Annotated in this window: 41 protein-coding genes and 3 pseudogenes; 18 read left to right on the forward strand and 26 right to left on the reverse strand. The window is 60.6% G+C overall.

What is annotated here, in order from left to right; genetic code table 11:
• Positions 1–641, forward strand: a pseudogene (locus GNZ12_RS10315) (hypothetical protein); the annotation flags it as partial.
• Between the two features lie 178 nt (positions 642–819).
• Here GNZ12_RS10315 and GNZ12_RS10320 read toward each other — a convergent pair.
• From GNZ12_RS10320 to GNZ12_RS10335, 4 genes are all read right to left on the reverse strand, one after another.
• Positions 820–1,863 (reverse strand): alpha/beta fold hydrolase, encoded by a 1,044-nt coding sequence (locus tag GNZ12_RS10320; RefSeq protein WP_172310250.1) that lies wholly within the window; start codon positions 1,861–1,863, stop codon positions 820–822.
• 222 nt (positions 1,864–2,085) lie between these two features.
• The gene (locus GNZ12_RS10325) at positions 2,086–3,420 is read right to left on the reverse strand and encodes an ATP-binding protein (protein ID WP_172310251.1); all 1,335 of its coding nucleotides are present in this window, start codon (positions 3,418–3,420) and stop codon (positions 2,086–2,088) included.
• Complete coding sequence (locus GNZ12_RS10330) at positions 3,417–4,157, reverse strand: response regulator (protein WP_172310252.1); 741 nt, start codon at positions 4,155–4,157, stop codon at positions 3,417–3,419. The genes GNZ12_RS10325 and GNZ12_RS10330 overlap by 4 nt, the downstream gene beginning before the upstream one ends.
• Positions 4,158–4,283: 126 nt before the next feature.
• Positions 4,284–4,655 (reverse strand): GFA family protein, encoded by a 372-nt coding sequence (locus tag GNZ12_RS10335; RefSeq protein ID WP_172310253.1) that lies wholly within the window; start codon positions 4,653–4,655, stop codon positions 4,284–4,286.
• A gap of 236 nt (positions 4,656–4,891) precedes the next feature.
• Between GNZ12_RS10335 and GNZ12_RS10340 the strand changes: the two genes are divergently transcribed.
• The 6 genes and pseudogenes from GNZ12_RS10340 to GNZ12_RS10360 all read left to right on the forward strand — a co-directional run.
• Positions 4,892–5,473 (forward strand): thioredoxin family protein, encoded by a 582-nt coding sequence (locus GNZ12_RS10340; RefSeq protein ID WP_172310254.1) that lies wholly within the window; start codon positions 4,892–4,894, stop codon positions 5,471–5,473.
• A gap of 211 nt (positions 5,474–5,684) precedes the next feature.
• Positions 5,685–5,921, forward strand: a complete 237-nt coding sequence (locus GNZ12_RS10345; protein ID WP_172310255.1) for a DUF4148 domain-containing protein — start codon at positions 5,685–5,687, stop codon at positions 5,919–5,921.
• A 182-nt stretch (positions 5,922–6,103) separates the two neighbouring features.
• Positions 6,104–6,232, forward strand: a pseudogene (locus tag GNZ12_RS44270) (AraC family transcriptional regulator); the annotation flags it as partial.
• Between the two features lie 157 nt (positions 6,233–6,389).
• The gene (locus GNZ12_RS10350) at positions 6,390–6,689 is read left to right on the forward strand and encodes a helix-turn-helix domain-containing protein (RefSeq protein WP_235993672.1); all 300 of its coding nucleotides are present in this window, start codon (positions 6,390–6,392) and stop codon (positions 6,687–6,689) included.
• A gap of 2 nt (positions 6,690–6,691) precedes the next feature.
• On the forward strand, positions 6,692–7,915 hold the full coding sequence (locus GNZ12_RS10355; RefSeq protein ID WP_172310256.1) for a type II toxin-antitoxin system HipA family toxin: 1,224 nt from the start codon (positions 6,692–6,694) through the stop codon (positions 7,913–7,915).
• A 62-nt stretch (positions 7,916–7,977) separates the two neighbouring features.
• A pseudogene (locus GNZ12_RS10360) lies at positions 7,978–8,127 on the forward strand (helix-turn-helix domain-containing protein); the annotation flags it as partial.
• Positions 8,128–8,272: 145 nt separating this feature from the next.
• Here the strand turns inward: GNZ12_RS10360 and betA are convergent.
• From betA to GNZ12_RS10375, 3 genes are all read right to left on the reverse strand, one after another.
• On the reverse strand, positions 8,273–9,964 hold the full coding sequence (betA, locus tag GNZ12_RS10365; protein ID WP_172310257.1) for a choline dehydrogenase: 1,692 nt from the start codon (positions 9,962–9,964) through the stop codon (positions 8,273–8,275).
• A gap of 43 nt (positions 9,965–10,007) precedes the next feature.
• Positions 10,008–11,534, reverse strand: a complete 1,527-nt coding sequence (locus GNZ12_RS10370) for a purine-cytosine permease family protein (RefSeq protein WP_172310258.1) — start codon at positions 11,532–11,534, stop codon at positions 10,008–10,010.
• A 103-nt stretch (positions 11,535–11,637) separates the two neighbouring features.
• Positions 11,638–13,146: an aldehyde dehydrogenase family protein gene (locus tag GNZ12_RS10375; protein ID WP_172310259.1), complete on the reverse strand. Its 1,509-nt coding sequence runs from the start codon at positions 13,144–13,146 to the stop codon at positions 11,638–11,640.
• 282 nt (positions 13,147–13,428) lie between these two features.
• Here GNZ12_RS10375 and GNZ12_RS10380 point away from each other — a divergent pair, with 282 nt between their 5' ends.
• The gene (locus GNZ12_RS10380) at positions 13,429–14,355 is read left to right on the forward strand and encodes a LysR family transcriptional regulator (protein ID WP_172310260.1); all 927 of its coding nucleotides are present in this window, start codon (positions 13,429–13,431) and stop codon (positions 14,353–14,355) included.
• Positions 14,356–14,409: 54 nt separating this feature from the next.
• Here the strand turns inward: GNZ12_RS10380 and GNZ12_RS10385 are convergent, their stop codons facing one another.
• Positions 14,410–15,552 carry a branched-chain amino acid ABC transporter substrate-binding protein gene (locus GNZ12_RS10385; protein ID WP_172310261.1) on the reverse strand — a complete coding sequence of 381 codons (1,143 nt, stop codon included), beginning with the start codon at positions 15,550–15,552 and terminating at the stop codon, positions 14,410–14,412.
• Between the two features lie 228 nt (positions 15,553–15,780).
• On the opposite strand from GNZ12_RS10385, the gene GNZ12_RS10390 reads away from it, so the two are divergent.
• Positions 15,781–16,704, forward strand: coding sequence for a LysR family transcriptional regulator (locus tag GNZ12_RS10390; RefSeq protein ID WP_172310262.1), 924 nt, complete (start codon positions 15,781–15,783; stop codon positions 16,702–16,704).
• Between the two features lie 78 nt (positions 16,705–16,782).
• On the opposite strand, the gene speB is transcribed toward GNZ12_RS10390, so the two are convergent.
• The 16 genes from speB to nac form a co-directional block, all read right to left on the reverse strand.
• A complete protein-coding gene (speB, locus tag GNZ12_RS10395; RefSeq protein WP_172310263.1) occupies positions 16,783–17,760 on the reverse strand; it encodes an agmatinase in 978 nt (325 codons plus the stop codon).
• A 242-nt stretch (positions 17,761–18,002) separates the two neighbouring features.
• On the reverse strand, positions 18,003–18,758 hold the full coding sequence (locus GNZ12_RS10400) for a glucose 1-dehydrogenase (protein WP_172310286.1): 756 nt from the start codon (positions 18,756–18,758) through the stop codon (positions 18,003–18,005).
• A gap of 19 nt (positions 18,759–18,777) precedes the next feature.
• Positions 18,778–19,317 carry a gluconokinase gene (locus tag GNZ12_RS10405; RefSeq protein WP_328805978.1) on the reverse strand — a complete coding sequence of 180 codons (540 nt, stop codon included), beginning with the start codon at positions 19,315–19,317 and terminating at the stop codon, positions 18,778–18,780.
• 113 nt (positions 19,318–19,430) lie between these two features.
• The gene (locus tag GNZ12_RS10410; protein ID WP_172310264.1) at positions 19,431–20,279 is read right to left on the reverse strand and encodes a transporter substrate-binding domain-containing protein; all 849 of its coding nucleotides are present in this window, start codon (positions 20,277–20,279) and stop codon (positions 19,431–19,433) included.
• Between the two features lie 96 nt (positions 20,280–20,375).
• Complete coding sequence (locus GNZ12_RS10415) at positions 20,376–21,104, reverse strand: amino acid ABC transporter ATP-binding protein (RefSeq protein ID WP_172310265.1); 729 nt, start codon at positions 21,102–21,104, stop codon at positions 20,376–20,378.
• A 27-nt stretch (positions 21,105–21,131) separates the two neighbouring features.
• Positions 21,132–21,881, reverse strand: coding sequence for an amino acid ABC transporter permease (locus GNZ12_RS10420; RefSeq protein WP_172310266.1), 750 nt, complete (start codon positions 21,879–21,881; stop codon positions 21,132–21,134).
• 1 nt (position 21,882) lies between these two features.
• Complete coding sequence (locus GNZ12_RS10425) at positions 21,883–22,584, reverse strand: amino acid ABC transporter permease (protein WP_172310267.1); 702 nt, start codon at positions 22,582–22,584, stop codon at positions 21,883–21,885.
• A 334-nt stretch (positions 22,585–22,918) separates the two neighbouring features.
• A complete protein-coding gene (locus GNZ12_RS10430) occupies positions 22,919–23,929 on the reverse strand; it encodes a 2-hydroxyacid dehydrogenase (RefSeq protein WP_172310268.1) in 1,011 nt (336 codons plus the stop codon).
• A gap of 73 nt (positions 23,930–24,002) precedes the next feature.
• Entirely contained in the window at positions 24,003–24,761 is a 759-nt protein-coding gene (locus GNZ12_RS10435; protein WP_172310269.1) for an SDR family oxidoreductase, read from the reverse strand.
• A gap of 178 nt (positions 24,762–24,939) precedes the next feature.
• Positions 24,940–25,707, reverse strand: a complete 768-nt coding sequence (locus GNZ12_RS10440) for a LamB/YcsF family protein (protein ID WP_172310270.1) — start codon at positions 25,705–25,707, stop codon at positions 24,940–24,942.
• A gap of 85 nt (positions 25,708–25,792) precedes the next feature.
• Entirely contained in the window at positions 25,793–26,260 is a 468-nt protein-coding gene (locus GNZ12_RS10445) for an acetyl-CoA carboxylase biotin carboxyl carrier protein (RefSeq protein WP_172310271.1), read from the reverse strand.
• Between the two features lie 3 nt (positions 26,261–26,263).
• Positions 26,264–27,292, reverse strand: a complete 1,029-nt coding sequence (locus GNZ12_RS10450) for a 5-oxoprolinase subunit C family protein (protein WP_172310272.1) — start codon at positions 27,290–27,292, stop codon at positions 26,264–26,266.
• On the reverse strand, positions 27,289–27,960 hold the full coding sequence (pxpB, locus tag GNZ12_RS10455; RefSeq protein WP_235993674.1) for a 5-oxoprolinase subunit PxpB: 672 nt from the start codon (positions 27,958–27,960) through the stop codon (positions 27,289–27,291). Before pxpB ends, GNZ12_RS10450 begins: the two co-directional genes overlap by 4 nt.
• A gap of 83 nt (positions 27,961–28,043) precedes the next feature.
• Positions 28,044–29,396 carry an acetyl-CoA carboxylase biotin carboxylase subunit gene (gene accC, locus GNZ12_RS10460; protein ID WP_172310274.1) on the reverse strand — a complete coding sequence of 451 codons (1,353 nt, stop codon included), beginning with the start codon at positions 29,394–29,396 and terminating at the stop codon, positions 28,044–28,046.
• 5 nt (positions 29,397–29,401) lie between these two features.
• Entirely contained in the window at positions 29,402–29,908 is a 507-nt protein-coding gene (gene accB, locus GNZ12_RS10465) for an acetyl-CoA carboxylase biotin carboxyl carrier protein (protein WP_172310275.1), read from the reverse strand.
• 224 nt (positions 29,909–30,132) lie between these two features.
• On the reverse strand, positions 30,133–31,077 hold the full coding sequence (gene nac / locus GNZ12_RS10470; protein ID WP_172310276.1) for a nitrogen assimilation transcriptional regulator NAC: 945 nt from the start codon (positions 31,075–31,077) through the stop codon (positions 30,133–30,135).
• A 274-nt stretch (positions 31,078–31,351) separates the two neighbouring features.
• Here nac and GNZ12_RS10475 point away from each other — a divergent pair, with 274 nt between their 5' ends.
• The 6 genes from GNZ12_RS10475 to GNZ12_RS10500 all read left to right on the forward strand — a co-directional run bounded on the left by GNZ12_RS10475 (position 31,352) and on the right by GNZ12_RS10500 (position 38,049).
• The gene (locus GNZ12_RS10475; RefSeq protein WP_172310277.1) at positions 31,352–32,560 is read left to right on the forward strand and encodes an aspartate transaminase; all 1,209 of its coding nucleotides are present in this window, start codon (positions 31,352–31,354) and stop codon (positions 32,558–32,560) included.
• A gap of 123 nt (positions 32,561–32,683) precedes the next feature.
• Entirely contained in the window at positions 32,684–33,793 is a 1,110-nt protein-coding gene (locus GNZ12_RS10480) for a porin (RefSeq protein ID WP_328805979.1), read from the forward strand.
• Between the two features lie 187 nt (positions 33,794–33,980).
• The gene (locus GNZ12_RS10485) at positions 33,981–35,123 is read left to right on the forward strand and encodes a Re/Si-specific NAD(P)(+) transhydrogenase subunit alpha (protein ID WP_172310278.1); all 1,143 of its coding nucleotides are present in this window, start codon (positions 33,981–33,983) and stop codon (positions 35,121–35,123) included.
• A 10-nt stretch (positions 35,124–35,133) separates the two neighbouring features.
• A complete protein-coding gene (locus GNZ12_RS10490; RefSeq protein WP_120306806.1) occupies positions 35,134–35,466 on the forward strand; it encodes an NAD(P) transhydrogenase subunit alpha in 333 nt (110 codons plus the stop codon).
• Entirely contained in the window at positions 35,463–36,902 is a 1,440-nt protein-coding gene (locus tag GNZ12_RS10495) for an NAD(P)(+) transhydrogenase (Re/Si-specific) subunit beta (RefSeq protein WP_172310279.1), read from the forward strand. Before GNZ12_RS10490 ends, GNZ12_RS10495 begins: the two co-directional genes overlap by 4 nt.
• 112 nt (positions 36,903–37,014) lie before the next feature.
• Complete coding sequence (locus GNZ12_RS10500; protein ID WP_172310280.1) at positions 37,015–38,049, forward strand: L-idonate 5-dehydrogenase; 1,035 nt, start codon at positions 37,015–37,017, stop codon at positions 38,047–38,049.
• A 160-nt stretch (positions 38,050–38,209) separates the two neighbouring features.
• Here GNZ12_RS10500 and GNZ12_RS10505 read toward each other — a convergent pair whose 3' ends face one another.
• Positions 38,210–38,878 carry an RraA family protein gene (locus tag GNZ12_RS10505; protein WP_172310281.1) on the reverse strand — a complete coding sequence of 223 codons (669 nt, stop codon included), beginning with the start codon at positions 38,876–38,878 and terminating at the stop codon, positions 38,210–38,212.
• A 502-nt stretch (positions 38,879–39,380) separates the two neighbouring features.
• On the opposite strand from GNZ12_RS10505, the gene GNZ12_RS10510 reads away from it, so the two are divergent.
• The 3 genes from GNZ12_RS10510 to GNZ12_RS10520 are packed head-to-tail and all read left to right on the forward strand — an operon-like array spanning position 39,381 to position 40,582.
• Positions 39,381–39,956 carry an RNA polymerase sigma factor gene (locus GNZ12_RS10510; RefSeq protein ID WP_172310282.1) on the forward strand — a complete coding sequence of 192 codons (576 nt, stop codon included), beginning with the start codon at positions 39,381–39,383 and terminating at the stop codon, positions 39,954–39,956.
• A 12-nt stretch (positions 39,957–39,968) separates the two neighbouring features.
• Positions 39,969–40,283: a hypothetical protein gene (locus GNZ12_RS10515; RefSeq protein WP_172310283.1), complete on the forward strand. Its 315-nt coding sequence runs from the start codon at positions 39,969–39,971 to the stop codon at positions 40,281–40,283.
• Positions 40,280–40,582, forward strand: coding sequence for a 4Fe-4S binding protein (locus GNZ12_RS10520; RefSeq protein WP_172310284.1), 303 nt, complete (start codon positions 40,280–40,282; stop codon positions 40,580–40,582). Before GNZ12_RS10515 ends, GNZ12_RS10520 begins: the two co-directional genes overlap by 4 nt.
• 85 nt (positions 40,583–40,667) lie before the next feature.
• Here GNZ12_RS10520 and bfr read toward each other — a convergent pair whose 3' ends face one another.
• Positions 40,668–41,144, reverse strand: coding sequence for a bacterioferritin (gene bfr, locus GNZ12_RS10525; RefSeq protein WP_121107765.1), 477 nt, complete (start codon positions 41,142–41,144; stop codon positions 40,668–40,670).
• Between the last annotated feature and the right edge of the window lie 523 nt (positions 41,145–41,667).

The following is a 41,667-nucleotide window of genomic DNA, read 5'->3' on the forward strand; positions in this document are numbered from 1 at the left end:
GCGGTGGGTACGGCGGTGGCTCTGGAAATGGTGGCGGTTCTGGAACCGGCGGCGGCCCTGGAAACGGTGGTCAAAGCGGCTCCGGCGGCTCCACTGGAGTCGGTGCCGGTAGCGGCAACCAGACCACCAGCGGCCTCCTCGACCCGATCGTCAACCTGGTCGTCAGCGTCGGCGCGATCAGCGTGCCTATCGTGCCGATCACCCTGGGCAACAACAGCGGTAGCGGGAACGGCAACGGCGTGGGCAACGGCACAATCGGTGGTTCAAAAGGCGGTACAGGCGTTACGGGCGGATCGAGCGGACATGCCACCGGTGGCCTGCTGGCACCTGTGACCGCCTTGCTCGGCGGCCTGTCACTAGGCTCGGTGAGCGGCGGCTCGCAAGGCAGCAGCAGCCCCGTCGCACCGCTTACCACCTTGCTCGGCGGACTGACCGGCGGCCTCGGAGGCGGCACCTCGCACGGATCGTCGACAGGCTCCGCGACCAATCCGGCTGCACCACTAACCAACCTGGTCGGCACACTCACCAGCGCACTCACCGGCACAAGCGGCGGCTCGTCTCCGCTCGCGCCGTTGACGAACCTGCTAGGTGGCCTCACAGGTGGACTCGGCGGTGGCAGCAGCACACCACCCAAGCACTAGCCCGCAATGCGTGGTGCCCGCAAGGGCTCCACGCGCGCAACCTCCTGGATGCAACAGAAAGCAACCGGCCGGACCTGACGGGCATCACAGCTTCACGACGTCAGGCCCGGCACATGCACCCCCGTGGCCCGCCCGGGGACCGTCGCCGACTCCGGTTCGCGGGGCTGCTTCCGTCCGGCTAAAGGCGGGCGACATCGACGATGGCATCGGCAAATGCCTTCGGCGCTTCCTGTGGCAGGTTATGTCCGATGCCGCCGTCGATATTCCGATGGTGATACTTGCCGGTGAACTTCTTCGCGTAGGCTGCCGGCTCGGGATGCGGTGCGCCGTTAGCGTCGCCCTCCATCGTGATGGTCGGAACAGAAATGGTCGGCGCCTTCGCCAGCCGCGCTTCGAGTTCGTCGTATTGCGGCTCTCCTTTGACCAGACCCAGACGCCAGCGGTAGTTGTGAATCACCACCGCAACATGATCAGGATTGTTGAAGGACTCAGCCGAGCGGTCGAACGTTGCATCGTCGAAATTCCATTTCGGTGACGCGAGACGCCAGATCAGCTTGTTGAAGTCGTGGCGGTTCGCTTCGTAACCTGCATGGCCACGCTCCGTGGCGAAATAGAACTGATACCACCAGGCCAGCTCAGCCTTCGGCGGCAGCGGCGCCCGGTTGGCTTCCTGGCTGCCGATCAGATAACCGCTGACCGACACCATCGCCTGGCATCGCTGCGGCCACAGCGCGGCGATAATATTCGCCGTACGTGCGCCCCAATCGAAGCCGCCAAAGATGGCTTTGTCGATCTTCAATGCATCCATCAATGCAATGATGTCGACAGCAACCACCGCCTGCTGACCGTTGCGAGGTGTATCCGCGGACAGGAACCGTGTCGAACCATAGCCGCGCAGATACGGCACGATGACCCGGTAGCCAGCGGCTGCCAGCAACGGCGTGACTTCAGCAAAGCTGTAGATATCGTAGGGCCAGCCGTGCAGCAGGATGACCACCGGTCCATTCTGCTGCCCCGCTTCCGCATAACCCATGCTGAGCGTTCCGGCATTGACCTGGCGGATGTTGTCGAACGAAGCAACACGCGTTGCCATTTTCGTATTAGGTGGCGTGCCGTTCGACTGCGCCTTGGCGAACCCGCTCAAACCCAACTCCATCAAACTGATACCCGCAACTGTCGTCCCAAGCAGACGACGACGTCGAGTATTGATCTGGTCCGGCATCGCGGATTCTCCTCAAAGATTAGCTACGCAAGCGCAGAGCATGTCTGGCTTGCGAAGCCAGAAAATCTGGCCTGAAAGTATTAAAACCCGTGTACGTATCTGGCTTGTGTCCGTGAGGATCGCCAGTGCAACGTTATGTAATTAACGACGGCGCAGATACATTGAGATACAGAGAGGTGGGCGTTGACGCTCATCGACGAAAAGCGGCGACATACAGCGCGATCAATGAGCGATCGGAATCTGGCTGACGCCTTTCAACACAAGCCTGGCTTCCAGGCCGCCGTCGGGCCGGTTATGCAAGGACAGCACCGCGTCCATCGCCAAAGTGAGTTGCCGCGCAATCGCGAGGCCCAGCCCGGTACCGCCCGTTCCGCGATTGCGCGATCCTTCCAGCCGATAGAATGGTTCAAACACGGCTTCTAGCGACTCAGCCGGAATACCCGGCCCGCGATCGAGCACTGAGACCGTCACGTGCCCGTCCTGCGAGGCGACTCTGATCTCGGCCGTACCGCCGAACTTCAGCGCGTTATCGACGAGGTTACCCACGATCCGGCGCAACGCCTGAGGGCGCGTCACCAGTGCCGTGTCGATTCGACCGTGCAGCGAAACGTCCTTGCCGGCATCGACATAGTCGAACACGAGGCTGTCGAACAGCGCATCCGGATCGATACGCAAGGGCGCCTCACTGGCGCCGTGCATGGTGCGTGCGTACGTCACGCCTTCCTTGACCATCGTTTCCATTTCCTGCAGGTCCTGCTGCAGCTTGGCCCCTTGCGCGTCGTCGTCCATCACGTCGACGCGCAAACGCATGCGGGTGATCGGCGTTTGCAGGTCGTGCGAGATCGCCGCGAGGATCTGCAAGCGCTCAGTCATATAGAGCTTGATGCGGTCCTGCATGGCGTTGAACGCTCGCGCCGCGCGCGCCACTTCGTCCGGCCCGTCTTCGGGCAAACGCTCCACCTTCAGGTCGGGGCCCAGGGTATCGGCCGCTCGCGCCAACTGGCTCAGCGGGCGCGTCGCCAGCCGTACCGCCAGCCAGCAGCATGCGGCCAGCACCACCAGTTGCAGCACCAGCACCCATGACAGCCACGGCGACAGCGGCGCGCCTGGCATGGGGTGGTAGTCGATCGTCAGCGGCGCGCCGTCACTCAACTGCAGATGGACCTGCAGGCGATCCGGATCACCGGGAACGGCGTTGGCCGTGAGTGGATAGCGCTTGCCGATGCCATCCGCGATAGATTGAGCCACCCTCGCCGAGAGCATCGCATCCGGAGGCGCGCCGGCGACCCCGGGTCCCAGATTGAAGGTATAGGTGCGCCGCGCCAGCCTTGGCAGCCATTCGGCGCGTTCATTAGCGGGCAAATGATCGAGCAGCGCGACGGAGCTGGTGACCTCGCGTTCGATGTAACCCATCATCACGTTGGTCATGGCCTGGTCTCGCTCCGTCATGGTGAGCCAGACCGACAGCGTTTGCACCAGCGCAAGGCTGACGAAGAGAATCAGGGCAAGCCGTGCGAACAGCGTGCGCGGCCAGCGCAGCAATGTATTCAGCTTCATGGACCGCCTTCGATCATGGTCACGGCCGCCGAAAATACGTAACCCTCGCTGCGCAGCGTCTTGATGTAACGGGGCTCGCGCGCAGTGTCCTGCAGGCGCTGCCGCAAACGGCTGACCAGCAGATCGATCGAGCGGTCGAACGGATCGGCCTGGCGGCCCTGGGTCAGATTGAGCAGTTGATCCCGTGTGAGCACGCGCTGCGGATGATCGAGGAACACGCGCAGCAAGCGATACTCCGCGCCGCTCAGGGCCACCATGGTGCCCTCGGCGTCGAGCAGATGACGCGCGGTGGTGTCGAGCCGCCAGTCGCCGAAGCCGATCATCGGCGCGGTTTCGGTCACCTGCATGCCGGGCGGCAGCATCCGCGCGCGGCGCAACACGGAGCGGATGCGCGCCAGCAGTTCGCGCACCGCAAACGGTTTGGACAGGTAATCGTCGGCGCCCATTTCCAACCCGACAATGCGATCCGCCTCCTCGCTGCGGGCGGTCAGCATCAAGACCGGCACGGCGCGAAACTTGCCGGCCCGCAATTCCCGGCACAGCACGAGACCGTCCTCGCCGGGCATCATCAGATCGAGCACGATCAGATCAGGCGTGCCTTGCTCGAGGACGGTGCGCATCTGCCGGCCGTTCGCGGCTAGCGAAACGCGCATGCCGTTCTTCTCGAGATAGGTGGCAAGCAATTCGCGAATGCCGCGATCGTCGTCGACGATCAGGACGTGGTCGGTGTTTTCCATCAATGGATCAATCCTTTCGACGATTCACTCGTACCCGGTTCACGTTGATCAGCGAACAGTGCACGGGGTGTGCCAGTTCCGCCGCCAATCCGCCCGCCAGGAAGGCGAGAATTGTCATGAGCCGTCTCATGCATCCTCCACGACAGACAGGCTGGCGCCATTGCCCACGCTGGCCTCCAGCGTATACGGGTCGACGCCCTCCAGGCAACCGATGTTGACCCGCCACAAATGCGGATCCTTACGCGTCTGATGGAACGGATAAATTCCGCAATGTTTGCAGAAATAGTGCTTCGCCGTGCGCGTATTGAACTGGTAGAGCGTCAGCGCTTCCTCACCCTGCAGGATCTTCAGTTCGCCCGCGGCGAACGGCGGCGTCATCAGCGCGCCCTTGCGCCGGCACAGGCTGCAATTGCAACGCGCAGCAGGCACAACATCGGTACGGACTTCAAATTTCACGGTCCCGCAATGACAGGATCCTTGCAGCAATTCGGTATTCATGTGGCGCTCCGCAGTAGGCATGGCTGCTTTATAGCCCAGTACGCGCAACGCTTTGTATCGCAATGTATCTGGCCGCTCCGCTGACACAAAACATTGCACCCGCGCCGCCTCGGCGACACAAGCCAGATACGAACGGGCGTTCCAATGCAGCCATGCCAACCACCGAAATGCCCGATGCGACGTCCGGGTCGATGCCCGGATCGCCGCTCTGTTCCCCTCTCTGAAAGGACGCTGACATGCTCTCCCGACTCAAAACCACGGCTACCGTCGCCCTGTTCGCCGCAACCGTGGCAGCCGGCGCCGCCGCAATCGCAACGCTCGTTGCAAGTCCTGCGGCCAGCGCTGCTGGAAGTCCCGCTGCAAACCAGCTCGACAACGGCACGACCGCGCCGGAATTCACCGGCATCGATAAATGGCTCAATAGCAATCCCCTGACCATGCAGCAGTTGCGGGGCAAGGTTGTACTGGTCGATTTCTGGACCTACACGTGTATCAACTGCATCCACGTGCTGCCCTACGTCAAGACCTGGAATCAGAAATACAAGGACCAGGGCCTGGTGGTGGTCGGCGTCCACACGCCCGAGTATGCGTTCGAGCGCAACACGGACAACCTCAAGACGGCGATCAAGCGCTTCGACATTACGTTCCCGGTCGCGCAGGACAACAACTACGCAACGTGGCGCGCCTACGACAACCAGTATTGGCCCGCGTTTTATCTGGTCGACAAGAAAGGGCATGTGGTCTATACGCACTTCGGCGAAGGCGACTACGACCAGACCGAAGCGAAGATCAAGGCCTTGCTCGCGGAAAACCCGTGATTCGTATCGCAATGTATCCAGGCATCGAGGTGATACAGAACATTGCAATTGCCCCGGTTTCTCGACACAAGCCAGATACGTCGGCACGTTTTAATGCATCAACGCCGGATGCAAGACGCAAGCAACTTCGCAGATGACTGACCGAATTGCTGCCCTTGCTGCCTGATACCCCAGCGCCTTCCTTTTAATTTATTGGTTCACGGAGAATGACATGAAAACCTCAATGATCGCTTTGGCCTTCGCAGCATTCGCTACGGCTGGCTTCGCTCACGCCTCTGATGCCCCTGCAACAACCGGTGGTCAATCGGGCGCCGCGCAAGTGCAGCAATGGAACCCGAGCCAAACCAGCGCAATGCAGAAGACGCGCGCGGAGGTCCGCCACGAACTGGTGCAAGCCCAGCAGGATGGCCAGCTCGCCCAACTCAGCAGCTTGTATCGCGGCAGCTGATTATCTGAGCGCCGCCGGATTGAATTCTGCTTGCAATACGGTAAGCAATCCTCTTGGTTCAAGATCCTTCGCACGCTCCACCACGCCCACACCGAGCGCGCTCGGCGTGGGCGTATCGCGTTCAGTGGCTCGTGAGACCACATTGCCATTGATCGGGAACCTGGCGCGCGTATCACAACCTCATCCATTACAACAGCGCCTCGCAATTCAGCCGCGAGTACAGCAGGCTATTCGGGAGACCGCCGGGGCAGGATGCGGAGCGGCTGCGATCGTCGGCCATGCAGGCATGCAGTGCAACTGCGCGATCGTGATCGACTTCAAGTAATCATCATTTTTCGGCCAGTTAACATGAAAAATTGAATATAAACAGCACATATTTGCCTGTTAAATATGGATCGCCTTGCTCCCATGGTCATCAACCGGTAAAATATTAACGTTTATCGGCAAATTTGATGGATAACCGGCAAAATGTTGCTTTTTGATCTCGCTACTGCGGACGAAATCGCGCTTGAACTGGGTCACCGGCTGCGCGCGCAGCGCCTCGCTCAGAATCTGCAGCAGAGCGAACTGGCCGCCCGCGCCGGGGTGTCCGAGCGCGCGGTACGCAACCTCGAGCGTACCGGGAAGGCAACGCTTGAGAGTCTTCTTCGGGTAGCCATGGCGCTTGGGCTGACCGGCTCGCTGTCGCCTCTATTCGAATACAAACCGAACTCCATTCGCGCGATGGAGAAGGCGAGCGCCACGCGTGAACGGGCTTCCCGGAGGTGACGATGAAAAAACTGAGCGTCGTCTACGCCGGTTGGGGCGAGCGTTTCGAACTGGGCAAGCTCGGGGACGACGGGACAAACCTGATATTTGAGTACTCCTCCGAAGCGCAGCAACGCGGTCTCGAGCTTTCGCCCTTGCATCTGGCATTGCGGCAGCAGGCCTACGATAGCTTCCCGGACCACCAGTTTCGCTTGCCAGGGCTCGTTTCTGATGCGCTGCCCGACGGCTGGGGCATGCTACTCATGGACCGTCTCTTTCGGCAGCGGGGTTGGGAGCCTGCGCGTATGTCCCCGCTCGACCGTCTTGCGTTCATTGGCGAGAGGGCAATGGGTGCTCTTGTTTTTGAGCCAACTCAGGGAGACGATCTTCAACCTTCGGACGTGCAACTTATCGAGCTTGCCCGGGAGGTCCGCGAAGTGATGACGGACGGCAGTACCGAGTCGCTGCGTGAACTCGTCCTGATGGGCGGCTCGCCTCACGGCGCCCGGCCTAAAGTGCTGGTCAACTTCGACCCGCACAGTGGCCGCATGTCGAACTCGGAGCAAAGCGCCGGCACACCCTGGCTGGTCAAATTTCCTGCCCAGTACGACCACAAGGAAGTGTGCGCAGTCGAGGCGCTGTACGCAGTGCTTGCGCAGGCGTGTGAAATTCCGGTGCCGGCAACAAGGTTCTTTGACCTCGGACCCCGTCTTTCAGCATTCGGTATCGAGCGTTTCGACCGGTCTGGCACTCAGCGCGTGCCAATGCACACCGCTGCCGGCGCGCTGAACGCCAACTTCCGATATCCATCGATCGACTATGGTTCGCTTCTGAAATTGACTCGCTTCATCACGCGGGATGAGCGTGAGGTGTTGCGGGCCTTTGAACGCTGTGTGTTCAATGTGGTGTTCAACAATCGGGACGACCATACGAAAAATTTCTCCTTCCGACTGTCGGCGCAAGGGCAGTGGCAATTCTCACCGGCTTACGACTTGACCTTCAACGAAGGGCCGGGCGGTAAGCATCAAATGGACGTGTGCGGCGAGAGTCGCGCGCCGGCGCGTAGGCATCTATTGCAGCTTGCCAGCCTGACGGGTATACCGGCTCGTGCGGCGGCGGCGGTCATTGAACGCACTGCAGGGGTAGCCGGCCGCTTTCGGGATCACGCGCGGAGCTTTCCCATTCGGCGCGCAACGGTAAGCCTGATTGCAGGCAAGATAGAAACGAACCGCACGCGCATGCTGTGAAGCGAGATCAATGATTAAGTGCACCGGCCGCCCGCGCCATCGCCGCACACATTGGATCCAACATGGAAATCAAGTGGATTGAAGACTTCATCGCGCTCTCCCAGTATCAGAGCTTTTCGCGGGCGGCGGAATTTCGGAATGTCACCCAGTCGGGCTTCAGCAGGCGCATTCAGTCGCTTGAGCAGTGGGTGGGCGCGGACCTCATTGTGCGTGGCATCTCGAGGTTGAGCTTCGCGTCTACCGCGGCCTGGGTCCACTGGCGAGCGCGGACGTCTTTTTCAAGCTCGTCAAATCGACGCCCGCCTCGAGCGACGCAGAACACGTCGATGCCGCTCGACGTTGTCGCCGTCAATCGACCTACCCGACATGAAAATCTCGAGTCGACGCATGCGTGCGTTGCCGCGTCTCCCATCCCTCTGCCAGGCCCACCTCGGCACCGGACGCGGGCAACATGGACACCGCGCGAACCAGGTCCGAAGCGCGTTCAGCGAGCATGATCGTCGGCGCGTTCAGATTGCCATTGGGTTCGGTCGGGAAAACAGATGAATCGATGACTCGCAAGCCTTCCATGCCGCGAACCCGCAACTCGGAATCGACCACAGCCATGTCATCCTCTCCCATGCGACATGACCCGCACGGATGCATCGTACTTTCAAGGTTCGCCCTGACGAAGGCATCGATCTGTTCATCCGTTTGCACGTCCGGTCCAGGAGCGAGTTCAACATCACGAAAGCGGTCCATCGCCGGCTGCCCGATGATCTCCCGGGTCAAGCGCACGCAGCGTCGAAATCCTTCCCGGTCCTCTTCCCGATCCAGGTAGTTGAAGCGGATCTCCGGATGCGTATAGGGATCGGCTGACACCGCTCGCACGTGGCCCCGGCTCTTCGGCTTGTTCGGCCCGGTCAGCACCATGAATCCATGCCCTTTGAACGGCTTGTCGCCGTCATAGCGCATGGCGGCCGGCAAGAAGTGGAATTGAATGTCCGGCCAGCGCAAACCGGCTTCGGAACGGATGAATCCGCCCGCCTCGAAATGGTTGCTGGCGCCCAGGCCATCCTTGAAAAGGAGCCAGCGCAGTCCAATCATGAATTTGCTAAACGGGTCCATTTTCGCGTTGAGCGTGACGGGCTCCTTGCACGCGTACTGGATATAGATTTCTGCGTGATCCTGGAGGTTCTCGCCGACTCCGGGCAGGTGGTGCCGGACCTCGATCCCCGCTTTTCGCAGCACGTCGGCCGGCCCGATTCCAGAACGTTGCAGCAAGTGCGGTGAGCCGATCGGACCTGAGGCGATCAATACTTCAGAACGGCACCGTGCGACATGCGTGCGTCCACCTTGATCGTATGCGACCCCAACGGCGCGCTTGCCCTCGAGAATCACGTGACGTGTCATCGCATTCGTCACTACGGTCAGATTCGGGCGCTTCATTGCAGGGCGCAGGTAGGCGTTGGCGGTCGACCAGCGCACGCCATCCTTGACGGTCATGTGCATTGCCCCGAAACCCTCCTGCATATGGCCGTTGCAGTCTTCCGTCTTGATGTATCCGGCCTCTGCTCCTGCCTCGATCCACGCACCGTACAGCGGATTCTCCATGTTGTTGCCGTTGTTGGTGCACAGCGGCCCCTCCGCGCCACGGTACTCGTCACCGCCGAACTTATAGCTCTCGGCTCGGCGGAAATAGGGCAAACAGTTGCGATACCCCCAACCGCGCGCCCCCAGTTCCTCCCATTCGTCGAAGTCGCAAGCGTGGCCACGAATATAGACGAGGCCATTGATCGACGATGATCCTCCCAGTACCTTGCCGCGCGGGCAATGCAACTGGCGACCGTTCAGATGAGCCTCGGGCGCGGTCTGATAACGCCAGTTGTACTTGGCCGTATTCATCGGCATCGAAAACGCACTCGGCATCTGAATGATGACGCTGCGATCGCTGCCGCCGTATTCCAGCACCAGAACGCGGACCGCCGGGTCCTCGGTAAGCCGGTTGGCCAATACACATCCGGCCGAGCCGGCGCCCACAATGATGTAATCGAATTGCTCGGTAGCCATGATTTTTTCCTGATTTCCAGATCTTGACGGGTTCGTCCGTATTTCAGTAGCGACCCTTGTCGCCAGTCGTGTATTGCGGTGATGTCTTCTCGATTTGGGCGATGACCGACTCTTCGTATTTCAGATCGAGTGAACGCGACAGCGCGTAGTACGCGATGCCCGAGACGAATAGACCGACCAGCCAAGCCAGATCGACGCTACCCATCGCACGCGCAAACGGACCGACATACACCTCGTTTGAACCGTCGAGAACACAGAAGAACGGAATCATCGCGACAAAGCCGATTGCGTACGCGATCAGACCGCGCGCCCCCCATTTCCCGTACAGGTTGTTGTGAGGCATGAAGAAGTGCGGAATCGCATAGCGCCCCTTTCGGACGAGGAAGTAATCCGTCAGATTGACGGCGGTCCAAGGCACCAGAAAATACAGCATGACAACGAGGTAAATATTCAGGACGGACAGGCCCTTACCCGAGGTGTAGATGCTGAGCGCGACGCCGAGTTGAAGGATCACGACAAAGAGAATCGCCAGAATGCGGGCCTTGGGAGTCGGCTCGACTTTCTTGAACGAATCGAGTGCCGTGATGGCCGTCAGTTTGGCGCTATAGATGTTCATCGCTATGACGGGCAGGAACGCAAGAATCGTGACGCCGACCACCACACTTCCCATCCCCGGCGCCAGGTCGTTACCCACCTGACTCAATGCGACCAGCACATCAGTCGCGTGCAGATGGTCCGCGAGCCAGCCGCCAATCGCGATCATCCACGCGCCCGACAGCGATGCGCCGAGGAACACCGCCGCGATCAGCTTGCCGCTCGGCGTGTTTTTCGGCAGGTAGCGCGAGTAGTCGGACACATACGGTGCGTAAGCGATGTTGTAGCTGGCGGCGGCCGCGAATTGCGCAATGAACGCAATCCAGTTGAAGCCCAGCGGTGGCGTCGGTGTCGCGCCCGGTGCGACGGCGGCGAGCGGCACATCAGGCACCCAGTGCATCAGAACGGCCACCGTGACCAGACCGTAGAGGGGGAGCGACAGGTACAACGCCCATTTGAAACTGCGGTGCATCCAGTCGTGGCCGAGGATCGCCAGAACCGAAGCCGGCACGGTCACGGCCAATGCCACCCTGACGGGGTCCCAATTGAACAGTGCCTTGAGGCCTTGCATCATCAGCACGAGGTTGACGATGTTGAATCCCGCAAACACGAATAGCGTCGCCAACAGGACGACGATGACCCCGCGATAACCGAATTGCGCTCTCGACTGGATCATCTGAGGCAAGCCGAGATGCGGTCCTTGCGAGCCGTGAAAGGCCATGAACAAGGTGCCGAACATGATGCCAAGCGTGCCGGCTATCGTGGTCCACAACGCGCTGAGGCCAATGCTGGGACCGACAAAGCCGATCGTCATGGTAAAGAAGGTGAAATTACCCAGAAACCAGAATGGTCCCTGCCTGGATAATCTGTCGGTTCGTTCGCTATCCGGAATAAAATCAATTGAATGGCCTTCGATGGCCCCGTGCTCGACACTGACTACGGTGCGTTTAACTGCTTCGTCTGTTGCTTGCATCATGTACCCCTGGCAGCGATGAGAGGTTGATGGAATAGGGTTGACCCGGCATGCATCTGGCCGCGGCGTCACGCTCGTCTGGAGACGCCTCCGGCGCATTGACGGTTCAGTGCAGCGTGATCCAGACCGCCTTGCTCTCCATCAGATGATCGAGTTGTTCGGGGCCGAGGTCTTTGCCAAAGCCGGACTCCTTGAATCCGCCGAACGGCATCGACGGATCGATCGTACTATGGGCATTGACGTAGACGGTACCCGCGCGCAGTTGCGGGATCAGTTTGTGAACGCGGTTCAGGTCATTGGAGTAGATCGCGGCAGCAAGACCGTACGGCGAATCATTCGCCTGCGACAACGCATCGCCCAGATCGTCAAAGGGGGTGGTCACCAGCACAGGTCCAAAAATTTCTTCGCGAACGATCTTCATATCGCTGCGGCAATGCGTAAAGATGGTCGGTTCGACGAAGTAGCCCGGCCGGTCCAGTACATGTCCGCCATGCACGATTTCTGCGCCTTCGCGCCGCCCGGCTTCGATATAGGACGAAACGCGATCCTTCTGCAGCGCGGAAACGAGTGGGCTGATGAAGCAGTCCGGATCGAGGCCAGGCGCGATCTTCAATTGACGCGTGTGTTCGATCAGCGCGCCGATGAACTTGTCGTGAATGCCGCGCTGGATATAAACCCGTGAACCCGCATCGCAGACCTGTCCAGAATTGAAGAAGATGCCGTTTGCTACGGCCTGGGCCGCCGCTTCGATGTCGGCGTCCTCGAGCACGAGTACCGGCGATTTGCCGCCCAGTTCGAGTGTCATACGTTTGATGCCGCCCACAGCCGCCTGCCCGACAGTGCGGCCCACCTCGGTGGAACCGGTGAACGTGATCTTGTCTATGCCCGGATGGGCAGCCATCGCCGCGCCAATTTCACGCCCTCGTCCGGTTATGACGTTCACGACGCCGTCCGGGATGCCGGCCTCGTGCACCAACTCCGCGAAGCGAAGTGTGGACAGCGACGTGAGTTCGGCGGGCTTGATCACCGTCGTGCAACCGGCAGCGAGCGCAGCCGCGACCTTCCACGCCATGGTTTGCAGCGGAAAGTTCCACGGCACGATGACGCCGACCACCCCGATGGGCTCCTTGCGGGTGTAGGCAACGTAATCACCCGGCAAGGAGGGTTCGACCGTACGGCCGTGGAGCTTCGATGCCCAACCGGCGAAATAGCGGAAGGTGTCGATCGTGCCTTGTACGTCGACATCACGCGCGTTGGCAACAGACTTGCCTACGTCGATCGATTCGATCTCGGCCAACTCCGTTGCGTTCGCTTCGATCAGATCGGCGAGGCGATGCAGCAGCCGTTCGCGCTCAAGGGGTTTGAGCTTTCTCCACGGTCCACCGTCGAACTGCTTGCGGGCAGCGTCGACCGCGCGATCCAGATCGGCGGTCGTGCCCAAGGGAATGTGCGTGATCACGCCCGCGGTGGACGGTTCGAGCACCGCGCAGGATTCGCGGTCGCCTTGCGCGATCCAGGCACCGCCGATAGACATCTTCTGCGGCTTGCCGAGAAAGCGTTGAGTCTCTTCCCGGACACCAAACTTCGTCAGGTAATCGTGTACGACCTTGTCCATCGTTGTCTCCCATCTTACGGATTGACTGCTAGTCGGCCTCTCATGGGCCAGATTCGTGCGCGTCGGTGCACCTGATCCTGCAACCGCTTGACGACGACCTCCGGGGATCGCCGGGAGCGTCATCTGCTCACAAACGGTCAAGGGGTCCATCGATATAAACGCGGCTTGTGGCAGCGCGGTGTTTTGAGAGACTATGGACGACAAGGCCGGGGCTAAAAATCACGTGAATCAGATGTTCATATCGGGCATACCGAAGCAAGCGGCACAAGGAGAGCAACGACCGTGATCCAGTTGCAGGACGTGGACCTCAAGCTACTGAGGGTTTTCATGACGGTGGTACGGTGCGGCGGATTTTCCGCTGCCCAGGCGACCCTGAACGTTAGCCAGTCGACAATCAGCGAACAAATGACGACGCTCGAAACGCGGCTGGGGCTCAAGCTTTGCGAGCGGGGGCGGAGCGGATTTCGCCTCACCGAACACGGCGTAGCCACTTTCGAGGCGGCGCAGCGGCTGCAAGTGGCGGTAGAGAGCTTCTGTGTGGATACGGATGCGCTAAAAAAGCACGTCTCAGGAAAGCTGTACCTCGGCATCATTGACAACACGGTGACCGACTCGGCCTCGCCGCTCCCGCAGGCGCTGCAAGCGTTCGTGTCGAGAGGGCACGACGTGCATCTGGATGTCTACGTCGGCACGCCCGCCGAACTGGAAGAGCGTGTGTTGGATGGCCGGCTGCATATCGCAGTCGGGCATTTTCCGCTTCACGTGCCGGGGCTGACCTACACCGACCTGTATTGCGAACCGGACGGCCTATATTGCGGGAAGGACCACGCACTCGCCGGCCAATTGCCTGGCGACGCCGCGCTCGACGAGGCTATCGCGTCCAGCCGTGTAGTAGCGCGAGGGTATCTGCAGCAGCACGACCTACGAATGCTCAAAGTGAGCAAAGCCGCAGCAACCGTCGACAATATCGAGGCGCAGGCCATCCTTATTTTATCGGGCGCTTACATCGGATTTCTGCCGATTCACTACGCTGCCCGTTGGGTCGCGCGCGACGAGATGCATCAGATCTGTCCGGAGCAGCTCGGCTCGCATTGGCCATTTTGCGCGATCACGCGGCGGGCCGCCGCGCCGCCTACCATCCTGCAGGTCTTCATGATCGACCTGATGGAAAGCTACCGTATGGTTCAGCGGACGGCACCCATGGCATAGGGCTGCCGCAGTGTCATGCGGCGCGACCCTTCGCCATGGTTGCGCGACATGAGCTTAGGGCTGCGTGGACGCCAGCGGCGTGGGCTCGCCATTTCGATAGGTATAAATCGTGATTGGCGAGTCCGTCAGATCGCGATTCCTGTCAAACCGGTAGTGCCCTGAAACACCGTGAGAATCGATGCCGGCGAGCGCAGCACGATACTGGGCCGGTTCGATCGAATTGGCTTTCTGCATTGCCTGCGCCACGATATTCACACCATCGTACAAGGCCGCGCTGTAGGTCAACGGGTCGGTATGAAAGCGTTGCTTATAGTCCGCCTTGAACTGACGGCCCTCGGGTGTCTGATCGAGTACGGGGCCGCCTTGCGGGCAATACACACGTGTATCGACCGCATCGCCGCCGAGTTTCGCCAGTTCGGCATTGCACATGGCGTCACCGCCAAGGAGATAGCCGTTCATCGCGAGGCGCTTCATCTGTTTGCGCAGCGCACCGGCTTGCGCATAGTAACCGCCATAGAAAATCCCTTCCGCGTTCGTGCCCTTGACGTGAGTGAGGATCGAGACGAAGTCGGTCGCCTTGTCGGTCGTATATTCCCGATCGACGATCTCGATGCCATTGGCTTTAGCGGCGTTGATGAATTCATCGGCGACGCCCTGGCCATATGCAGTGCGATCGTCAATCACCGCGATGCGCTTGACCTTCAGCACCTTGGCCGCAAATTCACCCATGCGGCTGCCGAGTTGCGTATCACTGGCGGAGATGCGGAACACGAACGGATAGCCGTGTTGCGTGATCGATGGATTCGACGCGACGGTCGCCATCACGATTCCCGACACGTTCACCAGGTTTGAAATCGGAATCGCGACCCCCGAATTGAACGGCCCGAAGATGACCTTCACGTTGGCGTCGACCAGGCTTTGCGCAACCGTCATGCCGGTACGCGGATCGGCGGCGTCATCCTGCGAGACCAGTTCGAAACGGGTTTTCTGGCCGCCGATCACAAGCCCCTGGGCATTCAGACGCTCGATCGCCATCCTGACGCCGTTTTCGTCGTCCTTGCCGATGGCGGCCTGTGGACCGGTCAAGGGTCCGGTCAACCCGATTTTGACCACCTGCTCTGCCGCCGTCGCGCCCACCGGCACCATGCTCAAAGCGACTGCTGCCAACCAGCTTGCACCTGCGTACGGCTTTTTCATCGTGCTCTCCTCACATCGTGACATGCCAGATCGCCCTGCCGCCGGAAGTGGCGAACGCGTTGCGCTTCGGCACAGAAAACTTCGCTTTGGGGCCGCACTGTCCGTATGCCTTCGCCGAACGTTGGGCAGTGGGGTTGACAGCAATTCTGTGTAGCCAAATTCCCCAATAAAATGCACCATTGATGAAACACATTTCGGTAATTCCCGAAGTAATCGAGAGGCGGCACGATGCAAGTTCAGGACACGGATCTCAAGCTGTTGCGGATCTTCGAAACCATCGTGCGATGCGGCGGTTTCGCCGCGGCGCAACCGATTCTCAACATTGGTGCATCGAGCATCAGCGAATACATGTCGCAACTGGAGACCCGCCTCGGGCTGCGCTTGTGTGAACGCGGACGCGCGGGTTTTCGCCTCACAGAAGAAGGCACGGAGCTGCACGCCGCCGCGCAACGTCTGCTCGGTGCCGTCGACACGTTTCATATGGAAGCCGGCGCGTTGCGCAATCAGCTCTCTGGCGTATTGCGCTTCGGCATGATTGAAGCAACCTTGACCGACAAATACTCGCCGCTGCCGGCTGCGATTCGCGAGTTCGGCCAGATGGCGCCCGAAGTCCGCCTGCACGTGCAGATCGACACACCGGGGAGCATGGAGCAGCACGTGCTGGACGGTCGCCTGCATCTCGCCGTGGGGCCGTTTCCCGCGCGGATTCCCGGCCTCGACTACGTGCCGCTCTATCGCGAGGAACAGCGGCTTTACTGCGCGTCGACCCATCCGCTGTATGAGCGGGCAAGCGGGCGCGTGCCCGTTGCGGTACTCAGCAAACAGCGGCTCGCTGCCCGCGCGTATCTCGGCAACCAGGAGCTCAAGCTGTTGCGCATGCCGCAGGCCGCGGCCTCGGTCGACAACGTCGAAGGCCGCGCCATGCTGATCCTGTCGGGCAACTACATCGGCTTTCTACCACCCCACTACGCGCAGCCTTGGGTAGACGATGGTCTGTTGACCCGCATCGATCCCGAGCACTATGTGACACATCTGGACTTTCAGATCATCACGCGCAAGGGCGGCGAATCGGCGCGGGTGGTGCAGGCCTTTTGCAACCAGTTGCGGGTTGCGGCCAAGCAAGTGAGCCGCGCCACACGAAGCAGCAAATAGCGACCGCCGCGTTACGCGATTGCGGTCCACGATACGGCTGACCGGCAATCGCGTTCGCGTGGCGCAAAAGAACCCCGTTTAGCGGGTGAGATTTCGTTTGACCTTGCGTTGATGCATCACGCGGCCGATCGTGTTCAGCAGCAATTGCGCCGCCAGAATCGAAGTCGAACCGGAATGGTCGTAGTCCGGCGCGACTTCCACGAGATCGATGCCGATCACGTCACCCTGCTCGGCGAGGCCGGCGAACAATTCGAGTCCTTCGTAATAGAGCAGGCCGCCGTGGCTCGGCGTGCCCGTGCCCGGCGCGATCGACGGATCGAAACCGTCGATATCGATCGTCAGGTAGTAACGCACGCCCTTAGGGATACGGTCCAGAACGCCCTGAATGCCGAGGCGCCGCAGGTCGCGCACCGAGATGATGTCCGAGCCCATCTCGCGCGCCTGTGCGTATCCTTCGCGTGCGGTAGACGACACGTTGCGGATGCCGATCTGCGTCATGCCCGACACCACGCTTTTCTCCGCTGCACGACGCAACGGATTGCCATGGCCGTAACGCACACCGTGACGCTCGTCGACGAAATCAAGGTGGGCGTCGATATGGACGATATGAAACGGCTCCTGACCTTCGAACGCATTGATGCACGGAATGTTGATCGAGTGATCGCCGCCCATCACCACCGGCAACGCGCCCGCCGCCAGGATCTTGCGCACGCCGTACTCGATATTTGCGTGACTCTTCTCCGTGTTGGTGTGCACCATGTCCGCGTCGCCGATATCGACGATCCGAACTTCGTTGCTCGGCAAGTAGACGACGTCGTCTTCGAAATCGTATGCGCCGCCATGGCCGAACGAAAACAGGGTCGACGCATCGCGAATCGAACGCGGGCCGAACCTCGCGCCTGCCCGCCATTGCGTACCGCAGTCGAAGGGAGCGCCCATCACCGCGACGTCCGCGTCGATCTTGTCCCAGTCAAGACACAACGGAGACTTCGCGAACGTGCAGATTCCAACAAACGGCAAATTGAGGCGACCCGTTTCGTAGCTGTTTTCAGACATGCTTATCTCCGTCCTGTTATGGGTTCAGATAGGTGCGGCGCACGCGCTGCTGCCGTCCTCGCTGCAGCAACGCCCGTTGTGACGGGCCAGCGGTTTATCTGAAACGGAGTCTAGGCAAACAAATTCAACGGAAAAATGCCAAACATGAGAAATGCACTTCGGGAGATTCCGAAGCAATGTTCAGAGGCAGTCAGGCCGTGATTGGATCAGTCGCATGCTCTCGTCACAACCTGATTCACAATCTACAGCGTGGCAGTCACTCCACCATCCACATAAAGAATGTGGCCATTCACAAAGTTCGAAGCGTCACTCGCCAGGAACACAGCGGCGCCGACAAGATCTTCCACATCGCCCCAACGCCGTGATGGCGTGCGTCCGATCAGCCAATTGCTGAACGTTTCGTCCTTGACGAGCGCCTCGGTCAGCTCCGTCTTGAAGTAACCCGGCCCCAGGCCGTTAACCTGAATTCCGTGCTGCCCCCAGTCGATCGCCATCCCCTTCGTCAGCATCTTCACCGCGCCTTTGCTCGCGGTGTAAGCCGCGATGTTGGGACGGCCCAGTTCGCTTTGCACCGAACAGATGTTGACGATCTTCCCGCGCTTGCGAGCAATCATGTGCCGCGCCACCGCCTGGCCGACCAGGAACACGCTGTCGACGTTGGTCTTCATCAGCTCTTCCCATTGAGCATGGGAAAACTGTTCGAGCGGCGCACGACGCTGCATGCCCGCGTTGTTGACGAGAATGTCGATCGCACCGATTTCGCGCTCGATATCGGCGATCGCCGCTTCGACCTCAGCGGGCGACGTCACGTCGAAACTTGCGGCATGAACGGTCGCGCCCTCATCGCGCAAACGGCTGACGGCCTCCGCCAGCCTGGCCGCGTTGCGACCATTCAGAATGACTTCAGCGCCGGCGCCGGCCAATCCTTTGGCGAGCGCAAAGCCAATACCGGTACTCGACCCAGTGACCAGAGCACGACGCCCCGACAGATCAAACATCTTCAGATTGTTGTTCAACTTAACTCCTCTTCGACTCTAATTCGTCCGACTTCGATTCAGCACCATCCGGCGCGCTCAGCCATTGCATGACCGCTCTCACACTGCACGCGCTGTCCTGCGATGCAGAAAGATGGAGCACATCGGCTTCACCGACAGGCGACTCGAGCGTCGCGAATTGATCCGCAACCAGTGTCGCTGGGAACTCATGATCAAGCCGTCCAGAAACTCGTGCAACCGCGGCGGACAAGTTGATGTCGAGAAATACAAATCTCAGACCGGCGACACGCGCGCGCATGCGCTCGCGATAGCTACGTCTCAACGCGGAACAGGACAGCACGGCCGTCCCACGCATATCATGCATCCGCTCGGCAAGGCGGTCCAGCCACGGCTCCCGGTCACTGTCGCACAACGCGATCCCCCGGCACATCTTGTCGCGGCTTTCCGCCGAGTGATGCTCGTCCCCCTCGATGAAAACGCCCTCCAGCGCCACGGCCAACTCGCGCGCAAGTGTCGACTTACCCGAGCCCGACACGCCCATCACCACTATTTTATGTATCACGTTGCACAATCCTGCCACGTTGTCCCGGCACGCGATCTACGGAATCGCATCGGCCATTCAACCGGTAGCGGTGCGCAAATAAAAGCGTACCGCTACCTCACAAACTTTCCTCTTCAGGACACCGGCGTGAACTTGAGTTGGCTGATCGGCGTGACCTTATCGGTCCGGGTCAGGCCATACGGCGTCTTCGGTCCGAGCCACTTGTTGAAGATCGTGCTCATCTCGCCGCTCTGCTCCATCGTCGCCAAGGCCTTGTTCACCGCGCCCAGCATGCCAGGCTCGTTCTGGCGCAAGCCCACCCCGATCGGCTCGATCAGCATCGGCTCCGCCGCAATCGCCACCGCGCCGTCTGTGCCGTCCACCTGCTTCGCAATCTTCGTGGCGGTCATCTGATTGGTGACGAAGCCTTTGACCTTGTTCTGCTCGAGTGCGAGAAACGCCGAGCTAGTATCGTGAAAGGTCACCGCCTGGCCATCTTTGATCGAAATTGGAATCGACTGCGCGGACGTCGAACCGTCGGCGGCACTGATTTTCTGGCCCGTGAAATCGGTCAGTTTCTTGCCCGCGTCGGCCTTCTTCACGACAAGCACTTCCTTGGTGGAATAGTACGAGTCGCTAAAGGCAATCTGCGTCGCGCGAGTTTTGGTGTAGGCCAGGTTTGCAACCACAATGTCGACGCGCCCCAGCTTCAATTGCGGAATCCGCGCCTCCACTGCCAACGGTTCGAGCTTCGCCTTCACGCCCAACTGTTTTGCCACCGCGTTGCACAGGTCCACATCCATACCCTCGAGCTGCCGCGTCTGCGCATTGGGATACGAGAAAGGCTCGACGTTCGAATACACACCGCAGCTCAACTCGCCGCGACTCTTGATATCGGCCAATTGATCAGCATGAGCCGGAGCAATCGATGCAACCGTACCGCCAAGGACCAACATCCCCGCAAAAATCTTCTTTACCTGCATCGTGATGCTCCTGAAGTTTATGTGTAAAGCAATCGACTGCCGATCAAAGGTGGTCAATCCAAATCTGACTCGCGAAGGCGATACCGCCTGCTTGCCTCAATGCGTGCGAAGATCGGACAGGAATCTCTGCGCCCGTTCGTGTTTCGGGCGCAAAAAGAACTCCTCCGGCTCCGCTGTTTCAAGAATCTTCCCTGCATCCATAAACCAGACGCGGTCGGCAACCTCACGGGCAAATCCCATCTCATGCGTGACGCACATCATCGTCATGCCTTCCTGCGCGAGGCTCTTCATCACGTTCAGCACTTCGCCAACCATCTCCGGGTCGAGCGCGCTGGTGGGTTCGTCGAACAACATCGCCGGCGGATTCATTGCCAGCGCTCGCGCAATCGCAACGCGCTGCTGCTGACCACCCGAGAGTTGCGGAGGATACGCACTGGCCTTGTTCGACAGACCGACGCGCGAGAGCAAATCTGCCGCTTTGCGTTCCGCTTCCGCGCGCTTGAGGCCGTTCACGCGCATCGGTGAAAGCGTAATGTTGTCGAGCACCGACAGATGCGGAAACAGATTGAATTGCTGAAACACGAAACCGACACGGCTGCGGTAAGCATTCAGACCCAGCTTCTTGTCATGAATGTTTTGACCGTCGAAAAAGATCTCCCCACGGTTGATCTCCTCGAGCCGGTTGACGGTGCGAATCAATGTCGACTTACCCGATCCGGATGGTCCGCAGACCACCACGACTTCGCCTTTGCGAACCTCGGCGTTCACGTCCACGAGAGCGTGATATTCGCCGTACCATTTGTTGACGCCGGAAAACTTGATCATGCGAAATACCTCGAAGTGATTGAGCGCCTAGTTCTCGGTGGGCAGCGGATCGGTTAGCGCTACGGCGCCCGCCTTCTGGGTCTTCGATGCGGCACCGGCCCGCTTGCGCGTCACGCGCCGCTCCAGATACTGCGCAAGCTGCGTCAGCGCGTAACACAGGGCGAAGTAGCTCATGGCGAGAATCAGGTACACGGGAAAAGGCTTCGTCAACAGCCGGTTGTTGATCTGATCCGCCGCGAAGGAGATTTCCTGCACGTTGATGATGTAACCCAGCGAGGTCTCCTTGATCGTCGATACGAACTGCGTGACCATGCTCGGCACCACGTTGTAAAGCGCCTGCGGCAAGATGACCGCGCGCATGGTCTTCATGTAGCTCATGCCGAGCGCTCGTGAGGCTTCGGCCTGCCCTTTCGGCAGCCCCTCGATGCCCGCACGGATAATTTCCCCGAGATAGGCCGAGTCATAGATGACGAGCGCGCACAGCATCGTGACAAACCCGGTGACCGGATAGCCGGTCAGAACAGGCACGAGAAAGTACACCCAGAAGATCACCATCAGGAGCGGAATACCCCGCACCATATAGACAAGACCGGTGGCCGGGGCCCGCAGAAACCGGAAAGGACTGATGCGGGCCAGTGCAACCAGGATCCCCAAGGGAAATGCGATGACGAGCGCTGAAAGCGACAGCAGTATCGTCAGCACGATGCCGCCTAGCGGGCCATGCGGATACTGCCCGATGAGCAGCAGTGTCCAGTTGTCGCGCAGGATGTCGAACATGTCACTTCACTCCCGGAATGCGGTAGTGCATCGCGATTTTGGCGCCGCCCAGCATGATGACGAGGGAGAGGCCGAGATACACCACCGTGGCGACAAAGTACGACTCGAACGACAGGAAGGTTTCGTTCTCGATCTGACGGGTGACATACGTCAGCTCCGCCGCGCCGATCGCCATCGCGAGACTCGTGTTCTTGAACAGCAAGACCGCGTGATTGACCATCGGCGGAATGGCATTGCGCAACGCTTGCGGAAGAACGACGAAACGCATGCCGTTCAGGAAGTTCAGACCCAGCGCACGTGAAGCTTCGTACTGTCCGTAGGGAATCGCACGCAATCCGCTGCGAATATCTTCGGAGAGATAGGCCGCACTGCACAGCCCGATCGCCACGACCGCAAAAATGAACTGGCCGTTGTACTGGTTCAGCAGTGTCTGCACCGAGTCCGGCAAGATGTTCGAAATGCCGAAGTACCAGAACAGGATCTGGACCAGCATCGGCACATTGCGGTGGTAGGCCACGAACGCCTTGACGAAGGCCGTCGCGAGACGATTGTTGGTCAGGCGGATCAGCGTGAGAAGAATGCCCACGACCAGCGAGAGAATCCACGCCAGCGCAGCCATCGCGAGGGTGAGCTCGATCCCATGGAGAAACAGCGCCCCATAGTCGCCTCGCAGCACCGTCGCCAGGTCAAAGTGAAGTTTCATGTTGCACGTCCCAATGATTCGGATCGAAGCAATGGTCCCGGTCTGACTCGACCTGCGGCACCATCGTTATCCCGCCGGAAGTCGCCGTCGACCTCCGTTGAATTGATACTAGCTCGCAAAAAAAGGCTGTTGCAGAGGCCTTTCTTCTGGTGCAATAAGTTTCGGGAATGATGGCTCGGGATGGCTTCCGGCAACGGAACAGACGTGGTTCTGCATGGTGTTTGTCTCCAGTATGTAGCACCTCTGCGGGCGCCTCATCGGTTGGCGCGCTCCTCGATCGGAGCGCCCACTTTTGTGAAACAACTCCGGCGCAGCATGCTGCGCCGGTCATCGCTCAGGCAGTGGCTGTCGGGCGAGTCAGCACCTGCGGGTTCACCGGCGTGGGCGGCTTGCCCGCCGATGCCCCGTGCCCCAAGGCGGCAATCAAATTGTCTGCACAGAGCGCCGCCATCGCACGGCGTGTGCTGACGGACGCGCTGCCGATATGCGGCGTCAGCACCACATTCTTTTGCGCAAGAAGCGCCGGGCAGATCACCGGCTCGCCTTCGAAGACGTCCAGACCGGCCGCTGCGATGCTGCCTTCGTGGAGCGCTACCGCGAGCGCAGCGTCGTCCACCACGCCGCCGCGTGCGATGTTGGTCAGCGTGGCCGACGATTTCATCTGCTTGAGCTCAGCCGCGCCGATCGCATGGTGCGAGCTGGCCGAGTAAGGCACCACGACGATCAGATGATCCGACTCGCGCAGCAGCGTTTCCTTGTCGACATAGCGCGCCCGGCAGCCCTCCTCGACATCCGGCGCCAGTTGCGAGCGATTGTGATAAATCACGCGCATACCGAAGCCGAACGCGCCGCGCCGCGCGATCGCCTGACCGATGCGCCCCATGCCGAGAATGCCGAGCGTCGAACCATGCACGTCGCTGCCGACGAACATGTCGTAACGCCCGGTCTTGATCCATTCGCCAGCGCGCAGAAAGTGTTCCGACTCGGTGATGCGCCGCGCCGTTGCCATCATCAGCGCGAAGCCGAAATCGGCGGTGGTATCGGTGAGGACGTCCGGCGTATTCGTCACCAGCACGCCACGTGCGGTACAGGCTTCCACGTCGACGTTGTTGTAGCCCACGCCGATGTTGCATACCGCTTTCAACTGCGGGCAAGCGTCGAGCAAGGTCGCGTCGATCCGGTCGCTGCCCGCCGTCATGGCTCCCACCTTCCCTTGCAACCGGGCAATCAGCTCCGGTTGCGTCCAGATCGTGTCTTCTGGGTTGTCGGTCACGTCGAAGTTCGCACGCAAGCGATCGACGATATCCGGAAACGACGCACGGGTAACCAGTACCGATGCACGCATGGAGAACCTCCTTGTTGGTCTCTGGTGATAATCTCGCGCGGACGTCGCGCAAGAGTCGGCGACATGCCTGGCCTTATTCGTCGTGGTCGGCCGGGTCGCGTTTGATCGTCGTCAGCCCGCCCGGTACCTGCAGCGTGGGCAGAATTTCCATGTTGCTGATGTTGACCGCGAGCGGCGCGGCAATCGCAAAGGCAATGGCATCGGCAATATCGGACGGCAGTGGCAACTCGAAGCCATCGATAAACTGCTTGCGCGCCGCCTCGATGTCGCCATGCACGTGGCCAAAAATATCGGTGGCGACCCGGCCCGGACAGATCTCCGTCACGCGGACACGCCTGCCGGTCGCGTCCACGCGCAACTGGCGCGACAACGCATGGATGCCGGCCTTCGTCGCGTGATAAATCGAGTTGCCGTTGAAGTTGTAGATCGCCGCGATCGAACTGATGTTGACGATATGACCGCGATCGCGGGCAACCATGCCCGGCATGGTGAGCCGCACGATATGCAGAACGGCTTGCAGATTGACTTCCACCTGCACGTCGATGTCTTCGACGCCGGCGTCCAGTATCGAGCCTTTGCGCGATACGCCGGCGTTGTTCACGACGATATCGAACGGCACGTCCTGCGTCAGCTTCGTAATGGCCGCCAGATCGCACACGTCGATCGCGTGCGGGATGCAACCGGTTCGCTCCGCCAGCTCATTCAGACGATCGGCGTTGCGGGCGAGCGCATGCACTTCGAGTCCTTCACGGCAGAAGCGCTCAACGATCGCAGCCCCCATCCCGGTCGAAGCGCCTGTCACCAGCGCGGTCTTATAGTCTGAAAACGGCATGAATAACCTCTATCTATCTTTCTGAACTGTCGCCCTTTGAGGCGTGCGATAAGCCTGTTACCAATGTATACGCCGTGAAAACGTGGGGCAAAGACGGATTGGCTTTGTCGTGATAAGACTGGCTTATGGTTGAACGGAAGGCCGGCCTGGCGCCGTATCAGGGCTGTCCGATGAGCGCCTAACGTACGAGCTTCGACACGGGCACGACCCGGCCGCCCGCCGATTCGATCACGCCGCGCACCGTGCGCGCGAGTTCGACAGCGCCGGGCGTATCGCCGTGCAGCAGGATCGACTGGACCGCGACCTTGAGCTTGCTGCCCGTGATCGTCGTGATCGTGCCTTCTTCGAGCAATTCCTTGACACGTGCGAGCACGGCAGTGCGGTCCTTGATGACCGCGCCCTCCAGCTTGCGCGACACTAGCGCGCCCTGATCGTCGTAGGCACGGTCGGCGAGAAACGTGTTCGCGGTACGGATCCCAATGTGGTCGGCGGCCCGTTCGATCTCCGTGTTCGTGGACACGCTGATGATCAGATCGCGGTCGAATTCGGCGACCGCCCGCACGAGCGGCTCGGCCAGTTCATACGACGCTGCAGCCATGTTGCCCAGCGCGCCGTGAAAACTCATGTGCGTGACGCGATGTCCCGCCGCCTTCGCGATGCCCGCAAGCGCGCCCATCTGATACACCACGTAATTCGCCAGTTCAAGCGGGTCCGCCTGAATCTGCCGCCGGCCGAAGCCCATCAGGTCGGGAAAGCCGACGTGTGCGCCGACATCGATCTGGCGCGCCAATGCCATCCGCACCGTCTTGTCCATGATGACCGGGTCGCCCGCGTGATAGCCGCACGCAACATTGGCGGATGAGACGATATCGAGCATCGCTTCGTCCTCGCCCATACGATATGGCCCGAAGCCTTCGCCCAGGTCCGCGTTCAGGTCGATTTCCACAATCCACTCTCCGTTCTTTAAGCGGTCTGCGCTGGGTAATCCGCGGCGGACCACACCAGCTCATCTGCTGTCTGTCGATATGCGTCTACGCCGACGGCGAGAGCTCAAGCAAGCGCGTTCCGTAGCCGACCGTCGTGCCGTGCGCGACGCGTAGTTTCATGACCACACCGTCCGCCGACGCAACCACGGGAACGCACAACTGCGCAATCTGCAGCAAACCGACGACGTCACCCACTTTGACGTGCGCGCCTTCGTTGACCAACGGCGTTGAACGCGCCGGATGCGTGGTCAGAAAGATGCCGGCCGACTTCGCGGTAACGCTGACGGCCTGCTCGTTCAGTGACGTTTCCGGCGCGCCCGCTTGTCCAGCACGAGCTACGGGCAGAGCCGCCTGCACCGACGCATCCACGCCTTCGGAGCAAGATGCCTGCTCCATCGTCAACCGAACCGTCGCCCCGGGCCTGCTGATTTCGATGAACTCGATATCGGCCGCTGCCAGCCACGACGTGATTTGCCGAAGCTCGCCGATATCCACTTCGATTTTTTGTGTCATGTGTCAGTGTCGGGAAGGACGAAATAGCGCAACGAGATTGCGCACCTTGACGAGATAACTGTCCAGTTCTTCCAGTGCGGTGACGGCTTCCGTATACGTCGTCTGAACAAAGCGAATCTTCGTACCAATACGCGCCTGCGCGAGCCGCCACAAATCCGCTTCGATCACCGTGCCGATCTTCGGATAGCCGCCCGACGGCTGCGCATCCCGAAGCTGAATGATCGGCTGCCCGCTATGCGGCACCTGGATCACACCGGGCACGATCCCATGCGAGCGCTTTTCGATCGTATGCGTCGCGATCAAGGTCGGACCGGCGAGGCGATAGCCGTAGCGATCGCTTTGAGGCGTCACTTTCCACCCGTCGCGCCAGAACGCAGCCAGCGATTCCGGTTCGTAGCAGTCGTATTCCGCTGCGGGCAGCACGCGCACCACGGTTTCGCCCGCTTCGGCTGCGGGAAGCGATAACGGAGCCGGCAACGAGTACTCAGGCGGCACGGTGCCGAAACCCGCGGCGAGCGTAGGATCTTGCAGCGGATCTCGCAGCGCGGCCGGGCCTGTCTGGTCCACCAACCCCACCGCTTTCACCACATCGCCTTTCTGCAACTGACGACCGTTGTATCCGCCGAACTGGCCGCGTAATTGCGTGCTTCGCGAACCCAGCACCACCGGCACGTCCACGCCCCCCGCAAGCGACAAGTAGCAGCGTGTGCCGCTGGTCGGCACGCCGATCGTCAGCACGTCGCCCTGTTTCGCCTGCACGGTCCACCACGGCAGCACCGGCCGGTCGCCCAGCCGCACCGAACAGTCGGCGCCGGTGATGGCGAACGCAAGGTCTTCGAGGAAACGGATACGGAAGGGAAACATCGGAATTTCAATGCCGGCCGCGTCGTCTGGATTGCCGAGCAGCAGATTGCCGACCGCGAGCGCCAACCGATCCATCGCGCCGGCCGTGCCGACGCCGTAACGCAGATACCCTTCACGCCCCTGGTCCTGCACCGTCGCGAGCGCGGACGAAGACAAGATCTCGATCATAGGAAAATCCTCTCGACGCGAAAACGGATCATGTCGCCGGGTGCGAGCGTGGCCGGGTTATCACGCGTGGGGTCGAAGAACGACATCGACGTATGGCCGATGGTGTTCCAGCCACTCGGTCCCGCCGAGGCCGAGACCCCGGTTTGCACCCCGCCGATCGACACCGCGCCGCCAGGCAGCCCGAGCACCGGCACCTTGCGCCGCGGCGTAGCGATGCGCGGGTCCATTCCGCCCAGATAGCAGTACCCTGGATGGCTACCGAGCGCGTAGACCGTGTAGAGCGGCGCGCAGTGCAATTGCACGACCTCATCGACAGACAACCCGGTGTGATTCACCACGTCCTGCAGATGCGGCCCGAACTCGCCGCCATATTCAACCGGCAACTCCACCACCTTCCCTTCGATCTGCAACTCGCTCGCCGCGGCCCACGCATCGCGCAATGCAGCGCCGAGCGCGCCCGGATCCGCGGGCGGCGTGGAAAACGTCAGCATCAGATTGGTCACGCCCGGCACCGCCTCACGCACGCCCGGCCATGATTCGACCTCGCGGGCGAGCGTCCAGACGCGGCGCTGCGTACGCAGATCGAGTGCGCCCGGTGCTTCGAACAGCATGGCCGTCGTACCCAGCATGCTGATGCAAAGCGGCTGCTGCGATTCATCCTGTTTCATTGAAAGGACGGTCCTCTGTGAATCCGGTCGTAGCCGTTCGACTACGTCCGGGTGCGCGATCGACGCATGCTCAACGGTCAGCGTCATGTGTGTTTCCTCTTTGCGAGCCAGCGCTCCAGGTGATGAATATCCACCCCGCCATCACCGAATCCCTCGTCCTCGAGCATGGCCTGATGCAGTGGCACGTTGGTGCGAATACCTTCGATGCGCATCTCCGAGAGCGCAATGCGCATGCGCGCCAGCGCCTCTTCACGGGTTGCGCCGTGGGTGATCACCTTGGCGATCAGCGAGTCGTAATACGGCGGCACGACAGTGCCGCTGCTCATATGCGAATCCACCCGTACACCGTTGCCGCCCGGCAGTTCCCAAGCGGAAATCTTCCCCGGACAAGGGACGAAGGTGAATGGGTCCTCCGCGTTGATCCGGCACTCCAGAGAATGACCCAGCGTGCGAATGTCCGACTGACGCAGGGTCAACGCGTGTCCCTGGGCGATGCGGATCTGTTCCCGCACGATGTCGACGCCCGACGTCATCTCCGTCACGGGATGCTCGACCTGCAGCCGCGTGTTCATTTCGATGAAGTAGAACTGGCCGTTCTCGAACAGAAATTCGAAGGTGCCCGCGCCGCGATAATTCGTCTGCCGGCAGGCCTCGACGCAACGCTCGCCCACTTGCCGTATCAACCCCGGGTCGATGCCGGGTGCGGGCGCCTCTTCCAGCACCTTCTGATGACGCCGTTGCAGCGAACAGTCCCGCGAACCGAGCCACAGAGCATTGCCGTGCGTATCGCACAAGACCTGAATTTCGACGTGACGCGGATGCTCGAGAAACTTTTCGACATACAGCTCGGGCTTGCCGAAGGCGCGGCGTGCTTCCTCGCGCGTCACCGACACGGCTTCGAGCAACTGCTCGGGACCTGGCACGACTCGCATGCCCCGCCCGCCACCGCCACCTGCCGCTTTGACGATGACCGGATAGCCGATCTCCTGCGCGACCCGGAGGATTTCCTTGGGGTCGTCCGGCAGACCGCCGTCCGGGCCCGGCACACAGGGCACGCCGGCCGCACGCATCGCTCGTTTGGCGGCGACCTTGTCGCCCATGGTCCGGATGGAGTCGGGTTCGGGGCCGATGAAGGCCATGCCCGCCGCCTCGACCTGCGCGGCAAAATCCGCGTTTTCCGACAGAAAACCGTAGCCGGGATGAATCGCCTGCGCGCCGCTCACGTGCGCCGCGAACAGGATCGCGGCCCGGTTCAGATAACTCTGCCCAGGGGCGGCAGGACCGATGCACAGCGCCTCGTCGGCGAGCCGCACATATCGTGCATCGGCGTCGGCCTCGGAGTGGACGGCGACGGTTTTAAGCCCTAATTCACGGCATGCGCGCTGGATTCGAAGCGCGATCTCGCCGCGGTTGGCAATCAGTACCTTGTTGAACATGTCGATCAACCGATCCGAAAGAGCGGCTGCCCGAATTCCACTTCGCTGCCCGGAGCCACAAGAATCTCCAGAACGACGCCGCTGAACTCGGACTCGATCGCGTTGAACATCTTCATTGCCTCGATCGTGCAGAGCGCCTGCCCTTCCGCGATCGTGTCACCGAGGTTCACGAATGGCGCCTCGCCGGGCGCCGGCGTCAGATGAACGATGCCGAACATGGGCGCACGAACGAGTTGCGGCTCACTTGCGGTTGCGGAGGCTGTAGAAGCTGCACGGGTTGCATCGACGGCTTGCGTCGGCACGGCGAGCGGCGATTGAGCCCCTTGAGCGCCTTGGGCGTCGGGGGCGGACGTCGTGGCTGGACGTTCAGCGCCCGACGGCGCATCGGCCCGCTTGCCGCGCCGTTTCGCCTTCACAAGCTTGACCCGTTCCTCGCCCTCGATGACTTCGAGCTTGGCCAGCGGAGAGTCCGCCAACAGGTCGATCAGCGCCTTTATCTTCTGGAGATCCATCTTTGAGTCCGTAGCCGGTTGGACGCGCGCCGGTCGATTGGCGTGCGCGAAGCACCGCTGGGGCTGGACGGCAACCCGATTCAATCTCCGGTTGTCTCGCCCACATGACGGCTAGCCTCGTCGCCCCGGCTCACTGCGAACCGGGGCGATCGACGATGGACTCAATGTATCTGGCGCATAAAAATTGCGCCAAGACGGTTTGGCTTTGTAGCGATAAGGCGCGCTTATGTATCGGCGCTATCGGCGCTATCGGCGCCGGACTCGAAGCGCACGTCGAGCGCAAGGTCGCCTGCCAGTTCCAGCAGGATGTCCTTGACGGCCGCAGCGGGCTCGGAAAGCGGCAAATGGTCGGACAGACAGACCGAAAGAGGAATCTTGATGACGGGTGACACGATACGGCATTGCACGACGTCGCCCGCCGCGGCCACGACCCGTGCGGTGGAATCGGGCAGGATGGTCGCACCGATCCCCGCGCTCACCGCCGCCGACAACGTCGACGCGGATTCGATTTCGGCCACGACCTTGGGGATCATCTGTACGCGCGCGAATCCTTCGTCGACGTACTTGCGCAGATAGTTGTACGGACGCGGCAGCAGCAAAGGCACGTCGCGCAACTCCGTCACGGCGATCTGCTCCTGCGTGATCCCCATGCTGCGCGGCGCCACGAGGAACAGTTCCTCGTTCATCAGAAGCTGGAACGACAGGCCGTGTACGGGCTTGTCGCCATACAGCACGGCCATGTCCATCCGCCCGTTCATGATCAGCTCGCTGAGCGTCGTGCCGAAATTCTCGTTGATGTAGAGCAGGATGTCCGGATGCCGGGCACGCACGGTACGCAACAGCGGTAACGACAGCGCCGACGCGCCCGTGCCGGGCGCCAGCCCCACCGAAACCTGGCCCGACAGCGTCTGGCCGGCGCTCTTGACGTCGGCCTGAGCCTGTTCGTACTGGCGCAGGATCAGCTGGGCGTGGCGATACAGCGTCGCGCCCGCCTCGGTGGCCGTGACGCCGCGCTTGGTACGCACGAGCAACTGTTGCTGGAACTCGTCTTCGAGCGTGATCAACTGCTGGCTCAGCGCCGGCTGGGCGATATGAAGCACTTCGGCGGCCTGCGTCAGGCTGCCGATATCGACGATCTTCACGAAGTACTTCAAACGCCGCAGGTTCACGGTAGTCGCGTCTCAACGTTAAGGGATGGCAACAATAATAGGGCAAGCGCCGCCCGCCGCACAGTGCTTAAAAAACCGTCCTCTCCCTGTGACAACGCGACAAAGGCCTTGTGTCAGCGTATTCCCGCATGGACCTCGGTCGGTAAAAGTCGGACGCGCACGCGTACCGTCGTGTCATAAGTGGATGTTATTGCGCCAGCGGAAAGACGTCTTGGCTTGAACTTTTTCGCGCGCTTAATGTGAAGGCTCGTCAAATGCCGTTGAGGAGTCAAGTGTGAGTGCATCGCGAATTGCCGCCCGCGTCCAGCGAATCAAACCTTCACCGAGCAGCGCCGCGGCCGACCGGGCCGCCGAACTGCGGCGGCAGGGAAAAACCATCGTCAACCTCGTGGTCGGCGAACCCGATTTCGACACGCCGGCGCACATTCGCCAGGCCGCTTTCGAAGCGATGGAGCGTGGCGAGACACGCTATACGCAAACCGCAGGCACGCCGGCGTTACGCGCCGCCATCGCCGCAAAGCTGCAACGCGAGAACGGTCTCACCTACGATCCAAAACACATCATCGTGACGTGTGGCGCCAAACACGCAATCTTCAACGCGCTCGCCATCACTGTGGAAGCAGGCGATGAAGTCCTGATTCCTGCCCCGTACTGGGTGTCGTACCCGGACATGGCGCTCGCCTGCGACGGCAAACCGGTCATCGTGCCCTGCACCGAGGAAGATGGCTTCAAACTGACGCCCGCCGCCCTCGAAGCGGCGATCACGCCACGCACGCGCTGGCTGATCATCAATTCGCCGACCAATCCGACCGGTGCGACTTATAGCGCCACAGAACTGCGCGCCCTGGCGGACGTGCTGCTGCGTCATCCGCACGTGCTGGTGATGATGGACGACATCTACGAACACATCCGCTTCGAAGGCGTTGCATCACAACACCTCTTGTCGATCGAACCCGAACTCAGTTCGCGCACCCTGGTCGTCAACGGCGTGTCCAAGACCTACGCGATGACCGGATGGCGCATCGGCTACGCCGCCGGCCCCGCCGATCTGATCGGGGCCATGGACACGCTTCAGTCCCAATCCACCAGCAACGCCAGCTCGATCAGCCAGGCCGCGGCGCTCGCCGCGCTGAACGGCGACCAGACGTTCGTGGAGCAATCCGTGCGGACTTACAAGGCACGCCGTGACCACGCGCTCGAAGCGCTTAACGCGATTCCCGGCATCAGTTGCAAAACGCCGGGTGGCGCTTTCTATCTGTATGTCAATTGCAGCGGCATGATCGGCCGCACCACGCCGCAAGGCAAGCGCCTCGAGGGCGACGCGGATGTCGTTCTGTATCTGCTCGAGCACGCCGGCGTTGCCCTGGTTGCCGGATCGGCCTATGGCGTTTCACCTTTCTTCCGGATGTCGATCGCCACGAGCATCGAGATCATCGATGAGGGTTGCAGGAAGATTGCCGCCGCGGTCGCCGCACTGACCTGAAAGTATGGCGACGACGTGAATACGTAGCGTCGTCGCTTTGCAAAAAAGACATGCCGCGCCGAGAGGACGCGGCAGTCGGTTTGGAGTTTTCCATTTTTCGTCAATCTGCAAGGGGATCTACTCGTGAAAAAGCATACTTTAGGCATACTAACTGGTTTTGGACTGGCAATCTCTGGAATCGCGCACGCGCAGTCGAGCGTCACCTTATACGGCATCATCGACGAAGCGGTGCGCTACGACACCCACCAGAACAAGTCCGGCGGGAAGCTTTTCACGATGGGCAGCGGCGGTGAGATTCAGGGTAGTCGCTGGGGTCTGCAAGGAACCGAGGATCTCGGCGGCGGCATGGCCGCCATTTTCCAACTCGAAGGCGGCTTCACACCGAATACCGGCGTGACGCAGCAATCCACGCCGTCCGGCACTCCCCGCCTGTTCGGCCGGACCGCAATGGTTGGGCTCAGCAGCCCTTACGGCACGTTGACGATGGGCCGGCAATACACCCTCGTGCATGAAATGGGATGGACGCACGATATCTATGCGTTCGCCAATTACACCGGCACAATCGGCTTTCAGGGCGCCGGACTAACCGGCGGCGGCCGTCTGGACAATACCGTGCGCTACACCTCGCCGACGCTTGCCGGCTTCACCCTCAAGAGCGCGTATACGTTTGGCGGAGTAGCGGGCAGTATTCACCAGAACTCGTCGCCGGCTGTTAGCCTCTCCTATGACCACGGCCCCTTGAGCGTCGGCGCGGCCTACCAGGTCGTGAACGACATCGGCGGCCTGACACCTGCGACCAGCACCTATGGCAGTACCTACTTCGGCGTGACGATCCCGGACAGCTCGCAAAAGATCTTCACCGCGGGCGCAACCTATAACTTCGGCGCGGCGAAGGTGTTCGGCTCGTATATCTACAGCCACGTCTATCCGGCCGACTATCGCAACGACTCCTTCTCCACCGCGCTCCAGTACTACATCACACCAGCACTCGTGCTCGATCTGCCGTTCTACATCGACTTCGTCCACCACGCGAGCCAGAGTGGCACGCGCATCACCACCGGCCCGACGCTCGACTACTTCCTGAGCAAGCGCACCGATGTCTATATCGGCGCCGACTACAACCACCTCACTGGCGCATGGACGACCCTCGCTGCCGCCTCCGGCTCGAACCAGCCGTTCTATGGCTTCAACTCGCTGTTCGAAGCCACGATCGGTCTGCGTCACAAGTTCTAGGATTCGCAGCGTTGAACGTCTGTTCGGTGTCGCCCGATGCGGGCAGACCTCTCCGAAGGCCAAACAACATCGGGACGCGCAGTCCTGTCCCGAACCTCAATGCGCAGCGCCAGGATGAGAAGGCGGCCCTCGAACCGCCAATCCGCCAATCCGCCCATTCCGTCCATCCATCCCAGGAGGAACAGTCATGAGAATCGGCATCCCTGCCGAAAGCCGCGCCGGCGAGACACGTGTCGCCGGTACTCCGGAAACAGTCAAAAAACTCACCGCGCAAGGGCATATCGTTTTAGTGCAAAGCACGGCAGGCGAGCGTGCTCATTTCCCCGACACGGCCTACGCACAGGCCGGCGCAACGCTGGTTGGCCAAGCCGAAGCATTCGCCGCCGATCTCGTACTCAAAGTACAGACACCGACAGAAACCGAACTCCAGCACATGAAGCGTGGCGCGATTCTCGTCGGCATGCTTAATCCGTTCGATGTGGATCAGGTCGCTCGAATTCGCGCCGCAGGCATACCCGCGTTCGCACTCGAATCGATTCCGCGTACGACTCGCGCGCAGAGCATGGACGTGCTGTCGTCGCAAGCCAATATCGCCGGCTATAAGGCCGTGCTGCTGGCGGCGAGTGTGTATCAACGGTTCCTGCCCATGCTGATGACCGCTGCGGGCACCGTCAAAGCGGCACGCGTACTCGTTCTCGGCGCAGGCGTCGCGGGCCTGCAGGCAATTGCCACGGCAAAGCGACTGGGTGCGGTGATCGAGGCGTCGGACGTGCGCCCCGCGGTCAAGGAACAGATTGAATCGCTGGGCGCAAAGTTTCTCGACGTCCCGTGCGAAACCGACGAAGAACGAGAAGCCGCCCAAGGTGTAGGCGGCTACGCACGCCCCATGCCGGCCTCGTGGATCGCACGCCAGGGTGCGCTGGTCCATGAGCAGGCCAAACTGGCGGATATCGTGATTACAACCGCGCTGATTCCGGGGCGCACCGCCCCCACGCTGCTCAACGAAGAGACGGTACGTGAGATGAAACCGGGCTCGGTGATCATCGATCTGGCCGCAGGCAGAGGGGCAAGCGTGGGCGACAGGCGCGGCGGCAACTGCCCACTGACAGAAGCGGATGCGGTGGTGCTACGCCACGGCGTGCACATCGCCGGCTATACGAATCTGCCAGCCATGGCCGCAACGGATGCCTCTTCGCTCTACGCACGCAACGTGTTCGACTTTCTGAAACTGATCATCGATACCGACGGCAATCTGAAGATCGATACCAGCGACGATATTGTTGCGGCCACCTTGCTGGGTCACGACGCCGCGATGCTGAAAACGGCATAAGGAGACCGCCATGGAACTCATCACTCATACCACCACCAATCTCATCACTTTCGTTCTGGCGATCTATGTCGGTTACCACGTTGTCTGGAACGTGACCCCTGCCCTGCATACGCCGCTGATGGCCGTCACCAACGCGATCTCCGCCATCGTGATTGTGGGCGCCATGCTGGCGGCGGGACTGACCGTGGGCGGCACCGGCAAGGCGTTCGGCGCATTCGCCGTGGCGCTCGCGGCGGTCAATGTATTCGGCGGCTTTCTCGTGACGCGCCGCATGCTTGAAATGTTCAGGAAAAAAGAGCCTAAAAAGGCTGCCGCAAACGAAGCCAACGGAGTCGCGCGATGAGCATGAATGTCGTCACCTTGTTGTACCTCGTCGCCTCCGTCTGCTTCATTCAGGCGCTCAAGGGGCTGTCGAATCCGAAAAGCGCGCGGCTGGGTAATGCCTTCGGCATGGTCGGCATGGCGCTCGCCATTCTGACGACCATTGCGCTGATTGCGAAACAGGCGTCTTCGCTCGGCTCGGACCTGATGCTTGGACTGACGGTGCTCGTCGTCGCGCTGATCATCGGCGGTGCGATCGGCACGGTTGTTGCGGCGCGCGTCGAGATGACCAAAATGCCCGAGCTGATTGCGGCCATGCACTCGTTGATCGGGCTCGCCGCCGTGTGTATTGCCTATGCGGTGGTCTCCGAGCCGTCCGCTTTCGGACTGGCCCCAATTGGCGGCGAGCTGCCGCATGGCAATCGCGTCGAGTTGTTCATTGGCACCTTTATCGGCGCGATCACGTTCTCCGGGTCCGTGATCGCCTTCGGCAAACTCTCGGGCAAGTACAAGTTCCGGCTCTTTCAGGGCGCGCCGGTCGTGTATGGCGGCCAGCATCTGATCAACCTGATGCTGGCGATCGCGATGGTCGGCTTCGGGATTGCGTTCTTTCTGACGCAGTCATGGTTGCCCTTCATCGTCATGACGGCGATCGCGTTCGCGCTTGGCGTGCTGATCATCATTCCGATCGGCGGCGCCGACATGCCGGTCGTCGTCTCGATGCTCAACTCGTACTCGGGCTGGGCTGCGGCGGGCATCGGCTTCTCGCTGAACAACCCCATGCTGATCATTGCCGGATCGTTGGTCGGTTCTTCGGGCGCGATTCTTTCCTACATCATGTGCCGAGCGATGAACCGGTCGTTCTTCAGCGTGTTGCTCGGCGGTTTCGGCGCTGAAGCCGCGGCTGAGGGCGGCGCAAAGCGGGAACAGCGGCCGGTCAAATCCGGCTCCGCCGACGATGCCGCCTTCCTGCTCGGCAACGCGGAATCCGTCGTGATCGTTCCAGGTTATGGATTGGCAGTCGCGCGAGCCCAGCATGCGCTGAAGGAGTTGACCGACAAGCTCACGAACAAGGGTATCGACGTCCGGTATGCGATCCATCCGGTGGCTGGCCGGATGCCGGGTCATATGAACGTGCTGCTCGCCGAAGCGGAAGTACCCTACGAACAGGTATTCGAAATGGACGACATCAACGCGGAGTTCGGCCAGACCGATGTTGTACTCGTCCTCGGCGCCAACGACGTCGTCAATCCCGCCGCAAAAACAGACCCGGCGTCGCCGATCGCCGGCATGCCGATTCTCGAGGCTTACAAGGCACGCACCGTGATCGTCAACAAGCGGTCAATGGCGTCCGGGTACGCCGGGCTCGACAATGATCTGTTCTATATGGACAAAACGATGATGGTGTTCTCGGACGCCAAGAAGGTTATCGAGAACATGACCAAGGCGCTCGAGTGAGCATCCATAAGCGGCGACTATCGGCCCAGACAACATCGCTCTTTGTCGACTGGGCCTTTAAACGCTACCGTATAGCGTGCTGATCCCGCATTCACCGTTATAGGCACTTACCATGCATGCACTTGTCATTCACGCACCACTCGATCTGCGCATCGAGGACGTTCCCACGCCTGAACCGGAAGCCAACCAGTTGCTGATCCGGGTTCGGGCCGGCGGTATCTGCGGCTCCGATCTTCACTACTTCAATCATGGCGGTTTCGGCACGGTTCGCATCAAGGAACCCATGGTGCTCGGCCATGAAGTCTCGGGCGCCGTCTCGCGTGTGGGACCTGGCGTGACAGATATGCCGGCCGGCACACGGATCTCAATCAGCCCGAGCCGGCCGTGCGGTCTATGCCAATACTGTCAGCAAGGGTTGCAGAATCACTGTCTGGATATGCGCTACTACGGCAGCGCCATGCGCACACCGCACGTGCAGGGCGCATTCCAGCAGGAAATCGTGATCGACCGTTCACAGGCGCACATCGTGGCGGACTCGTTGAGCGATGCGGAAGCCGCGATGGCCGAACCGCTCTCTGTCGCGCTTCACGCCGTTCGACGCGCGGGTTCGCTGCTCGGCAAGCGTGTGCTCGTCACAGGATGCGGCCCCATCGGCGCGTTGATTGTGGCGGCTGCACGCAGAGCCGGTGCGGCGATGATCGTCGCAACCGATGTGAACAAGCTGCCGCTCGACAGCGCGATAAAGGTCGGCGCCGACCTCGCGCTCAACATCGCAGAGACGCCAGACGCGCTCAAGCCGTTCGCCGCCGACAAGGGCACCTTCGACGTTCTGTTCGAGGCGAGTGGCAACGCTGCGGCATTGCGCGGTGCGTTCGACGTGCTTAAACCCCGCGGCGTAATCGTCCAGGTCGGCCTCGGTGGAGACATCTCACTGCCGATCAACGTGATTGTCGCCAAGGAATTCGATCTGCGCGGCGCGTTCCGCTTTCACGAAGAATTCGCTGTTGCCGTCGAACTGCTGAATAAGGGGTTGATCGACGTGAAGCCCTTGATCACCGGCATTTTCCCGTATCAGGATTCGGTCAAGGCGTTCCAGACAGCGGGCGACCGTTCAAAGTCGATGAAGGTGCTGGTGAGCTTCGATTGATCGCACACATAAGGCGACGATGACGCGGCAATCCGTGTTCGTCGCCGTGCGTCCACCTAAGACTCCCACGACGCCCACGACGCCCACGACGATCAAGGATCATAAAAAAGCCGGCGTCGCGATGCAGATGCCGGCTTTTGCCCTTCTCTCTCCGCCTTACTCAGTTGTTGCATCGTGCTTCGAGCGCATCGATAAACGCGCGGCTCCAGCGGCCCTCTTTCATCGCCTGCATCGTCTCAGCCTCCGCTTCCAGCACGGCTAGCGCTTTTTCAATGACATGCTCGGCATCATCCTGCGGAATGGCCAGCAAGCCGTCCTGATCACCGACGACGATGTCCCCCGGATTGACCACCATTCCGCCGACCGACACCGACACATTGATTTCACCCGGACCGTCCTTATACGGCCCCCGGTGTGTGACCCCGCGCGCGTAAACGGGAAAATCGCGATCACGGATCTCTGCGACATCGCGGATCGCGCCGTCTACGACCAAACCGACAACGCCAATGTGGGCTGCGTAGAAAGACAGAATCCCACCGACCACGGCGTTGTTGAGATCGCCGCCCGCGTCCACGACCAGTACGTCACCTGGACGGCAAAACTCCAGGGCGCGAAGGTAAGTCAGGTTATCCCCGCCTCGCGAGCGCACAGTAACCGCAGTACCAGCCATCGTCTTTTTGCCGGGGCGTTGATAGGGGTGGAGTCCCACACTGCCGATGTTGCGATGCATGTTGTCGCTAAGCGCGGAGACAGGGATGTCGCGCAATGCGGTAAGGATCTTGTCGGCAGCTTGAGCCGCCGAAGGGTTTTTCCTGATGGCTTTGTACATGGTCGATCTTCGCTTCCGGGTGTAAGGGGAGCGGCGCGTGCAAGTCAGGAACGAGTAGGCACGACGCCGCTGTAACACGGATATAACGGTATCTCGCCCCTGCAAATCACGCCAAGACGGGTTCGTTCTTGCACGATAGGAAACGCTTATGAAACGCAATGCTCGGAGGCGGCGGCGCTGAGATACGTCTCTGGCAGAGGAACGCCCTCTTCAACCGCGGCTATTACATTCGTCCGCCCGGCAATTTCCATAGCGAGTTCGGCGATCGGCGTAACGTGAAGCTGACCGTGCGTTCGGACTTCTGGGCGTGACGGCATACACAAAGCACAACGATTCCGGGTAAGGTTCCTTGAACCCGGTTGATCGCTGCCCACAGCGGTTCGCCGTTGAAAACAGAGCGACTGGGTCACCGTCACCGATACTGGGCACCCGCCTCCGGGCAGCGGCACGATCTTTTTCTCGCCGCCGACAATATTTCTGAGCGTGAATCGTCTACAGACGTATGGAACCGCCGCGCCCCCCGAACCCGATGGTCGAACGAGACAACGACATCACTGCAACTGTGTTGCGTGAGCGTACGAAGCTCGGCAATTTCATCCGGCGCCGCGTGCACGATCAGAGTGAAGCCGAAGACATCTTGCAGGATGTCTTTCACGAGTTTGTGCAAGCCTACCGGCTCCCCGCGCCGATTGAACAGGTTAGCGCGTGGCTGTTTCGGGTGGCGCGTAACCGCATCATCGACCGCTTTCGCAAGCGCCGCGAACAACCGCTGACCGAGATGGTCGACGACCCCGACGACGTCGAATATCGACTGGATCTCGCCCTGCCGGCAACCGACGCCGGCCCGGAAGCCGTCTACGCAAGGTCAGTACTGCTGGAAGCGCTGCAAGACGCGCTCAACGAATTGCCAACCGATCAGCGCGACGTCTTCGTCGCTCATGAGCTGGAGGGGCGCAGTTTTAAGGAACTGGCATCCGAAAGCGGGATTGGCGTGAACACGCTGTTGGCACGCAAGCGTTACGCCGTACTGCATCTGCGCGTTCGCTTGCAAGCCGTGTATGACGAACTGGATATCTAAAGGAGCAGGTCGATGAGCTTCAAACTGAGATTCTTTGCCAAAGCACTGTTGATTCTGGTGGGCATTGGCGTGCTGGGATGGATGGTGATGGCGCTGTGGAATTGGGTGATCCCAGCGCTATTCATTGGCGGCCGCTCAATCGATTATCTCCACGCGATGGGCCTGTTGATCCTGAGCCGGATTCTCTTTGGCGGATTTCGAGGGCATGGCGGTTGCCACGGACGCCGGCATTGGCGTCGGTGGGAACGGATGACGCCGGAAGAGCGCGAAAACTTTCAGAAGAACCTATCGTCCGCTGACGGCAAGCGCCGCGAGGATCAAGCATGAGCAACGCTTCGACATCCACTTGCAAGCAGCCCGCGGGCGTGATTGCTCCCGTGGTGAATTTTAAGCGGTGCGAAGGCAAGGGTGATTGCGCGGTAGTCTGTCCCGAGGACGTTTTCGACATCCGCCGGATCGACACGGCTGACTATCAGCAGTTGGGCGCGCTGCAGCGATTCAAGCTGCGCGTACACGGAATGAAAGTCGCGTACACGCCAAACGCCGATGCGTGCCGGGCATGCGGCTTGTGCGTAACGGCATGCCCCGAACATGCCATTACGTTAGCCAGGTTCGGGGTGCCGTAAGTGGGATGCGAAGTGCCGTGCGGCTTCGCATCAATCAGGTGGACACACAGGCAGGACCCAATGCAGCTGAACTCAGCAGATGAACTCAGCTCAGCGAATCCATTCCCGATTGCTGATAGTTCTGAATCCCGACCTTATCGATCAACTCCAGATTCGTCTCGAGCCAATCGATATGCTCTTCCGTATCGTCGAGAATATGGGTGAGGATGTCGCGCGAGACAAAGTCGCGAACCGTTTCGCAGTAAGCGATCGCTTCCTTACAAGTTGCCTGCGAAACTTGCTCGAGCTTGAGATCGCACTCAAGAATTTCTTTCGTTTCCTCGCCAATCAGCAGCTTATGCAGGTCTTGCAGGTTGGGTAAGCCGTCCAGCACGAAGATGCGCTCGATCAACAGATCGGCATGTTTCATCTCGCCGATCGATTCGTCATACTCGTGCTTCTCAAGGCTTTTCAGGCCCCAGTGCCCGTACATTCTGGCGTGCAGGAAATACTGATTGATCGCGGACAGTTCGTTCTTCAACTGCGCGTTCAGATATTCGAGTACCTTAGGGTCTCCTTGCATATCGCCTCCTTGACCGGTGACGCCCCGCGATCGAGGTGCGGGGCGTTGCTCAAGCAACCTGTTCCGTCTGATGTGGCCCGCTGCTCAAGCGTCGACGCGCGCATGTTGGCTACCACTAGTCCAGCATAGTGTATTGCTCATGCGACGTTAAAAATGAGAACCGGAATCGTTACTGCGCTGTGATCGATCGCGCGCTCGTCGCGTTGACGCCGGGCAGCATCGCGATACCGCAGGTCACGAGCCGCGCCGCGAGCATATAGATGGTTACCCCGCGCTCCATGCATGGATCACCGTAGGCATCCTCTACGACTTATGGCTTGCGGCCCGCTCTCTTTTTTTGATCGTAAAGCAAAGCGCCCGTTTCAACCGGAATGAACGGTGCCCGAAAATGATCGATGGTGGGTAGAGACGGGCCTTGAGGATTGTCCTCTTGTACCCGTCCCCCCTCGCAGAACCCGCCGTGCGGAATTACCGCAACGGGCTCCCCAGGTTGCACTCATGGGAGGCGAGTCATACCGTCGCA

This window comes from Paraburkholderia solitsugae (assembly GCF_013177695.1).
Taxonomy (GTDB): domain Bacteria; phylum Pseudomonadota; class Gammaproteobacteria; order Burkholderiales; family Burkholderiaceae; genus Paraburkholderia; species Paraburkholderia solitsugae.

Bases quoted from the DNA above. Each gene is read 5' to 3' on its own strand.
- GNZ12_RS10320 (WP_172310250.1), bottom strand. From the start codon at position 1,863: ATGCCGGACCAGATCAATACTCGACGTCGTCGTCTGCTTGGGACGACA.
- GNZ12_RS10325 (WP_172310251.1), bottom strand. From the start codon at position 3,420: ATGAAGCTGAATACATTGCTGCGCTGGCCGCGCACGCTGTTCGCACGG.
- GNZ12_RS10330 (WP_172310252.1), bottom strand. From the start codon at position 4,157: ATGGAAAACACCGACCACGTCCTGATCGTCGACGACGATCGCGGCATT.
- GNZ12_RS10335 (WP_172310253.1), bottom strand. From the start codon at position 4,655: ATGAATACCGAATTGCTGCAAGGATCCTGTCATTGCGGGACCGTGAAA.
- GNZ12_RS10340 (WP_172310254.1), top strand. From the start codon at position 4,892: ATGCTCTCCCGACTCAAAACCACGGCTACCGTCGCCCTGTTCGCCGCA.
- GNZ12_RS10345 (WP_172310255.1), top strand. From the start codon at position 5,685: ATGAAAACCTCAATGATCGCTTTGGCCTTCGCAGCATTCGCTACGGCT.
- GNZ12_RS10350 (WP_235993672.1), top strand. From the start codon at position 6,390: ATGTTGCTTTTTGATCTCGCTACTGCGGACGAAATCGCGCTTGAACTG.
- GNZ12_RS10355 (WP_172310256.1), top strand. From the start codon at position 6,692: ATGAAAAAACTGAGCGTCGTCTACGCCGGTTGGGGCGAGCGTTTCGAA.
- betA (WP_172310257.1), bottom strand. From the start codon at position 9,964: ATGGCTACCGAGCAATTCGATTACATCATTGTGGGCGCCGGCTCGGCC.
- GNZ12_RS10370 (WP_172310258.1), bottom strand. From the start codon at position 11,534: ATGATGCAAGCAACAGACGAAGCAGTTAAACGCACCGTAGTCAGTGTC.
- GNZ12_RS10375 (WP_172310259.1), bottom strand. From the start codon at position 13,146: ATGGACAAGGTCGTACACGATTACCTGACGAAGTTTGGTGTCCGGGAA.
- GNZ12_RS10385 (WP_172310261.1), bottom strand. From the start codon at position 15,552: ATGAAAAAGCCGTACGCAGGTGCAAGCTGGTTGGCAGCAGTCGCTTTG.
- GNZ12_RS10390 (WP_172310262.1), top strand. From the start codon at position 15,781: ATGCAAGTTCAGGACACGGATCTCAAGCTGTTGCGGATCTTCGAAACC.
- speB (WP_172310263.1), bottom strand. From the start codon at position 17,760: ATGTCTGAAAACAGCTACGAAACGGGTCGCCTCAATTTGCCGTTTGTT.
- GNZ12_RS10400 (WP_172310286.1), bottom strand. From the start codon at position 18,758: ATGTTTGATCTGTCGGGGCGTCGTGCTCTGGTCACTGGGTCGAGTACC.
- GNZ12_RS10410 (WP_172310264.1), bottom strand. From the start codon at position 20,279: ATGCAGGTAAAGAAGATTTTTGCGGGGATGTTGGTCCTTGGCGGTACG.
- GNZ12_RS10415 (WP_172310265.1), bottom strand. From the start codon at position 21,104: ATGATCAAGTTTTCCGGCGTCAACAAATGGTACGGCGAATATCACGCT.
- GNZ12_RS10420 (WP_172310266.1), bottom strand. From the start codon at position 21,881: ATGTTCGACATCCTGCGCGACAACTGGACACTGCTGCTCATCGGGCAG.
- GNZ12_RS10425 (WP_172310267.1), bottom strand. From the start codon at position 22,584: ATGAAACTTCACTTTGACCTGGCGACGGTGCTGCGAGGCGACTATGGG.
- GNZ12_RS10430 (WP_172310268.1), bottom strand. From the start codon at position 23,929: ATGCGTGCATCGGTACTGGTTACCCGTGCGTCGTTTCCGGATATCGTC.
- GNZ12_RS10435 (WP_172310269.1), bottom strand. From the start codon at position 24,761: ATGCCGTTTTCAGACTATAAGACCGCGCTGGTGACAGGCGCTTCGACC.
- GNZ12_RS10445 (WP_172310271.1), bottom strand. From the start codon at position 26,260: ATGACACAAAAAATCGAAGTGGATATCGGCGAGCTTCGGCAAATCACG.
- GNZ12_RS10450 (WP_172310272.1), bottom strand. From the start codon at position 27,292: ATGATCGAGATCTTGTCTTCGTCCGCGCTCGCGACGGTGCAGGACCAG.
- pxpB (WP_235993674.1), bottom strand. From the start codon at position 27,960: ATGAAACAGGATGAATCGCAGCAGCCGCTTTGCATCAGCATGCTGGGT.
- accC (WP_172310274.1), bottom strand. From the start codon at position 29,396: ATGTTCAACAAGGTACTGATTGCCAACCGCGGCGAGATCGCGCTTCGA.
- accB (WP_172310275.1), bottom strand. From the start codon at position 29,908: ATGGATCTCCAGAAGATAAAGGCGCTGATCGACCTGTTGGCGGACTCT.
- GNZ12_RS10485 (WP_172310278.1), top strand. From the start codon at position 33,981: ATGAGAATCGGCATCCCTGCCGAAAGCCGCGCCGGCGAGACACGTGTC.
- GNZ12_RS10490 (WP_120306806.1), top strand. From the start codon at position 35,134: ATGGAACTCATCACTCATACCACCACCAATCTCATCACTTTCGTTCTG.
- GNZ12_RS10495 (WP_172310279.1), top strand. From the start codon at position 35,463: ATGAGCATGAATGTCGTCACCTTGTTGTACCTCGTCGCCTCCGTCTGC.
- GNZ12_RS10500 (WP_172310280.1), top strand. From the start codon at position 37,015: ATGCATGCACTTGTCATTCACGCACCACTCGATCTGCGCATCGAGGAC.
- GNZ12_RS10505 (WP_172310281.1), bottom strand. From the start codon at position 38,878: ATGTACAAAGCCATCAGGAAAAACCCTTCGGCGGCTCAAGCTGCCGAC.
- GNZ12_RS10510 (WP_172310282.1), top strand. From the start codon at position 39,381: ATGGAACCGCCGCGCCCCCCGAACCCGATGGTCGAACGAGACAACGAC.
- GNZ12_RS10515 (WP_172310283.1), top strand. From the start codon at position 39,969: ATGAGCTTCAAACTGAGATTCTTTGCCAAAGCACTGTTGATTCTGGTG.
- GNZ12_RS10520 (WP_172310284.1), top strand. From the start codon at position 40,280: ATGAGCAACGCTTCGACATCCACTTGCAAGCAGCCCGCGGGCGTGATT.
- bfr (WP_121107765.1), bottom strand. From the start codon at position 41,144: ATGCAAGGAGACCCTAAGGTACTCGAATATCTGAACGCGCAGTTGAAG.